The organism is Paracoccus stylophorae (assembly GCF_028553765.1).
In the GTDB taxonomy this organism is placed as follows: Bacteria; Pseudomonadota; Alphaproteobacteria; order Rhodobacterales; family Rhodobacteraceae; genus Paracoccus; species Paracoccus stylophorae.
On sequence record NZ_CP067134.1, the window covers coordinates 3,416,921 to 3,474,591 of the forward strand.

The 57,671-nt window shown below is 66.5% G+C and carries 45 protein-coding genes (2 of these 45 running past the window's edge); 24 read left to right on the plus strand and 21 right to left on the minus strand.

Annotated features, from left to right (window positions below; all coding sequences use genetic code 11):
- Positions 1-165: the final stretch of a Hint domain-containing protein gene (locus JHW45_RS16955; RefSeq protein WP_272858755.1), read on the plus strand. It extends 954 nt beyond the left edge of the window; the window shows 165 of its 1,119 coding nt (coding positions 955-1,119); its start codon lies off the left edge, out of view; its stop codon occupies positions 163-165.
- 50 nt (positions 166-215) lie between these two features.
- Here JHW45_RS16955 and JHW45_RS16960 read toward each other — a convergent pair whose 3' ends face one another.
- Genes JHW45_RS16960 through dctP form a run of 5 tightly spaced genes read right to left on the minus strand, consistent with a single transcriptional unit; the run spans position 216 to position 5,883 of the window.
- Positions 216-1,724, minus strand: a complete 1,509-nt coding sequence (locus JHW45_RS16960) for a malonate--CoA ligase (protein ID WP_272858756.1) — start codon at positions 1,722-1,724, stop codon at positions 216-218.
- Entirely contained in the window at positions 1,721-3,043 is a 1,323-nt protein-coding gene (locus JHW45_RS16965; protein ID WP_272858757.1) for a malonyl-CoA decarboxylase, read from the minus strand. The genes JHW45_RS16960 and JHW45_RS16965 overlap by 4 nt, the downstream gene beginning before the upstream one ends.
- Entirely contained in the window at positions 3,040-4,356 is a 1,317-nt protein-coding gene (locus tag JHW45_RS16970; RefSeq protein WP_272858758.1) for a TRAP transporter large permease, read from the minus strand. Before JHW45_RS16970 ends, JHW45_RS16965 begins: the two co-directional genes overlap by 4 nt.
- Positions 4,356-4,856, minus strand: a complete 501-nt coding sequence (locus JHW45_RS16975; RefSeq protein ID WP_272858759.1) for a TRAP transporter small permease — start codon at positions 4,854-4,856, stop codon at positions 4,356-4,358. Before JHW45_RS16975 ends, JHW45_RS16970 begins: the two co-directional genes overlap by 1 nt.
- Positions 4,857-4,896: 40 nt before the next feature.
- The gene (gene dctP, locus JHW45_RS16980) at positions 4,897-5,883 is read right to left on the minus strand and encodes a TRAP transporter substrate-binding protein DctP (protein ID WP_272858760.1); all 987 of its coding nucleotides are present in this window, start codon (positions 5,881-5,883) and stop codon (positions 4,897-4,899) included.
- Between the two features lie 139 nt (positions 5,884-6,022).
- On the opposite strand from dctP, the gene JHW45_RS16985 reads away from it, so the two are divergent.
- A complete protein-coding gene (locus JHW45_RS16985; RefSeq protein WP_272858761.1) occupies positions 6,023-6,676 on the plus strand; it encodes a GntR family transcriptional regulator in 654 nt (217 codons plus the stop codon).
- A 20-nt stretch (positions 6,677-6,696) separates the two neighbouring features.
- Here the strand turns inward: JHW45_RS16985 and JHW45_RS16990 are convergent, their stop codons facing one another.
- From JHW45_RS16990 to JHW45_RS17005, 4 genes are read right to left on the minus strand one after another with little or no spacing between them, the layout of a single operon-like run.
- Positions 6,697-7,482 carry a heme ABC transporter ATP-binding protein gene (locus JHW45_RS16990; protein WP_272858762.1) on the minus strand — a complete coding sequence of 262 codons (786 nt, stop codon included), beginning with the start codon at positions 7,480-7,482 and terminating at the stop codon, positions 6,697-6,699.
- Entirely contained in the window at positions 7,479-8,549 is a 1,071-nt protein-coding gene (locus JHW45_RS16995; protein ID WP_272858763.1) for a FecCD family ABC transporter permease, read from the minus strand. The genes JHW45_RS16990 and JHW45_RS16995 overlap by 4 nt, the downstream gene beginning before the upstream one ends.
- Positions 8,536-9,444 (minus strand): heme/hemin ABC transporter substrate-binding protein, encoded by a 909-nt coding sequence (locus tag JHW45_RS17000; protein WP_272858764.1) that lies wholly within the window; start codon positions 9,442-9,444, stop codon positions 8,536-8,538. Before JHW45_RS17000 ends, JHW45_RS16995 begins: the two co-directional genes overlap by 14 nt.
- Positions 9,441-10,463 carry a hemin-degrading factor gene (locus JHW45_RS17005; RefSeq protein WP_272858765.1) on the minus strand — a complete coding sequence of 341 codons (1,023 nt, stop codon included), beginning with the start codon at positions 10,461-10,463 and terminating at the stop codon, positions 9,441-9,443. The genes JHW45_RS17000 and JHW45_RS17005 overlap by 4 nt, the downstream gene beginning before the upstream one ends.
- Positions 10,464-10,638: 175 nt before the next feature.
- On the opposite strand from JHW45_RS17005, the gene JHW45_RS17010 reads away from it, so the two are divergent.
- Complete coding sequence (locus tag JHW45_RS17010) at positions 10,639-12,624, plus strand: TonB-dependent receptor domain-containing protein (protein ID WP_272858766.1); 1,986 nt, start codon at positions 10,639-10,641, stop codon at positions 12,622-12,624.
- Positions 12,625-12,678: 54 nt separating this feature from the next.
- Here JHW45_RS17010 and JHW45_RS17015 read toward each other — a convergent pair whose 3' ends face one another.
- Positions 12,679-13,854 carry a nucleotide sugar dehydrogenase gene (locus tag JHW45_RS17015; RefSeq protein ID WP_272858767.1) on the minus strand — a complete coding sequence of 392 codons (1,176 nt, stop codon included), beginning with the start codon at positions 13,852-13,854 and terminating at the stop codon, positions 12,679-12,681.
- Positions 13,855-13,984: 130 nt separating this feature from the next.
- Positions 13,985-16,174, minus strand: a complete 2,190-nt coding sequence (locus JHW45_RS17020) for a coiled-coil domain-containing protein (RefSeq protein ID WP_272858768.1) — start codon at positions 16,172-16,174, stop codon at positions 13,985-13,987.
- Positions 16,175-16,429: 255 nt separating this feature from the next.
- Between JHW45_RS17020 and JHW45_RS17025 the strand changes: the two genes are divergently transcribed.
- Genes JHW45_RS17025 through JHW45_RS17035 form a run of 3 tightly spaced genes read left to right on the plus strand, consistent with a single transcriptional unit; the run spans position 16,430 to position 19,161 of the window.
- Positions 16,430-17,008 (plus strand): hypothetical protein, encoded by a 579-nt coding sequence (locus JHW45_RS17025; RefSeq protein WP_272858769.1) that lies wholly within the window; start codon positions 16,430-16,432, stop codon positions 17,006-17,008.
- Positions 17,005-18,030 carry a glycosyltransferase family 2 protein gene (locus tag JHW45_RS17030; RefSeq protein WP_272858770.1) on the plus strand — a complete coding sequence of 342 codons (1,026 nt, stop codon included), beginning with the start codon at positions 17,005-17,007 and terminating at the stop codon, positions 18,028-18,030. The genes JHW45_RS17025 and JHW45_RS17030 overlap by 4 nt, the downstream gene beginning before the upstream one ends.
- Entirely contained in the window at positions 18,031-19,161 is a 1,131-nt protein-coding gene (locus JHW45_RS17035; protein WP_272858771.1) for a glycosyltransferase family 2 protein, read from the plus strand.
- 28 nt (positions 19,162-19,189) lie between these two features.
- On the opposite strand, the gene JHW45_RS17040 is transcribed toward JHW45_RS17035, so the two are convergent.
- The 5 genes from JHW45_RS17040 to JHW45_RS17060 all read right to left on the minus strand — a co-directional run bounded on the left by JHW45_RS17040 (position 19,190) and on the right by JHW45_RS17060 (position 26,347).
- On the minus strand, positions 19,190-19,807 hold the full coding sequence (locus JHW45_RS17040; RefSeq protein ID WP_272858772.1) for a hypothetical protein: 618 nt from the start codon (positions 19,805-19,807) through the stop codon (positions 19,190-19,192).
- A 52-nt stretch (positions 19,808-19,859) separates the two neighbouring features.
- Positions 19,860-23,048: a glycosyltransferase gene (locus JHW45_RS17045; RefSeq protein WP_272858773.1), complete on the minus strand. Its 3,189-nt coding sequence runs from the start codon at positions 23,046-23,048 to the stop codon at positions 19,860-19,862.
- Positions 23,049-23,275: 227 nt separating this feature from the next.
- Entirely contained in the window at positions 23,276-23,668 is a 393-nt protein-coding gene (locus tag JHW45_RS17050; RefSeq protein ID WP_272858774.1) for a cytochrome C-552, read from the minus strand.
- Between the two features lie 59 nt (positions 23,669-23,727).
- Positions 23,728-24,999, minus strand: coding sequence for a sulfite oxidase (locus JHW45_RS17055; protein ID WP_272858775.1), 1,272 nt, complete (start codon positions 24,997-24,999; stop codon positions 23,728-23,730).
- Between the two features lie 85 nt (positions 25,000-25,084).
- Complete coding sequence (locus JHW45_RS17060; protein ID WP_272858776.1) at positions 25,085-26,347, minus strand: MFS transporter; 1,263 nt, start codon at positions 26,345-26,347, stop codon at positions 25,085-25,087.
- A 158-nt stretch (positions 26,348-26,505) separates the two neighbouring features.
- Here JHW45_RS17060 and JHW45_RS17065 point away from each other — a divergent pair, with 158 nt between their 5' ends.
- From JHW45_RS17065 to hmgA, 3 genes are all read left to right on the plus strand, one after another.
- Positions 26,506-27,654 carry a baeRF3 domain-containing protein gene (locus tag JHW45_RS17065; protein WP_272858777.1) on the plus strand — a complete coding sequence of 383 codons (1,149 nt, stop codon included), beginning with the start codon at positions 26,506-26,508 and terminating at the stop codon, positions 27,652-27,654.
- Positions 27,655-27,803: 149 nt separating this feature from the next.
- A complete protein-coding gene (locus tag JHW45_RS17070; RefSeq protein WP_272858778.1) occupies positions 27,804-29,093 on the plus strand; it encodes an MFS transporter in 1,290 nt (429 codons plus the stop codon).
- A 136-nt stretch (positions 29,094-29,229) separates the two neighbouring features.
- A complete protein-coding gene (gene hmgA, locus JHW45_RS17075; RefSeq protein ID WP_272858779.1) occupies positions 29,230-30,579 on the plus strand; it encodes a homogentisate 1,2-dioxygenase in 1,350 nt (449 codons plus the stop codon).
- A 60-nt stretch (positions 30,580-30,639) separates the two neighbouring features.
- On the opposite strand, the gene JHW45_RS17080 is transcribed toward hmgA, so the two are convergent.
- Positions 30,640-31,422 carry an IclR family transcriptional regulator gene (locus tag JHW45_RS17080; protein ID WP_272858780.1) on the minus strand — a complete coding sequence of 261 codons (783 nt, stop codon included), beginning with the start codon at positions 31,420-31,422 and terminating at the stop codon, positions 30,640-30,642.
- Positions 31,423-31,605: 183 nt separating this feature from the next.
- On the opposite strand from JHW45_RS17080, the gene JHW45_RS17085 reads away from it, so the two are divergent.
- Positions 31,606-33,429 carry a TRAP transporter permease gene (locus JHW45_RS17085; RefSeq protein ID WP_272858781.1) on the plus strand — a complete coding sequence of 608 codons (1,824 nt, stop codon included), beginning with the start codon at positions 31,606-31,608 and terminating at the stop codon, positions 33,427-33,429.
- On the opposite strand, the gene JHW45_RS17090 is transcribed toward JHW45_RS17085, so the two are convergent.
- Positions 33,424-33,618, minus strand: coding sequence for a hypothetical protein (locus JHW45_RS17090; RefSeq protein ID WP_272858782.1), 195 nt, complete (start codon positions 33,616-33,618; stop codon positions 33,424-33,426). The two genes, JHW45_RS17085 and JHW45_RS17090, sit on opposite strands and share 6 nt — an antisense overlap.
- Before the next feature lie 320 nt (positions 33,619-33,938).
- On the opposite strand from JHW45_RS17090, the gene JHW45_RS17095 reads away from it, so the two are divergent.
- The 3 genes from JHW45_RS17095 to JHW45_RS17105 all read left to right on the plus strand — a co-directional run bounded on the left by JHW45_RS17095 (position 33,939) and on the right by JHW45_RS17105 (position 37,989).
- On the plus strand, positions 33,939-34,484 hold the full coding sequence (locus JHW45_RS17095; protein WP_272858783.1) for a TAXI family TRAP transporter solute-binding subunit: 546 nt from the start codon (positions 33,939-33,941) through the stop codon (positions 34,482-34,484).
- A 72-nt stretch (positions 34,485-34,556) separates the two neighbouring features.
- Positions 34,557-36,200 carry an alkaline phosphatase family protein gene (locus tag JHW45_RS17100; RefSeq protein WP_272858784.1) on the plus strand — a complete coding sequence of 548 codons (1,644 nt, stop codon included), beginning with the start codon at positions 34,557-34,559 and terminating at the stop codon, positions 36,198-36,200.
- A gap of 4 nt (positions 36,201-36,204) precedes the next feature.
- Positions 36,205-37,989, plus strand: coding sequence for a SulP family inorganic anion transporter (locus JHW45_RS17105; protein ID WP_272858785.1), 1,785 nt, complete (start codon positions 36,205-36,207; stop codon positions 37,987-37,989).
- A gap of 69 nt (positions 37,990-38,058) precedes the next feature.
- Here the strand turns inward: JHW45_RS17105 and JHW45_RS17110 are convergent, their stop codons facing one another.
- Both JHW45_RS17110 and JHW45_RS17115 read right to left on the minus strand, forming a co-directional pair.
- A complete protein-coding gene (locus JHW45_RS17110; RefSeq protein ID WP_272858786.1) occupies positions 38,059-39,219 on the minus strand; it encodes an N-acetylneuraminate epimerase in 1,161 nt (386 codons plus the stop codon).
- 132 nt (positions 39,220-39,351) lie between these two features.
- The gene (locus JHW45_RS17115) at positions 39,352-40,464 is read right to left on the minus strand and encodes an alpha-hydroxy-acid oxidizing protein (RefSeq protein ID WP_272858787.1); all 1,113 of its coding nucleotides are present in this window, start codon (positions 40,462-40,464) and stop codon (positions 39,352-39,354) included.
- A 364-nt stretch (positions 40,465-40,828) separates the two neighbouring features.
- On the opposite strand from JHW45_RS17115, the gene JHW45_RS17120 reads away from it, so the two are divergent.
- From JHW45_RS17120 to JHW45_RS17170, 11 genes are all read left to right on the plus strand, one after another.
- A complete protein-coding gene (locus JHW45_RS17120) occupies positions 40,829-41,944 on the plus strand; it encodes a DegT/DnrJ/EryC1/StrS family aminotransferase (protein WP_272858788.1) in 1,116 nt (371 codons plus the stop codon).
- A 367-nt stretch (positions 41,945-42,311) separates the two neighbouring features.
- Positions 42,312-43,508, plus strand: coding sequence for a glycosyltransferase family 4 protein (locus tag JHW45_RS17125; protein ID WP_272858789.1), 1,197 nt, complete (start codon positions 42,312-42,314; stop codon positions 43,506-43,508).
- A gap of 61 nt (positions 43,509-43,569) precedes the next feature.
- On the plus strand, positions 43,570-44,901 hold the full coding sequence (locus JHW45_RS17130) for an O-antigen ligase family protein (protein ID WP_272858790.1): 1,332 nt from the start codon (positions 43,570-43,572) through the stop codon (positions 44,899-44,901).
- Positions 44,898-46,952 carry a GumC family protein gene (locus JHW45_RS17135; protein ID WP_272858791.1) on the plus strand — a complete coding sequence of 685 codons (2,055 nt, stop codon included), beginning with the start codon at positions 44,898-44,900 and terminating at the stop codon, positions 46,950-46,952. Before JHW45_RS17130 ends, JHW45_RS17135 begins: the two co-directional genes overlap by 4 nt.
- Positions 46,949-47,773: a hypothetical protein gene (locus JHW45_RS17140; protein WP_272858792.1), complete on the plus strand. Its 825-nt coding sequence runs from the start codon at positions 46,949-46,951 to the stop codon at positions 47,771-47,773. Before JHW45_RS17135 ends, JHW45_RS17140 begins: the two co-directional genes overlap by 4 nt.
- A gap of 12 nt (positions 47,774-47,785) precedes the next feature.
- Positions 47,786-48,643, plus strand: a complete 858-nt coding sequence (locus tag JHW45_RS17145; RefSeq protein WP_272858793.1) for a sulfotransferase domain-containing protein — start codon at positions 47,786-47,788, stop codon at positions 48,641-48,643.
- Between the two features lie 7 nt (positions 48,644-48,650).
- On the plus strand, positions 48,651-49,991 hold the full coding sequence (locus JHW45_RS17150; protein WP_272858794.1) for a lipopolysaccharide biosynthesis protein: 1,341 nt from the start codon (positions 48,651-48,653) through the stop codon (positions 49,989-49,991).
- A gap of 404 nt (positions 49,992-50,395) precedes the next feature.
- Positions 50,396-51,112 (plus strand): sugar transferase, encoded by a 717-nt coding sequence (locus JHW45_RS17155; protein WP_272858795.1) that lies wholly within the window; start codon positions 50,396-50,398, stop codon positions 51,110-51,112.
- 279 nt (positions 51,113-51,391) lie between these two features.
- Complete coding sequence (locus tag JHW45_RS17160) at positions 51,392-52,438, plus strand: glycosyltransferase family 2 protein (RefSeq protein WP_272858796.1); 1,047 nt, start codon at positions 51,392-51,394, stop codon at positions 52,436-52,438.
- A complete protein-coding gene (locus JHW45_RS17165) occupies positions 52,435-53,346 on the plus strand; it encodes a glycosyltransferase family 2 protein (protein WP_272858797.1) in 912 nt (303 codons plus the stop codon). The genes JHW45_RS17160 and JHW45_RS17165 overlap by 4 nt, the downstream gene beginning before the upstream one ends.
- On the plus strand, positions 53,343-54,515 hold the full coding sequence (locus tag JHW45_RS17170; RefSeq protein ID WP_272858798.1) for a glycosyltransferase: 1,173 nt from the start codon (positions 53,343-53,345) through the stop codon (positions 54,513-54,515). Before JHW45_RS17165 ends, JHW45_RS17170 begins: the two co-directional genes overlap by 4 nt.
- A gap of 15 nt (positions 54,516-54,530) precedes the next feature.
- On the opposite strand, the gene JHW45_RS17175 is transcribed toward JHW45_RS17170, so the two are convergent.
- Positions 54,531-57,671, minus strand: the 3' end of a protein-coding gene (locus tag JHW45_RS17175) for a glycoside hydrolase family 94 protein (RefSeq protein WP_272858799.1). Its footprint extends 5,343 nt past the window's final position; only the last 3,141 of its 8,484 coding nucleotides appear in the window; its start codon lies off the right edge, out of view; it ends in the stop codon at positions 54,531-54,533.

Sequence of the window (57,671 nt, forward strand, 5' to 3'; positions counted from 1 at the left end):
AGCCTGTCCACTGCGGCGCGCGACGAAATCTTTGCGATCTTTCCCGAACTGGCAGAGACCGGGCAGGTCCGCGCGCTGGCCCGTCCGGTGCCCAAGGGGCGCGAAATCGGCGCATTGCTGCACCGCCACGTGAAGAACGCAAAGCCGTTGCAAGCGGCAGGCTGAGGGCGCGGCACACGGGCGGGCGCATCAAGCACCCATGCCCTCACGCGCTGTCAGGTCGTGAACAGATCCGCGTATTCCGCGCGCAGGGCGGCTTTTTGCACCTTGCCCATGGTGTTGCGCGGCAATTCGTCGATCACGATCACCTTCTTGGGCTGCTTGAACCGCGCCAGCCGGTCGGACAGGCCCGCCATGATCTGCTGCGGGTCGGGCGGGGTGGTGCGGTCGCGGGCGATCACCGCGACCACGCCTTCGCCGAAATCGGGATGCGGCACGCCGATCACGGCGCTTTCCAGAACGCCCGGCATCTCGTCGATCAGCAACTCGACCTCTTTGGGATAGATGTTGAACCCGCCCGAGATGATCAGATCCTTGCCGCGCCCGACGATCACGACATAGCCGTCCGGGTCGATCATGCCCAGATCGCCGGTCTTGAACCAGCCATCCGCGCCCAGCTCCTCGGCGGTCTTTTCGGGCATCCGCCAATACCCCTGGAAGACGTTGTCGCCGCGCACCTCGATCAGGCCGATTTCGCCCTGCGGCAGTTCGGCCCCGTCCTCGCCGGTGATCTTCAGTTCGACCCCCGGCAGCGGAAAGCCCACGGTACCCGCCCGCCTTTCCCCGTCATACGGGTTCGAGGTGTTCATGTTGGTTTCCGTCATGCCATAGCGTTCCAGGATGCGGTGCCCGGTGCGATCCTCGAACGCGCGATGCGTCTCGGCCAGCAGGGGCGCGCTGCCCGAGGTGAACAGCCGCATGTCGCGGACCAGATCGCCGGTGAAATCGTCGCGATCCAGCAGCCTTGTGTAGAAGGTCGGCACCCCCATCATCGCGGTCGCGCGCGGCAGCAGGCGGATCACCGTGTCGGCGTCGAATTTCGGCAGCCAGATCATCGCGCCGCCGGTCAGCATCGACACGTTCGAGGCGACGAACAGCCCGTGGGTGTGAAAGATCGGCAGCGCGTGCAGCAGCACGTCTTGGGCGGTAAAGCGCCACGCATCGGCCAGCGTGCGGGCGTTCGACAGCAGATTGTCATGGCTCAGCATCGCGCCCTTGGACCGGCCGGTGGTGCCCGATGTGTAAAGAATGGCGGCAAGATCGGCGCCGCCGCGCGCCACCGGATCGTGGCGTTCCGGACAGGCGGCGGCGGCGTCGCTCAGGCTGCCACGGCCATCCGCGTCCAGCGTCATCAGCCGGCCCTCGGGCGGCATGAAATCGTCGCGCCGCGCCTGCCGGGACGGGTCGCAGACCACCAAGGCCGGTTCGGCGTCGCCGACGAAATAGCCGATCTCGGCGGCTGTATAGGCGGTGTTCAGCGGCAGGAACACCGCGCCCGCGCGCACCGCCGCCAGATACAGCGCCAGCGCCTGCGGCGATTTCTCGACCTGCACGGCCACGCGGTCGCCCGGCTGCACGCCGGTTTGCGTCAGCATGTTCGCCATCTGCCCCGACAGGCGATAGATGTCGTCATAGGACAGGGCTGCGCCATTTTGCAGGATCAGGAAATCGCGATCCTCGCCCTTGCGCGGGCCCATCAGCGCGTCGAACAGCGTGTTGGTCATGTCGTCTTGTCCGTTTTCGTCTTCCTGCCGGCGGCCGTCGCCTCGGCCTCGGCCTTGCGCGCGGCGTCCTGCAGGCGTTTGGGGGCGGCGATGATGCCGCGTTCGGTGAAATCGTCGTGCTGCGCCTCGATCCGCTGGCGGTCATAGAGGTAGTTGACCATCATCCCAAGGCTTTGCGCCATGCCGCGTTCGGATTTGTCGGCCCCGGCGATGACCCGGTGCGCCTCGGCCCCGTTGCCCAGATGGAACCGGGCGACGGGGTCGCGCGGGCGGCCGCGCGCGTCCTTGGCCAGCAGCAGATAGCGGGCGGTCTGCGCCGACAGCGGGCCGGGCTGCGGATCGTCCAGAAGCGCCGCGATCTCGGCCTCGCCTGCGGCGGCGCGTTCCTGCAACCAGTTTCGCAGGCCGGGAATGGGCGACAGCGTCACGAATGTCGTCAGGCCGGGCAGTTCGCGCGACAGTTCGGCGACCACGTTCTTGATCAGAAGATTACCGAAGCTGATCCCGGCCAGCCCCGCCTGACAGTTCGAGATGGAATAGAACACCGCCGTATCCGCCGATTGCGGCGCCAGCGGCGCACGGCGTTCGTCGATCAGCGCCTGCACCGAATCGGGCAGGCCGCGGGTCAGCGCCACCTCGACGAAGATCAGCGGATCGTCGGGCATGGCCGGGTGCATATAGGCATAGCAGCGCCGATCCTCGGGCAGGACGCGGCGTTGCAGATCGCGGAAATCGCGGATCTCGTGCACGGCTTCGTATTCGATCAGCTTTTCCAGCAGAAAGGCCGGGCTGTGCCAGTCGATGCGCAGCAGTTTCAGGAACCCGCGATTGAACCACGAGCGCAGCAGATGGCGGAAATCGGCATCGACGCGGGCAAAGGCGCGGTCGCGCCCGGTCAGGCGCAGCAGGTCGGCGCGCATGGCGACCAGCCGCGCGGTTCCGCCCGGCGCCATGTTCAGCCGGCGCAGCAATTCCTGGCGCGGCGGCTCGGCCAGCCGCGTCAGGGCTTCCAGATCGGCGGGGTCCTTGCGGTCCAGCCATGTCTTCACCGCCTTGGTCAGCGCCGCGTGATCGGGGTCGAACCCGTCGCGCAGCCCGGCGAAGAAGATGCGCTTGCCGTCGTCGTCCAGCGCCGCATAGGCGGCAAGGATGTCGGCCGCGACCGCCATGCCGCGGGTTTCCGATTGCAGGACCGGCAGACGCTGCGCCGCCTCGATCAGCGCCTCGGGCGTCAGGCGGGGCGCGCCCTTGCCCCGCCGCCAGCCGGAACTGACGACAAGGCTGCTGAGCCGGTCGTAAAGCTGGGCGGTCAGGGTCACAGCGCCGGCCCCATCACCATTTCGGGCAAAAACAGCGCGATCTGGGGAAAGATCGCCAGCAGGATCATGCCCACCACCATCATGCCCACGAAGGGCAGCGACCCGAACAGGATGTCGCGCAACGAGATCTGCGGCGCGATGCTGTTGATGACATACAGGTTCAGCCCGACCGGCGGGGTGATCAGGCCGATTTCCATGTTGATCGTCAGGATGACCGCGAACCAGTAGGGATCGAACCCCGCCGAATCCAGGATCGGCATCAGGATCGGCGCCGACATCAGGATGATCGCGACCGGCGGCAGAAAGAAGCCCGCGACCAGCAGGAAGATGTTGATGATGATCAGCAGCACCCACCGGTTGACCTCGAGATCGGCGATGGCGCCCGCGACGGTCTGGGTGATGAACAGCGAGGACAAGGCAAAGGCGAACAGTTCCGCCGCGCCGATGATCAGCATGATCATCACCGCCTCGCGGATCGTGTCGCGGAAGATCGCGACCATGGGGCCCGCCTTCCACATGCGATAGATGATCGCGACCAGCAAAATGCAGATCAGCGCGCCGGTTCCCGCCGCCTCGGACGGGGTGGCGACGCCGCCGTAGAGGACGAACAGGATCGCCGCCACGATCAGCAGGAACGGCAGCACGCGCGGCAGGTTCTCAAGCCGTTCGGCCAGCGAAAAGCGGCGCGTGACATCGCCCAGGGCGATGCCCTTGCGCCAGCAATCGAACAGCGCCCAGGCCATGAACAGGACGGTCAGCATCAGCCCCGGCAGCAGCCCGGCCAGAAACAGCCGCCCGATCGAGGTTTCGGTCGAGATGCCATAGACGATCATCGTGACCGAGGGCGGGATCAGGATGCCCAACGTGCCGCCCGCCGCGATCGAGCCTGCGGCAAGGCTGTCGGGATAGCCGCGCTTGGTCATTTCGGGGATGCCCATCTTGCCGATGGCGGCGCAGGTCGCGGGGCTGCTGCCCGACAGCGCGGCAAACAGCCCGCAGGCGCCGATATTCGACATCACCATCCCGCCCGGCACCCGGTACAGCCAGCGGTCCAGCGCCTCGTAAAGATCCTTGCCGGCGGGGCTGCTGGCCACCGCCGCGCCCATCAGGATGAACATCGGCACCGACACCATGCCGAAATTGGCCAGACCGGCGAAGAAGGTTTCCGACAGCCCGCCGATGGCGGTGAAGCCCTCCGACAGGACCAGCGCCGCCACCGCGACGAAGCCCAGGGCAAAGGCGATCGGCGTGCCGGCGCCCAGCAGGACCAGCATCGCGACCAGAACGGCCAGACCCGCAGCCGAGGGCGACATCACGCCCCCCTTTCGGGCAGACCGCCGGTCATCGCCACCACTGTCTGCGCGATCAGTTGCAGGCCCATCAGCCCCATCGCGAAGGGCACCGGCCAGAACGGAATCCACAGCGGCAGCGCCCAGATCGTGTCGGTGGTCCAGCCGTTCGACGCGGCCTCATAGAGAAAGCCGAAGCCCGACCACGCCAGCGCGCCGACAAAGCAAAGCGACGCCAGACCCGAGATCAGCGCAAGGATGCGGCGCAGCCCCGGCCCCGACGCCTCGACCAGCAGATCGACGCCGACATGGCCGCCCAAGGCCAGCACATAGGGGCTGCCCAGCATCATCGCGGCGGTGGTGGCATAGATCACGAATTCGGTCTGCCACACGGTCGAGGCCCCCAACACATAGCGCGAGAACACCATCTGCGTGACCACCACCGTCGCCGCCGCCAGCAGGACCATGGCGAACACGCCGCTGACGCGGGCCAGCCCGTCAAGAAGGCGCAGAACCGCCCTCATGCCCGCAGCCTGCCCGGCGCGGCCGGGATCGCAGGCCCGATCACTCGACCGCCAGCGCCTGGTCGATCAGGTCCTGCCCGCCTTCGACCTCGTCCGAGAAATGCTTGTAGGAAGTGTCCCGGGCGATGGCCAGCCAGGCGTCGAAATCCTCGGGCGTCATGGTCGCGACCTCGACCCCGGCCTTTTCGAACGTCTCGATCATGGTGGTGTCCAGCCCCGCGGCCTGTTCCGAAAACCACTGCTCGGCCCGCTGGCCCGCATCCATCAGCGCCTGTTGCTGTTCGGGGTTGAGCCGGTCGAAGACCTTTTTCGAGATCAGAACCGGTTCGTACATGAACCACAGCGCGTTTTCACCCGGCGCGGTCAGGCATGTCGCCTGTTCGAACAGGCGATAGCTGACCATCGACCCCGACGAGGTGTTGGCCGCGTCCAGAACGCCGGTCTGCATGCCGGTATAGATCTCGGACGACGGCATCGACGAGATCGAGGCCCCGGCACCGACCAGCATCTGTTCGAAGGCCGGACCCGCCGCCCGCGTCACCTGACCCGCGATCGTGTCGGGCGCGGTGATGCAGTTCTTCTTGCTGACAAAGCCGCCCGACAGCCACGCATCCGACAGGACCAGCGCGCCGTTATCCTCGATCAGCTTGTGGATCGATTCCATGAAGGGCGAATCGTTCAGCCGCGCGGCGCGTTCGTGGTTGCGCACCAGTCCCGGCATCAGGGTCACGCTGAATTGCGGCACCCGTCCGGCGGCATAGTCCAGCGGAAAGGACGACATGTCCAACTGCCCGCTGGTCAGCGCGCCCCATTGTTCCTTGGCCTTGTACAGCGATTCCCCCGGATAGACGCGGATTTCCAGATCGACGTCGGCATCGGCCACGTCCTTGGCGATCATCTGCACCATCTCGTCGCGCGCATCGCCCTTGCCGCCCGGAAACTGGTGGCTGGCCTTCAGCACCTCGGCGCCTGCGACCATCGGCATGGCGGTGGCAAGGGCCAGAACGGCACCCGTTGTCTTGAACATCATCTTTCCTCCCGCGGCGCGTCGTGGCGCCCATGTTGTGCCGCGACGCGCGCGGCCGCAATCTCTCCCACGGCCGAGTTTGACTCGACTTCTGTGTATACACAAGCGATAATTATGCACACAGCAGCAGGGGGTGAGGATGGCCAGCGCCGCCGACGAGATCAGCGAAATGCTGGAAACCGAGATCGTCGAAGGCGTCCTGCCCCCCGGCACGCGGCTGGAGGAACCTGCGCTGGCGGAACGGTTCGGCGTCTCGCGCACGCCGGTGCGCGAGGCGTTGCAGCGGCTGTCGGCCTCGGGTCTGGTCGAGCTGAAGCCGCGTCGCGGCACGCAGGTCCTGAACCCGTCGATCGGGCGCATCGTCGAGATGTTCGAGGTGATGGCCGAGCTGGAGGCCGTCTGTGCCCGCCTGTGCGCACGGCGGGGCGGGCCGGCGCTGTTTTCGAATCTGCGGCTGTGGATGGATCGCTGCGCGGCGGCGGCGCGCGCGGGCGATGCGTCGGCCTATTACGCGGCGAACAAGGGGTTTCACAGCGCCATCTATGCCGGGTCGCAGAACCTGTTTCTGGCCGAACAGGCCGAGTTGCTGCATCTGCGGCTGACACCGTTCCGGCGACAGCAGCTGCGCCTGCCGCGCCGCATGACGCAATCGCTGGCCGAACATGCGCGGATCGTCACGGCCATCGAGGATGGCGACGCCGCCGCCGCCGAGGAGGCGCAGCGCGCCCATATCCTGATCCAGGGCGAGCGTTTCACCGATTTCCTTGCCCTGCACGGCGGCGCGCGGGTCTGATCGCGGCGGGGGCCGCGGCCTTACGCGACGATGGATTGCGGCAGCATCCACACGCCCCGGTCGGGCGCGCGGTTGATCCGCAGATCGCAGCCATAGGCGCGCGACAGGTTGTCGTCGGTCATCACCGCCTCGGGCCGGCCCTGCGCCACGACCCGCCCGCCCTGCATCAGCGCGACGCGGTCGGCAAACATCGCCGTCAGGTTCAGATCGTGCATCACCGCGACGACGCCGCCGCCCGCCGCCGCGTAATCCGCCGCGATCCGCATGACGGTCAGCTGATGGGCGATGTCGAGGCTGCTGACAGGCTCGTCCAGGAACAGCCAGCGCGGGCCGTCGGGCGTGACCGGCTGCCAGACCTGCACCAGCGCGCGGGCCAGTTGCACCCGCTGCTGTTCGCCGCCAGACATCTGCTGATACAGCTGTCCCCCGCGTCCCGGCAGCCCGACCCGCGCCAGCGCGGCCGAGATCAGGGCGGCGCGGGCGGGGCCGATGACGGGGCGGGTCGACAGGCCGATGCCCACGATTTCGGACGCGGTGAAGGGAAAGGACAGCGTGCTGTGCTGGGGCAGGTCTCGCAGCGCGGCCAGATCGTGCGGCAGGCGGGTGGCGATGTCGGTGCCGTTCAGCGTGATCCGCCCGGATCGCGGGGCCACATCGCCGGTCAGCGCGCGCAGCAGCGTGGTCTTGCCCGAGCCGTTCGGCCCGATGATCGCCGTGACCCGGCCGGCCTGCGCGACCAGTCCCGCGCCGTGCAGGATCTGTCTGCGGCCCAGCCACAGATCCAGCGATTGCGCAACCAGGCTCATCCGTCCAGCGTCCGGCGGTTCGACAGCAGCACCCACATGAAGAACGGCCCGCCGACCATGGCGGTCACGATGCCGATGGGCAGTTCCGCCGGCGCGACGACGCTGCGGCTGATCATGTCCGCCCCGATCAGCACCGTGGCCCCCAGCAGCGCCGCGTTGACCAGCAGCCAGCGGTGATCGGGACCGGCGATCAGGCGCAGAAGATGCGGCACGACGATGCCGACAAAGCCGATCCCGCCCGACACGGCGACCGAGGCCCCGGTCGCGCCCGCCACCGACAGGATGGCGATGGTCTTGGTCCGCTGCACGTCGATGCCGACATGGGCGGCCGCCGCCTCGCCCAGGGCCAGCCCGTTCAGGCCGCGCGCCAGGAACGGCGCGGCGGCAAGCCCGGCCAGGATCAGCGGCGCGGCGGCGGCCAGCTTGGGCCAGCTGCTGCCGGCCAGCGAGCCGAGACCCCAGAAGGTCAGATCGCGCAGCTGGTCGTCATCGGCCCGAAACACGATCAGCCCCGACAGCGCCCCGATCATCGCGGCCAGCGCGATCCCCGCCAGCAGCATGGTGGCGATGGATGTCTGGCCCTGCCGCGTGGCGACGGCGTAAAGCGCCAGCATCGACACCCAGCCGCCAGCGAAGGCGGCCAGCGGAACCAGATGCCAGCCCGCCGCGGCGGCCATCGCGGGCGGCAGCAGCCCGCCCAGCACGATGGCCGCGATCGCGCCCAGACCCGCACCGGCGCTGACGCCCAGCAGGCCGGGATCGGCCAACGGGTTGCGGAACAACCCCTGCATCACCGCGCCCGACACGGCCAGCGACGCGCCGACCAACATCCCGGTCAACAGCCGCGGCAGGCGGATCTGCATCACCACCACCCGGTCGGCGGGCTCGACCCCCGCGCCCGCCGCCAGATCGCGCAGCACGGCCCAGGCGGGGGTGCCCGCCGCGCCGTGATCCAGCGCCAGCGCCGCCACGATCAGCAGACCCAGACCCAGCACGATCGCCAGCGCCCGGCCCCGGTGGCTGCGGTCGCCTGCCGGCACGGCGTGGCCCGCGTCAACCGTGACCATCCGCCGCCCCGTCATTCGCCGGCCTATCACTCGCTGCCCCGTCATCCGCCGGCCCATAGATCGCCTCGTGCAGGTCGCGGGCCGCCTGCCCGGTGCGCGGGCCGAAGCCCAGCAGATACAGCCCGTCCATGCGGATCACCCGGCCGTCCCGCGCGGCGGGCGTCGGTTGCAGGGCGGGCATCGCCAGCAATTCGTCGTCCGGCGCGCCGTGACTGGCCGTCGCCTCGCCGCGATCCATCATCAGGATCGCCTCGGGCGCGGCGGCAAGGATCGCCTCGTCGGTGACGGGCTTGTAGCCGTCGAACGCGTCGATGGCGTTCGTCGCGCCGGCAAGGCGGATCATCGCATCGGCCTCGGTCCCGCGCCCCGACGCCATGATGCGCCCGCCCTGCACCGACAGGATGAACATGACGCGGGCGGGGGTCTGTCCCTGCGTCGCCTCGGCCGCCGCCGCAAGATCGGCGCGCAGGCTGGCCACCGGACCCGCCGCCGCCTGCGGCACGCCCAGCGCATCGGCCACCGCCTCGATCCGGGCGGCCAGCGCGTCGGCATCGGTGCCGCCGGGAATCGTCTCGAACGGGATGCCCGCGTCGCGCAAAATCTCGACGACCTCGGGCGGGCCGGCATCCTCTTCGGCAAGGATCAGGTCGGGCCGGGTCGACAGCACGCCTTCGGCCGACAGGGCGCGCATATAGCCGACATCGGGCAACTGCATCACCGAGGGCGGATGGCTGGACGTCGTGTCGCGCGCGATCAGCCGGTCCTGCTGGCCCAGCGCATGCACGATCTCGGTCACCGCGCCGCCGATGGACAGAACGCGGCTGGCATCGGGGTGCGGATCGGCCTGGGCGGCGGCCGCCGTCAACAGCAGCGCGGGCAGCAGATGCCGGATCATGCGTCCCCCGCATCCGGCAGCGACCCGACCAGATCGGCCCAGGCATCGGCATCGCCGCCCTTTTCGGGACGCATGCCGAAACACTGGAAGATCAGTTCGCCATCGGCATCGAACGCCTCGACCGACAGGGCCGCGCCGCGGCGCGTGGGCTTGTCCACGGCCCAGATCTCGGACAGGTGGTCGCTGCGCAGATGCAGGTTGAACCGCTCGTCCAGCACGTTGAGCCACGGACCCATCGGCCGCAGGTTTGCAAGCCGCCCGGAATGGATCTCGATGCAGCCCCGATTGCCGACAAACAGCATCACCTGCATCTCGCGGTCGCGCACCGTCTGGAACATGGTCGGCACCGAGGACACCGCCAGTTGCCGCACGAAGGGCGCGCCCGCCGCGCGATAGGCGCCCAGCCGGTTCATCTTCAGCCGCCGGACCAGCGTGTTGAACTGGTGGGTGTCGGTCATGCGCCCCCATTCCTCGCGCAGCGTGTCCACCCGATCCTCGGCGATCCGTGCGCCTTCGGGCGCGGGGCGCGGGGCATAGTCGGACAGGCTTTCCTGATCGGGCAGCGCCAGATCGGCGGTCAGCGCGGCGAACGCCGCAAGGTTAGATCCCTCGCGCAGATGCACCTTGTGCACGGCGACGCCCGAGGCGTCGAACACCTGGATCGACCGGCGGCCGTCAATGTCCACGGCAAAGCCGTGCACCCAGTGGCGCGGGAACATCCGCATGTCGATCTCCGGGTCCAGCGTCATCGCCGCATGGGTGCCGTCGTGAAATTCGCTATAGCGGCCGATCTTTTCGATTACGCAGGACCTGTTGCGGGTCAGGGCCATGACCTCGCCCAGCGTCTCGATGGCGGGAAACAGCCGCGACAGGGTGGCGTCGATCCTTGTGGCACCGTGGCCAAGCTCGGCCTCGATCAGCGCCGCTTCGGGCAGGCCCAGTTGGTCGGCAAGTTCGACGGGGCGGACGGTCGCGCCACGTTTCAGCTCGCGCAGCCGGGCCGGGGTCAGGTCGTTCATGATAAGCCTCTGTTCAGCGGGGATTGGCATCTGGCGAGAGGCTGGACGCGATACTTGACGAAAATACTCAATTCACTTAGCGACCGCAAGACGCCAGCACGGGCCAGCCAGAAAATCAGGACCACACACTGAATGGGGACGCACCGTGCGAACGAAATTGACATTGATTGGATTGATGCTGGGCGGCACCACGCTGCCGGCCTTGGCGCAGGAGACGGCGATCCAGCTGGACCCGATCGTCCTGCGCGCCGGGGTCGAGAAGGTGGCATCGCAAGTGCCGCAATCGATCAGCGTGGTCGATTCCGAGGAGCTGGAGACGCTGCAACCCGGCACCATCGGCGAGGCGTTGCAGACCGTGCCGGGCGTCGCCGGCGTCGGATCGTCCAGCTTTTTCGGCCAGGGCTTCAACATCCGCGGATTCGGATCGTCGGGCACGGCCGCCTCGGAATCGGGGGTGGTGCAGCTGATCGACGGCGAAGAGAAATATTATGAAAGCTATCGCCAGGGATCGCTGTTCGTCGAACCCGAATTCCTGAAGCGGGTCGAGGTGTTGCGCGGACCCAGCGCCGCGACGCTTTACGGATCGGGCGCGCTTGGCGGCGTGATCGCGATGGAAACCATCGACGCCGGCGATCTGATCGCGCCGGGCCGGACCAGCGGCGGCCGGGTCAAGCTGGGCTATGCCTCGAACCCGGACACGGCGGTGGCCAGCGTCATGTGGGGCTGGCAGCCCGCCGACGATCTGGACCTGCTGGCGGCCTTCGCCTATCGCAGCCTGGGCGAGACGACGGACAGCGACGACAACGTAATCGTGCGGTCGAACGCGGACACGCCGAACCTGTTGCTGAAGGCGCGCAAAAGCTTTGGCGATCAGTATGTCGAACTGTCCTATCAGCATCTGGAAGCCCAGGGCGACGAACAGGATTTCAACCAGCTTGAAGGTGCGCAGGTCGGACTGTTTCCGGGCTTTCCAGGCTGGGGCGTCGGCGACATCCTGACCCGCGATCAGGTCGCACGCGCCGAATGGGGCTGGAACCCGGCCGATAACCGCTATGTCGATGCGACGGTCAGCCTGTCATTCACCAACACGCTGAAGGATGTGCGTCAGGGCGACGACCCGGCCGAACCGATCCTGCCCACCTTGCTGGGCCGGCGCGATTACGAATTGTGGCGCCTGAAGGCGCAGAACACCGCCGATCTGTCGGGCGCGGGCTACAGCCATTACCTGACCGTCGGGGCCGAGACGTTCCGGCAGGACCGCAGCAGCACCACCCCGTCCTCGTCCCACCCCGAGGCGCTGACCCGGTCGGGCGCCGTCTTTGCCTGGTCGGAGCTGGAATGGGACCGCTGGACGGTCAATTCGGGCCTGCGCTACGAACGCCAGCGGACCGAGCCGGGCGGCAGCGTCGCCATCTCGGACCAGCGCGTCGATGCGGAATCGGTCGAGCCGCAGATCGGGGCGCTGTATCGCCTGACCGACAGCTGGTCGGCCTTCGGGTCGGTGGCCTTCGTCAACCGGATGCCTACGGTGGACGAGCTTTACGACGGGTTTGGCGGCGGCGCGGCCTCGACCGGGCTTGAGGACGAACAGGGCAAGAATATCGAGATCGGGCTGTCCTACAGCGCGCAGGGCGTGCTGCGCGACGACGACCAGGTCGCGATGAAGCTGACGCTGTTCCGCAACCATATCGACGACATGATCGTGCGCACCAACCGTCCTGCGCCCAGCCCCAGCTATACCAATATCGAACGCGCCTATCTGCGCGGGGGCGAGTTGGAGGCCAGCTATCTGACCGGCGACTGGCAATTCGGCGCGGCGGTATCGGTGGTAGACGGAGAGGATCAGGACGGCGCGATCCTGGACACGCTGCCCAACGACCGCGTCGTCCTGTCGGCGGCATGGCAGGCGACGCCGTCATGGAAGCTGGGCGTTCGCAGCATCCTGGCCGCCGGCCGCGACAAGCCCGACGGCGATCGCCGCGCGGGCTTTGGCGTCCATGACGTCTTTGCCAGCTGGACGCCGCAACAGGGCGCGCTGGAGGGAATCGAGGTCCAGCTGGGCGTCGATAACGTCACCAATCGCGACTATGTGCCGGCCACCTACCTGGCCGGCCCCGCGCCCGGCCGCAACGTCAAGCTGTCGCTGTCGCGGCGCTTCTGACCCGGCAACGCCCGTCTGCCCGCTGCGGCAGGCGGGCAGCGCGTCCCCGCCGGGTCAGTCCTGACCGAACAGGTCGCGGGTATAGACCTTGTCCTGCACGCCCTGCAGATCCGGGCTGAGGCGGTTGGCGATGATCACGTCGGCTTGCGAGCGGAACGCATCCAGATCGCGCAGCACCGGCGACTGATAGAAGCTGTCTTCCGCCATGGCGGGTTCATAGATGACGATGTCGATGCCCTTGGCCTTCAGCCGCTTCATGATGCCCTGCACGGCGCTTTGGCGGAAATTGTCCGACCCGGCCTTCATCACCAGCCGATAGATCCCGACGGTGCGGGGCTGGCGCGCAAGGATGTCCTCGGCGATGACGTCCTTGCGGGTGCGGTTCGCATCGACGATGGCGGCGATCAGGTTCTGCGGCACGTTCCGGTAATTCGCCAGCAACTGCTTGCTGTCCTTGGGAAGGCAATAGCCGCCATAGCCGAAAGACGGGTTGTTGTAGTGGTTGCCCACCCGCGGGTCCAGACACACCCCCTCGATCACCTGCCGGCTGTCCAGGCCATGGCTCATCGCATAGCTGTCCAGCTCGTTGAAATAGGCGACGCGCATGGCCAGGAACGTGTTCGCGAACAGCTTGATCGCCTCGGCCTCGGTCGGCCCGGTCAACAGCACGGGCACGTCGCGATCCAGCGCCGCCGCCGCCAGAAGATCGGCGAATTCGCGCCCGCGCGGGCTGTTTTCGCCGACCACGATCCGCGAGGGATGCAGATTGTCGAAAAGCGCCCGCCCCTCGCGCAGGAATTCGGGGCTGAAGATGACCTGGTTCGTGCCCAGCCGCTGCGAGACATCCAGCGTGAAGCCCACCGGCACCGTCGATTTGACCACGATGACCGCATCCGGCGCGTGTTTCATCACATCCCCGATCACCGTCTCGACGCTGGACGTGTCGAAATAGTTGGTCGTCGGGTCGTAATTGGTGGGGGTGGCGACGATGACGAAATCCGCGCCGGCATACGCCTGGGCCGGATCGGTCGTCGCGGTCAGGTCCAGCGTCTCCTCGGCCAGATAACGGCTGAGTTCGGCATCCTGGATCGGGCACTGACGGGCGTTCAGCATCTCGATCCGCTTTGCGTCGATATCGACGGCCCGCACCCGATTGTGCCGGGCCAGCAGCACGGCATTGGAAAGCCCGACATAGCCGATCCCGGCCACGGCAATTTGTCTTGAATCCATTTTCAGCAAGTCCTGTCTTCGCGACCGTCACGCCAGCCGCTGTCCAAGGTCAGTCGGAAAAGCACCGATGCGCCGCACGACGCGCCAAATGCAGTAAAAAAGGGGAAGGGATCGATCCGAGCGGTGATCCTCAGCGACGGCGGCGCAGGACGCGCCCCACGACACGGACAGGAGCAGAGACGCGCCACGAGGTGCTGACCCGCACCTCCTCGATATAGGCCTCGCACTCTTTCAGCCTTTGCGTGAGAACGGCGATTTCACCGAAACGCGCCTTCACCGCCGCCTGCAACTCGTCGCGCCGCTGAACCAGCCTGCCCTGTTCCGCCACCAGCGCCGCAATCCGCGCATCGCGTTCGCCATTCGCTTGGCTGGCCTTTTCCAGAGCCGCCTGCTGCGCCGCGATCTTGCCCGCGTCCTCGGCAGCCCGCTTCTTGTCGCGTGCCTTCTGCTCGTCCAGCCGGCGCGTCAGATCGGCCAGTTCCTTTTCCTTCTCGGCCAACGCAGCATTCGCGGCCTTCTTCTGCCGAGCCGCTTCGCGGTCATGATCCTGAACCAGCCGATCCCTTTCGGCCGCCATAGCGGCGATGCGGTCGTCGCGCTCCTTCACCGCGCTGGTGAGGTCGGCCAGTTCTTCCTGTTTCTTCGCCAGCGCGGCATCTGCCGACTGTTTCCGATCCGCAAATTCGCGCTCCTGATCCTCCAGCCGGCGCGTCAGCGCCGCGATCTCGGTAAAGCGGATGTCCATGTCCGCCTGCAACCTGTCCCGCTCTTGCACCAGCCGGTCGCTTTCCGTCGCGAGCGAGGCGATGCGAGCGTCGCGCGTGCCCATAGCCTCACTGATCTCGGCCAGTCGCGCCTCTTGGGCCGCGATCCTGTCCGCGTCCTCGGCAGCCCGCTTGTCCTCGCGCGCCTGCTGGTCGTCCAGCTTGCGGGCCAGATCGGCCAGGTCCTTTTCCTTCTCGGCCAGCGCAGCATCTGCCGCCTGCTTCTGCCTTGCCGCTTCGTCGTCGCGATCCTGAAGCTTGCGCGCAAGATCGGCGTTTTCCTCGCCGCGCGACGTCAGGTTCGCCTGCAGGCTGTCACGCTCTTGCACCAGCGCGCCGTTTTCACTGGCCAGGGCGGCAAGGCGGGTGTCGCGATCTGCAAGTGCCTGACGGATTTCGTTCAGGCGCGCCTCAAGCTCGGCGGTGCGGCTGGCATCCTCGGCGCGGCGGCGGTCGTCTTCGGCCTTCTGTTCCGTCGCGGCGTGGGTCAGCTGGTCGGTCTTTTCCGTCTGGCGGGCCAGCGCGGCTTCCGCCGCCTCTTTCGCGGCGCGAGCCTGTTGCAGGTCGCACTCAAGCGATGCGATCCGCTCCTCATGCTCGGCCCGCTGCGCGTGCTCCTGCTGGGCCAGGGCGGTTTCAAGCCGCTCTTGTTCGTCGTGCAACCGCGCCTGAAGCGTCGCGACCATCTTGTGGCGCGTGTCGTACGCGGCCTCCAACTCGGCCAGGCGTTTTTGCAGCGTCTCGACCTCGGCCTCGGCCTTGCGGGTTGCGGCCGTGGCGGTTTTGCTGCGCTGCGATGCGTCCCGCGCGGTCAGTTCCTTGCCGTAATAGGCACCCAGACGGCGGAACATGTTCTGCACGTTGCGATACCCGGGCGACCGGCGCGAGGCGCGGGCCAGATGCTGCAACCTGTCATTGACCTTGTCGCCGACCAGCAGCATCAGCAACCCGCCGCCGTGGTCGAATTCGAAATGCGGATGCGCCTGCCGCAGCGCCGCCAGACGCTTGCGGGTGTCCTTCTTGCCCGAACCCTGGCGGACGTCGCGCAAAAGTATCACGCCCTGTTCGGACAGGCGCGACATCCATTTACGCTCGACCGTGTCCAGAACCTCTTCGCTCAGCGCCTCGCCCACGTTCAGCAGATCGACCGAAGCCTCGCTGAACTGCTCGGCCGCGCCCGACAGCGTGTCGTTGTGCAGAAACGAGATTTCCTCGTAATTCTCGAACCCGTAATCGGTCAAAGCCTCCGGGACGCCGTCGCCGTCCTTGTCACCGGACCATTGGCCGAAACCGTGGCAGGCCGTGTCCAGCCCCAGCTTGTCGGCGGTCTGGCAGGTGGCGAAATGGGCCACGCCGCTGTCGACACCGGTGGTGACGGCAAGCTGGGGCTGCAATTCCGACATCAACCAGAAGAGGAAGGGCAGATGTTCGGCAAAGCCCGATTGCTGCAAGAACCGCACTTTCCAGAAAAGTTCGCGGTTGGGCAGCGACAGGGCGTTTTCGCCCGTGACATTGGAAGAATTTTCCGTTTGACCGATGGCGCGGGAAAAGGTCATGGCTCTGAAATCCTGATCGGCTGGTCGTGACGGACGCGAACGCATCTGGCGAACGGACCTTGATCGCGACAGCTTGTATCCGGCGATGAAACGGCATTGCAAACCAAATCTCAACGTCTAGTTGCGTTTCTGCGACACCGCCTGCGGTTGAGGCGGCGCCGCCGATTCCGGTCGTGCTATGACACAATCCGCTGCAAGCGCAAGACTGGACACCGCGTCACGCCTCGGCGATACAGCGACGCGAATGGGCAAGGGATGACCGTGACGCAGGAACGGAGCGAAGGGTCCGACATGGCCAACAACCTCTTTCTGGGGCCGGACGCGCAGGGGCGGTTTCTTCTGACGCGCCTGAAGGCGTTCGAGGGGCGGGGCGCGATCCAAAGCGGCAGCACGCCGGTCATCGAGGGTGTCCATTTCTCGGTCGATCCCCAGGCCGAGGTGGCGGGCAGGTTCGACAGCCGGCCGGGTTGCATCATCTCGTTCAGCATCAAGCCGCGCCGCGCGACCGAACCGCGCTGGCAGGCGCTGCATCTGGCGTTGGGGCCGCTGGACCTGTCAGGGGCCGGTGTGGTCGGCGTGGTCGTCCGCAGCCGCGCAAAGCAGGCCGTGACCACCCGCATCTGTCTGCGGTCGGGCCGGTCGGACAGTTTCGTCGATCATTTCCTGGGCAAGACGCTTGTGTCCCATGCGCAGGACAGCACCCATCTTGACGCCATCGACCTGACCACCGCCATGGATCTGCCCCGCCGCGCGGACTGGCGCGATCTGATCCTGTTCCTGCGCACCTCTGCGGTCGAGCTTGAGGTGCTGGACCTGCGCTTTTTCGTCGTATGACGGTGCCGAAAGACGCGCCGCAACGCGACGGACAGGAGCCGACCAAGGCGGGCTTCGGGACGCTGGCCATCGTCATTCCGGTCTGGAACCTGCCGCAGGATCTGGGCGCGCTGCTGGATCAGGTGGCCGATCTGGGTGTCTTCGAGCAGGTGATCGTGGTGGACGACGCGTCCGATCCGCCCTGCGATCCCGCCGCACTGGGTTACGACGCGGCGCGTCTGAACGCCGATCTGGTCGCGCTGCGCCCGGGCGTCCGCGGCGGTGCCGGTCATGCGCGCAATCTGGGTCTGGCCAGCGTCACCGCGGATCATGTGCTGTTCTTCGATGCCGATGACCGGCTTTCGGCCGATTTCACGCGGATCTGGCGACTGCATCGCGACCATCCGCAGGGGGCGCCGGATTTCACCATCTTCCGTCACCACGACACGCGGGTCGACGGCGGCGGGTCCTTTCCCACCGAAGAGGCGATCTGGACCGACGCCCTGGGCTGCGCGCCGCATGCCATGCTGGATCGCGACGCGCAGCTGAAACTGGCCATGATCAGCGCCTATCCGTGGAACAAGATCTACCGGACCGATTTCCTGCGCCGCCACGACATCGCCTGTTCGGAAAGCCCGGTGCACAACGACATCCGCCTGCACTGGCTTGGCTTCGCCCATGCACGGCGGGTTCAGGCGGTGCGGGCGGCTGGCGCGACGCATGTGGTCGGGCACCGCGATCATCATCTGACGACGCGCAACGGCGAAGAACGGCTGTGCCTGTTCCCGATCCTGTCCGAACTTCTGCCCGCCCTGCGCGCGGCGCGGGCCGAGCCGCGGCTGATGCAGAACTTCCTGCGCTTTGCCGACAATATCTGCCGCTGGAACCTGAACCTGATCGAGCCGTCGCTGATCCCCCGCTTTCGCGACCTGACCAAGGCCATCTATCTGCAATTCACGCCCGACGAATTCGCCCTGTTCGCCATGGATCACCCCGATCAGGCCGAACACATGATCCGCTTCCTGATGCAGGAGAGCGTCTGAATGACCGTCAGCTTCATCGTCACCAGCCATAACGTCGCGCCCTACATCGCCCGATGTCTGGACAGCGTGGCGGCGGTCGCGCAAGCGGGCGACCAGCTGGTGCTGGTCGATGACGGCTCCGACGACGACACCGTCCGCATCGTGCAGGACAGGCTGGCGCGCGGCATCGTGGCGCCGGGGGTCGGGGTGACGCCGGTGTTTCTGGGCGCGAACACCATCGGCGGCGTGGGCATCGGCGCGAATATCGGCATGGATCACGCGGACCGGGACACGATCTTCTTCGTGGACGGCGACGACTGGATCGACGGGGCCGGATTCCGCCGTGCGCGGGCGCAATGGCAGGCCGCCGGCGACGATATCGCGCTGACCAACTATCTCGAATTCGACATGGCCACGCAGACCGCGCGTCACCCGGCCGATTTCGACCTGTGGGCGCGGCTGGAACCCGCGCGCGACCTGACCGAACGGCGATTGCAGGCCTTGCCGTTCATCGCGGTGCCGTGGCGCAAATTCTATCGCCGCGACTTCCTGCGCCGCCACGCCCTGCGTTTCCCCGAGGGCGATTTCTTTTTCGAGGACAACCCGTTTCACTGGCAGGTCTGCCTTGCCGCCGAACGGATCGGGTTCATCGACGTCATCACCAGCCATCACCGCGTGAACCGGCCGCAGCAGACCATGGCCTCGACCGGGACCGAACTGGTGGCCTTCTTCACCCATTTCGACACCATCCTGCACATGCTGCCGCGCAGGGATCGTCGCTTTCGGCGGGCGGCGGGGGAATGGCTGCTGACGAACATGGCCTGGCATGTGCGGCGTCTGGCGCGGGCGGCCCATTACCCCTATGCGCGCGCCGCCGCGCAGGCGCTGGCGCGGATCGACGACAAAACCTGGGCGCAGATCGGCACCAGCTTCGGCACCGCGCCGGTCTGGCCGGTGGCGCAGCGTCTGCGGCAGGGCGATGTCTGGGAACAGGTGGATGCCTGGGACCGCGCCCTGCTGCACGACGAGCTGGCGGCGCTGCGCGACCGGCTGACGCGGCTGGAAACCGACAGCGGCGACACACGCGACCGGGTCCGCGCGCTGGCCCTGACCCGCAGCTTCGAAGCGTTGCAGCGCGCCGCGCCTCGCTGAGCGTGGCTGTCGCCGCGGCTGGCCCGTGTCAGGCCGGCTGACGCCGGTAATCGGTCCGCTTGCCCGAAAACGTCGCCTGCGAGAACAGCCCGATCATCAGCGTCAGATCCGCCTTGTCCACCGCATCGGGCGACAGGTGAAAGACGGCCATCCGCCCGACCGTCTCGGTGGGCCGGGCAAAGCGTTCGACGACGTGGTATTTGGGCCGGTCCACGTAATCGTCGAACAGGACCGTCACCGGCCGCGTGATCCGCAGGCAGGCGGTGGCAAGACAGGCGGCGCGGAACCGGCCGTCGATCAGGATGACATCGGGGTGGCGGAAGAAGGGCTGATCCCAGATGGACAGCGGATAAAGGTGAAACCGCTCTCGCCCGCTGATGTCCCTGGGCCGGCCCCATGCCCCGGTCGGGCCGATATCCACATGCCACACGATCGCGGGCGAGGGCAGCGCGGCCGCGTCGATCTCGTTCTGCAGACCGATCGCCCAGTCCCGATCGCTTTCGACGCTGAGCACGTATTTGCCCGCCATCTCGGCCGCCAACCGGGTCGACCCGCCCGAGCCGTATTCCAGGATGACCCGTCCGTTTTCGTAATGCTGACGCACGTAGGCGGCTTCGGCCTTGGGGAAGGTGAGGGTGTGTGCCACAGCTATACCTTCTTGCTGCAACGCCGACAAAACTGCTTGAACACGCTATCCCCTAGTCATCGCTGGAAAGTGCGGCGTGAAGTCGCTGCGCTGAAATACCGGGAAAACGGTCCTTCAGAAGATCCTGCATCTCGGTAACGCCCAGCTTACGCACGTCCTCCTTTTTCACATGCTTCGCGAATGCATCTCTCGCAATCTGGCTATCGGAGTCACCATAAACAGACCTGATCCAGTAAGGCCTGCCATCGTCAATTGAATGCACATCATTCTTCCTAATCCGGAAGTGATTCCCCGCAGAAAAGATAGTTTTTCCGTCCCACTGCAGTGTAAATCTTGCTAAACCGATCCCGATCATTGGATAAAGAGCTTTGCCGACACGAAACTCCTTCTGCTTGGCCATAACATAGATTCCTCTCGGACATGTGAGAAATTCCCTATCAGGTGAATCTAAAGCTGTCTCACTTATCCGTTGGATGAAGTCATGGGAAAGAGCATCGTCGTCATCAAGACGAAAGGTGACTAGTGGAGTATTTCGGAGCGCGACCTCTGACACAGCCGTAACAGCGGCTTCAGGCACTGTACATTCAGCGCCAAATTTTTGTACGTGGAGATAAGATCTGCTTTCCGCAATAGCCTCTAATCTTGATAAGTATTTACTCGGCATACGGTCAGAGGTCATTAACACTACTTTAAAATCACCTGCTGTTTGCTTATCGAGGCTTGGAAGCACGACAGACTCGAATAAAGAAAATCTCCTATCCAACCGAATATCAGCAAAAAGATCATTCTCTAAGTTTGTCTTACCCGACGCCCGAGCAAGCTCCCAGAACTGACCTGCATTTCGCGTTAACAGACTAAACCTAATAAGTCCCAGGACCTGTAGCGGCTTTACGTGAGATCGCTTCTTCGGCCCATTCGCCGGTGCGGCTGGCATCTCTCGATTAGGCGTCTCGGTAGTTGAGGAAGGCGAATCCTGCTCTAACGTGCGCGGCGTATGTTGAATAGCCGCTGCAATTTCTTTTTCTTCGATTGATAACGGCGCCTCGTCTTGTCGCACGATGCCAAATTGATAAGAAAGTTCGCGCCGGCGCGGACCACGGTCCCAGCCCTTGATGTCGATGATGTTGTGCCAATCATCGCTCGAAAGGTCGATATGGTGCAGTTCGTCGGCATGTTGGGTGTGCAGCGCGTCGCGCACCATAGGGCTGATCGGATGCCATGTGGCATTCTTTCCGAAATAATGGCCGATATTCTCGGCACAATCCGCCAGCCTGTAGCGCACCACACCCTCTGCGGTATAATCGCTCATCGGAGGTTGATTGACGATCACCTTGATCTGTTTCGCGTCCACGTTTGGAATGTAACGCTGGCGATGCTGCAGTACCGAAGCATCGGGAAAGATAAGAACAGTCGAGCTAATATCTTCACCGTAAGCAGGGACCGAAACCGCTTCCCCATCGACCTCCGCGCGAAGATCGTCGGACAGACGGTTTGAACCTTCTTCATTCGGGCTTGTGTAATCCGGCACCTCAACGATGCCGATTTTGCGGCCGTCAGCTTTAAGTTTCCTGATTTCCGCAACAGTCTCCTCGACCATCGGTGCCCCTTCCCGGAAATCGCCTGCGAAGATCACATCGAATCTGCGATCTTTCAACGCGTTCTTCCGGTCAGACCGCATCATCGCAGGTGCCGGAAACGGCCGTGCGTCAGGATCATTATCGTATTTCAGCGATTGCGCGTTCTTGTGATGAAAACGCTGCGCATCGAAATATTCCTTTCGCGCACCGAAATAGAACCCGTTCATTCCCAGAAACTCATCGGCGATAGCAGAGGAGTCGGAATCACGCTGGAAGGAAAGCGGACCGGTGACCAGCCGACGAACCGAATTATGGCCGAATATCTTCTCGATCCTGCGGATGAATTCGCTGTCGGCGGCAAAGCGGACGGTGTCCCAATATCCCAGAGCCTCGCGAACCGGCGCACGGCGCCACAGGAAGGACGATACGTTGAGGATAAGGAACGACCCGCGCCCGGTCCAGCGCGTGAAGCTCAGATCCCCCCGGCACCGAGCCTGTTCGGACGTGCACCCCATCACCTCGGGATGCTGTTCCATGAACCGCACCTGCGTCTCGATCTTCAGCGGGTGCGACCAGTCGTCGGCGTCGTGGATGGTCACGAACTCTCCGGTCGCCTCGTCCAGCCCGCGGTTGCGCGCGACATAGGCGCCGCCGTTCTGCTGCATCCGGATCAGGCGGATGCGCGGGTCCCGGGCTGCGAAGCGTTGCGTCACCTCGGCCGTGCCGGGGCTGGGCGAGCAGTCGTCGATCACGATGATCTCGAGGTTCTTCCAGGTCTGTTCCTGCAGGGACCGCAGGGCCGTCGGCAGCATCCCGGCCGCCTCGTAGGCGGCGATCAGCACCGTCACTTTCGGGCCGTCCGCGACCGCAGGCAAGGGCTGGGCCGCGGTCAGGCGGTCGTAAAGCGGCAGGTCGGGATCGTCCAGCAGGCGCACCGGCGGAATGTCATAGTGGCGCAGCACCTGGTTGATGCAGACAAGGCGCAATCCCGGCGTGGTCTGGAAATTCGTCCAGGCCAGCGTGACATCCGGCGTCACCTCTCCGGACAGGGCGGCGCGGTCATAGGCGGCGTGCCCCTGTTCGGTCTGGCCAAGGAAATGGTGGCACAGCAGTTCGGCCACCGTCAGCCGGCTGCGGAAATCCATGTCCGGCGCAGTCTTGCGCGCCGTGGCGATATGGGTCAGCGCGATGCGGTAATCGGCATCGGTCTTCTGCCGCATGTGCCACAGCGCCAGTTCCCGCGCCGCCATCGCGCGGGCGGAGGGATCGTCGCTGCGGCGCATGATCTCATCCAGCTCGGCCAGCGGCTGATCGGTGAAGCCCAGGCTCAGCAGCTTGGTCCGGATCGCCTCGATCCGCGCCCTGGCCGCGCGCGAGGCGTCCGCATCGGCGGGCCGGCGGGCATATCCCTTCTGCTCGCCCAGCAGGGCATAGTGCAGCAGCGGGTTCATGCCCGCCTCGGCGACGTCGGGATAGGTCTGAAGATAGAACCGGGTGTCGAAATTCTTGCCGGGGTTGCGCCCCATCGCGGCGCCGTATTTCAGGTAATGCTCGGCCGGGTCCATCCCCAGCTGGGCCACATCGGGGTATTGCTGCCGATACCAGTTGCTGTGCACCTGCTTCGAACGCTTAAGGGCGGAAATGGGCTTTACATGCGCATCCATGACACATGGCTCCGTAACTTGTGCCTGGGCAACATCGCCTGACAACAACCTTGAGATGTGGGGCTGGCCCCGGCGTCGGTTCGCAATTCCGGCGGCAAGTGTCAAGACGCGGCGGACGCGCGCTGATCCGTGTGATTTCGGGGGGCGGCTTTCACGACGGCCGATTGCCAGCCTCACCGGCCGGGCGTCGGATGCGCGGGCGCGTGGCGGCTCTCCGCCCCGCTGCCCTATCGCTCGGACGAGAAATGCGTTTTCAGATAGGTCAGGATCAGGTCCCTGGTTTCGTCATCCGGCTCGAACATGCCCTGATCCTCGACCATCCAGTCCCAGACATAGTCCCACCGCTCATCGGTCAGGCGTTGCTGGCGGATGATCGCGGTCGAATGGCAGGCGATGCACTGGTAATAGGTTTCCTCGGCGCCCGGACCCTTGGGCAGGTTGCCCAGCTCGGGGTCCAGCTCGGCCGCAGGGGCGTCCGGCGTCGGGGCGGCGCCGGCGGGGGCCAGCGGGTTGGGGGCCGCGCGCATCGGATCATAGTCCTGCTGCGCGGTCGCGGCCGTTGCCGCACACAGGACGGATGCACAGACGGCAGCACGCAGAATCAACGACGTCTTGGTCATGGGGGCTTCTTTCGGCTGATGCGCGAAACCGGGCGCGTGACCCGGTTCCGGTGCAGGGATCAGGTCGCAATCAGGGCGATGCGATGCTGCATGTTGTTGCCATAGCCGCGCGGGTTCCAGCCCGGAACGACGGGGGGCTGGGACACGCCGTTCATGTCGGTCGCGCGGGCCCAGACCTCGTAATATCCCGCCTCGGGCAGGGTGACGTCGGCGCGGAACCGTTGCCAGGCGAACTTGTTCTTCGGCGGGTCCAGCTGCGCGGGGATCCATGTCTGGCCGAAATCGATCGAGACATCGACCGAGGCGACATCCCCATTGCCCGACCAGGCGTGTCCGCGCACCTCGCTGGCCTGGCCGGCGGGGGTTTCGCTGCCGGTCTGCGGAAAGGTGATCAGGGATTTGACCGGCATCTCGGTCATGATCTCCATATCCTCCTCGGGCACCTCGGTGCCGGGGGCCACCGGATAGGCCGGCAGGCGATAGGAATAGCCGGTCATCTTGGCGCCGTCATGCACCTGATCGCGCACCCAGATCCGGGTCAGGAATTTCTGCGAGACCGAGCCGGGATAACCCGGATTGATGACGCGCAGCGGGAAGCCGTGCACCGCCGGGATCGGCTCGCCGTTCATTTCCCAGGCGATCATTCCGCCCTCGGCCAAGGCCTTCTCGATCGGCACCCCGCGCGAGATGGCGTCCTTGTCGGGGTCGAACGACAGATGCGGGTCGTTGCTGTAATGGGCGGTATAGACGGCGCTGTCCTTGATGCCCGCTTCATTCAGCACGTCGGCCAGGCGCACGCCGGTCCAGTCCGCGCAGCCGACTGCGCCGGTCGTCCACTGGTTGCCCGACGCGCCGGGCACGAAATAGGCGCGCCCGTTGCCGCCGCATTCGATGACCAGACGCATGGTGACGACCTCGAATTTCTCTTTCAGATCGTCAAGGGTCAGTTCCAGCGGCGTCTCGACCTCGCCGTCGATGGTCAGGGTCCAGCCCTCGGCGTTCATCTCCAGCGCGGTATCCGGGACATGGCCGTTGTTGCGCACGAAGAAATGTTCGTAGGGCGTCACCTCGTCGTCCAGCAGATGGGCGGGCGTTTCGGCGTTGATGGGATTGTCGCCCAGCAGGATCAGGCCGGACTTGCCGGACATGATGTCTTCCTCGCTCATGCCCTGGGCCACCGCCATCAGGTTGCCCTCGAACGGGATCTTCATGCCGACATAGGCGCCCAGCGCCGTCAGCCCGGTGGTCTTCATGAACGACCGCCGCGACGGTGCGTCGGCGGTGGCGGTGGCGGTTTCGGCCGCGGCGTCCCCGGAAATGCGTTTGGTCATGGTTCGGCTACCTCCCCTAGCTTGCCGTTCAGCCTAGCCGAACCAGACCGGTTTACAAGCGAATCGACACGCGCGACTTGCCCTGTCAGCCCTGCGCCGGGGTTTTGGGTTCGGTGCGCGGGTCCAGCGTCATGGCGACGGGCGAAATATCGGGCAGCGGCACGAATTTCTCGCGCTCCTCCTGCGGGGCCTGCGACACGGTCCTGACGCGGAACAGCACGAAGACCGCATAGGCAATCGCGATGACGGATTCGAACACGAAGAACGAGGCCGGACCATAGATCGACATCAGGACCGACGCCAGCAGCGGTCCGATGGTCGCGCCGATGGAATAGACCATCAGCAGACGCCCCGACGCGGCCACGTAGAACTGCCGGTCCAGCCGGTCGAATGTCTGCGCCACGCACAGCGGATAGACGCTGCTGATCGCGCCGCCGAACACCAGCGCCATGCCCATCAGCACGACCAGCGACATCCCGCCGGCGATGGACAGCGACAAAAGCCCCCAGGACGCGCCGACCGCGATCAGGATTCCCGCCATCACGATGCGCCGGTCGAACCGGTCGGCCAGCATCCCGACCGGAACCTGAGAGGCCAGCCCGCCCAGCACCACGACGCTCATGAACATGGCGGCTTCGGCTACGCTCAGCCCGATCTGGCGGGCAAAGACCACGGCCATCGCATAGAACGATCCGGTCAGGATGCCGCCCACGCCCGCGCCGACCACCCCCACCTTCGAGGCGGCATAGATCGCCCGCAGGTCCAGCACCCCCATATCGGTCAGATCCGGCTTGCCCAGCCGGGTCATGGCGATGGGAATCAGCGACAGCCCGATCAGCGCCGACGAGATCATCAGATGTTCGCTGCCCTTGACCTCGGACAGGTTCACCAGCGTCTGCCCCAGCGCCGTCGCCAGATAGAAGGCCAGCATGTAGAAGCCCAGGACGCGGCCGCGCGTCTCGTTGCTGCTGCGTTCGTTCAGCCAGCTTTCGATCGAGGTGGTCATGCCGGCGATGCAGAACCCGTTGACCACCCGCAGAATCACCCATGCCGCCGGCGTGAAGAAGAAATCATAGGCCAGGCACACCGCCGCGGTCAGCGCCGCGAAGGCCGAGAACGCCCGGATATGGCCGATGCGCAGGATGACCAGCTTGGATCGCAACCCGCCCAGCGCCAGCCCCAGATAATAGGCCGCCATGATCGCGCCGGTCAGCGCCACGGGATAGCCCGCCCCTTCCATCCGCAAGGGCAGGACGACGCCCAGCAGGCTGTTGCCGGCCATGAAGGCGGCGGTGCCGCCCAGCAGCGGCCTGACCGAGGCGAGGGTTTCGCGGATATTCTGGGCCATGGCGTCGATCCGGGGTCGTTGGTCCGGCAGGGATGGGTCCGGTCAGGGTTCGTGATAGCCGGAAACGCGGCGCCGGTAACAGTGCTTGCATATCCGACCCGCGATCTGGTTTCATCCCCCTTGGCCAAGCCTGGCGTGGACCGATGCAGGAGATGACGATGGATGCGCTTGAAGACGATTACCGCAACGTGCTGCTGGCAGACCATGAGGGGCCCTGCATTTCGCTGTATCAGCCGACGCACCGGACCTTTCCCGACCGTCAGCAGGACCCGATCCGGTTCCGCAATCTTCTGAAAGAGCTGCAGGAATCGCTGTCGCGCCAGCATGGCGGCAAGGAAAACGAGACGATCCTGCGCCCGTTCCACGAACTGGCCGAGGATGGCGAGTTCTGGAACCACACGCTTGACGGGCTGGCGGTCTTTGCCACGCCCGATCTGTTCCGGGTCTATCATCTGCAACGGCCGGTGCAGGAACGCGCCATCGTTGCCGGCAGCTTTCACACCAAGCCGCTGATGCGGATCATCCAGTCGGCCGACCGCTATCACGTGCTGGGGCTGAACCGGCAGCAGGCGACGCTGTTCGAGGGCAACCGCTATGCGCTGGACCCGGTCCAGCCGCTTGACGATTTTCCCGATGACGCCGAGGCGGCGATGGGTCCGCGCGACGACGACCCGGAACGCACCAAGCGGGCCCATGGCCGCGACGGCGCGGGCCACACCACGCGGCATGGCACGAATGTCCGTCAGGATGCGGTCAGAAAGGACACGAAACAGTTCTTCCGCGCCGTGGACGAGGCGGTGCGGGACAATTATTCCCGTCCGCTGGGTCTGCCGCTGCTGCTTGCCGCCCTGCCCGAGCATCATCACATGTTCCGCGAGATCAGCCGCAATCCGTCGCTGATGCCGGATGCGATCGACGTGGACCCGGCCTCGGTGCCGCTGGACGATCTGCGTGCCCGCGCGTGGGAGATCGTGCTGCCCTCGTATCTGGAACGGCTGCGCGATCTGGTCGAACGCTATGGCGCGTCGAAGGCGGACGGTCGCGGCAGCGCGGATCTGTCTGACATCGGCCGGGCCGCCGCCGCCAGCCGCATCGCCACATTGCTGATCGACGCGGACCGGGTCGTGCCGGGCCGGTTCGATCCGGAATCGGGCGCGGTCGAGTTCGCGCGGCTGGAAGACCCGGACGTGGACGACATGCTGGACGATCTGGGCGAGCATACGGTCAGAAACGGCGGCGAGGTGGTGATCGTGCCGTCCCAGAACATGCCGACCGACACCGGCATCGCCGCGATCTATCGGTTCTGATCCTTGCCTGATCCCCGTCACCCGAACCGCCACCGCAAGGCGGGCGGCGTCTGCGCCGCACCCGCGTGGCATCGCGGCGGCGGTTCGGGCACGCCGACGGGGCCGGACAAGCGCCGGCCTTTGCGGCGCAATCCGGGACCGATGCTGCGATGACCCGGCCCGATCTGGCCAACAGCCTGTTTCTGGCGCTGGTCGAGGATGCCGACGGCGCGGGCGGGCTGTCGCCGCCTCAGGCGCGGCACGAGCCGGCGAATTTCCTGCGCCACGCCGCGTCGCTGTCGATGAGCAAGATCGCCGACGGGCTGATCGACCCCAAGCTGGTTCTGTCCTGGCTGCTGGATCATCTGGGCGCCTCCTCGGTCTTCGTCGGTCTGCTGGTCCCGATCCGCGAGGCCGGCGCGCTGTTGCCGCAATTGCTGACCGCCCCGCGCGTGCAGGCGATGGCGCGGCGCAAATGGGCCTGGGTGGCGGGCTGCATCGGCCAGGGCGTGGCGGCGGCGGGGATCGTGCTGGCCGCGCTGACGCTGGCCGGCACGGCGGCGGGGGTCGCGATCTGTGCGCTGCTGGCGGTGCTGGCGGTGGCGCGGTCGATCTGTTCGGTCAGCTACAGCGACGTGCTGGGCAAGACCGTGGGCCAGTCGCGGCGCGGGGCGGCCACGGGCGTTGCCACATCGCTGGGCGCGGGCGCGGTGGTGATCTTCGCACTGGTGCTGCTGTCGGGGATGGCGGATCGCGCCGCGCTGGTCGTCGTGGCCATCGGTCTGGCCGCGCTGCTGTGGCTGTCGGCGGGGCTGGTCTTTGCGACGCTGTGGGAAGAGCCTGCGCCGGGTCAGGCCGACACGCCGACGCTGGGCCAGCTTTCCATCCTGCGCCACGATCCGCAACTGCGCCGCTTCATCTGGGCGCGGGGGCTGCTGACGGCCACCGCGCTGGCGCCGCCCTATATCGTGCTGCTGGGGGCGCAGGCGGGCCAGGGCGGTTTCGACCGCCTTGGGGCGCTGGTTCTGGCATCCTCCATCGCCTCGGCGGTCAGTTCGTGGATCTGGGGCCGGATGGCCGACCGGTCCAGCCGTCAGGTCCTGATGCTGTCGGGCATCGGCGGGGCGGCGGCGCTGCTGGCGGCGGTGGCGCTGGACCTGGCGGGCGCGTCGGGCACGATCTGGGCGCTGCCTGCGGTGCTGTTCGTGCTGATGATCGCCTATCACGGCGTGCGGCAGGGACGGGTGATCTATCTGGTGGACATGGCGCCGCCCGACCGGCGCGCGACCTATACCGCCGTATCGAACACGGTGATCGGGGTGGCGTTGCTGGGATCGGGCATCTTCGGGGCGCTTGCTTCGCTGGCCGGGCCGCATGTCACGCTGCTGATCTTTGCCGCGATGGCGCTGGCCGCTTCGCTGGTGACTCGGGGCCTTGACGAGATCCATGATGGGACGTGATTCGGTCGCGCTTGCGCCGACGCGCAGGGATTCCACTGCGTGAAACGCAATCTCGACTGTCTCGTGGTTACCGGCCTAAGATCCGGTCAGTTCGCGGCGGTCATGGCAGGCCGCACTGGAAAGCAGGAGGAACGACATGAATGTTCAGGAAACCGCGCCGCTGGTAAGGGCCAGCGGCACGACGATCACCCCGGGATACATGCCCGGCTTCGGCAACGATTTCGAGACCGAGGCCCTGCCGGGCGCCCTGCCCCATGGCATGAACTCGCCCCAGAAATGCAACTATGGGCTTTACGGCGAACAGCTTTCGGGCACCGCCTTCACCGATGTCCGTCCCGAACGCACCTGGTGCTATCGCATCCGCCCGTCGGTCAAGCACAGCCATCGTTACGAAAAGCTTGACCTGCCCTATTTCCGCTCAGCCCCCGACATCCACCCGGACGTGACCAGCCTGGGCCAGTATCGCTGGGACCCGGTTCCGCACAACGATGAAAAGCTGACCTGGCTGACCGGCATGCGCACCATGACCACGGCGGGCGACGTGCACACGCAGGTCGGCATGGCCAGCCACATCTATCTGATCACCGAATCGATGGTGGACGAATATTTCTTCTCGGCCGACAGCGAGATGCTGGTCGTGCCGCAGGAAGGCCGGCTGCGCTTTGCCACGGAACTGGGCATCATCGACCTTGAACCCAAGGAGATCGCCATCATCCCGCGCGGTCTGGTGTACCGCGTCGAATTGCTGGACGGGCCGGCGCGCGGCTTCGTGTGCGAAAACTATGGCCAGAAATTCGAACTGCCGGGCCGTGGCCCGATCGGCGCGAACTGCATGGCCAACCCGCGCGACTTCAAGGCGCCGGTGGCGGCGTTCGAGGACCGCGAGGTGCCCTCGACCGTGACGGTGAAATGGTGCGGCCAGTTTCACATCACCAAGATCGACCAGAGCCCGCTGGACGTGGTCGCCTGGCACGGCAACTATGCGCCCTACAAATACGATCTGCGCACCTATTGCCCGGTCGGCGCGATCCTGTTCGATCACCCCGACCCGTCGATCTTCACGGTGCTGACCGCGCCGTCGGGGCAGCCGGGCACCGCCAATATCGACTTCGTGCTGTTCCGCGAACGCTGGATGGTGATGGAAGACACCTTCCGCCCGCCGTGGTATCACAAGAACATCATGTCCGAGCTGATGGGCAACATCTATGGCCAGTACGACGCCAAGCCGCAGGGCTTCGTCCCCGGCGGCGTCAGCCTGCACAACATGATGCTGCCGCACGGCCCGGACCGCGAAGCCTTTGAAAAGGCATCCAACGCCGATCTCGGTCCCGAAAAGCTGGACAACACCATGTCCTTCATGTTCGAGACCCGCTTCCCGCAGCAACTGACCCAGTTCGCCGGCAAGGAAGCGCCGTTGCAGGACGATTACATCGACGTCTGGAAGACGCTTGAAAAGAAGTTCGACGGCACGCCGGGCAAGAAATAGGCCCGACACACGCCGGCGATCCGCGCGCCGTTCTGCGCGGATCGCCAATCAAGCCTTGCGTCAGGCAAGATCGGCATAGGCGCGACCGATGGCCCGCGCCGCCGATTGCAGGCGCGTCAGATGCGCCGCGGCCACCGCCTCGACAGACCGGTCGCTGGCGTTCCAGACAAGGTTGAGCGCGCCCACCGGTTCCGCGCCGGCCCGGATCGGAACCGCGATGGCCGCCGGCAATTCGCCGTAATCCACCGCCCGGCCCCAATGCCCCGTCTCTCGGGCGGCGTAACCCTTTTCGGCGACGGATCGCAGGATCTGCGGCAATTGCGGCAGGGCGGCCGCATCCTCGCGCGGCAGTTTCCGGATCAGATCCTTCAGCAACTCGGCCAGCCGCGAGGCGCTGAACGCCGACAGATAGGCCGCCCCCAGGGCGGAAAGAACCGGCGAGGGGCGGAATCCGACCGCATCGGGATAGACGCCGTGTTTTCTGAAGACCCGCGTGGTATCGACGATCTCGGTCCGGCCGTCGCCGATACCGGCGGCCAGATCGACCCCCAGCCCGGTCTCCGCCGACAGTTGCACGATGGTTTCCTTGCCGACCGCGACCAGCCGGTCGACCAGATCCGGCATCACGCCCGATTGCGGAAAGGCCGAGCCCAGCTGATAGCATCCGTCACTGCTTCTGCGGATCAGCCAGCGACGGCTTTCCAGCGTGGCGCAGATCCGCAGCAGCGTCGGTTTCGACAGCCCCGTCTGCGCCGCGAGAAAGGCAAGCGAACTGGCGCCCGAGGCATGCACGACCTCAAGCACGGTCAGCCCGCGTTCGATGGAGCGATTGAGTTTTGTCATCCTGCGTCTTTCACCTGGTGAAACAATAAATCGACAGGGATGCGACGGTCCAATAACTTTTTCAGCATGCGCGCCGCGTCCCGAATCGACACGCGAACAGACATTCGGACCTGAACGGAGCCAGTGACACCAGGGGAGGACATCGTGTCAGCACTCAAGGGAAATGCGTATCTGGGATACGCGATGACAGGGCTTTCGCTGCTGATCATCGGCGTCGTCTTCTACGTGTCGGTTTTCGGCGTGTTTTCGGATTCCTATCTGCGCGTCGGGATGTTGCTGGCCGGCGGCCTGCTGATCATCCTGGCCGGGTTCGGCCAGTCCGGCACCGCCGCAGACCGGGCGATCCTGATCGCGGTCGCCGTCGCGCTGTTTCTTGGCGTCTATCAGTATTTCCGCGCCGCCGAAGAGATCGAGACCGGACTTTATTTCCTGACCTCCATCGACATCTGGATGGGCCTGCTGGGTCTGATCGCGGTGATCGAACTGACACGGCGGTCGGTCGGGCTGGTGATGGCGCTGGTGGCCGGTATCGTGCTGGTCTATGGGGCGTTCGGGCACATGGCGCCGGGGTTCCTGCGCCATGCCGGCATCTCGACCGAAGAGCTGATGACCGTCCTGTGGTATTCCTTCGACGGTGTCTTTGGACGCCCGATGGCCACCGTCGTGTCGACCATCCTGATCTTCATCGTCTTCGGCGCGCTTCTGGAACTGCTGGCCATCGACCTGGTGCTGGTGCGTCTGGCGATGGCCGCGACCGGGCGGATGCGGTCCGGCCCGGCGGCGGCGGCCACGGTCGCCAGCGGCCTGTTCGGCACCATCTCGGGCAGCGCGGTCGCCAATGTCGTCGGCACCGGCGTCATCACCATCCCGCTGATCAAGAAACGCGGGTTTTCCGCACGCTTCGCGGCGGCGGTGGAATCCGCGGCCTCCAGCGGCGGGCAGATCACGCCCCCGATCATGGGGGCCGTCGCCTTCATCATGGCCGACGTCACCGGCGTGCCCTATCTGACCATCTGTGCCGCTGCCGCCGTGCCTGCGCTGCTGTATTACGGCGGGCTGTTCGTCGCGATCTCCAGCGCCGCGCGGAACATGGATCTGGCCAAGGAGGCGCGGCCCGACATCTCGTTCAACTGGCGCGAGCTGGTGCAGATGGGCATCTTCGTGCTGGCGCTGGCCGGGATCGTGGTGACGATGGTCGGCGGCTCGTCGCCCGCCTATGCCGGCTTTGTCGGTGTCGCGCTGGCCGCGGTTCTGGGCTTTGCCATTCGTCCCGATCTGCTGACCAACCGGGAAGCCTGGGTGAAATTCATCCGCTCGGCCGGGCTGATCTCGGCCCAGCTGGTGGTGATCGTGGGCGCGGTGGGGATCGTCATCGGGGTGCTGAACCTGACGGGCGTGGGGCTGCGCTTTGCCTCGCTGCTGTCCAGCCTGGCCGAGGATCAGCTGATCCTGTCGCTGATCCTGATGGCGTTTGCCTGCCTGCTGCTGGGCATGGGCATGCCGACCGTGCCGGCCTATCTGATCATCGTGCTGGTCATGGGCCCGTCGCTGCAAAGGCTGGGCGTGCCGATTGTCCACACCCACATGTTCGTGCTGTATTTCGGGGTGCTGTCGGCGGTCACGCCACCGGTTGCGCTGGCGGCCTTTGCCGCCGCCCCCATCGCGGGCGCCAGCCCCATGGGCACGGCGATCGAGGCCTCGCGGCTGGCGCTGCCGGGTTTCGTGATCCCGTTCGCCTTCATCTATCAGCCGGCGCTGCTGCTGGGCACCGGTTTCGGACTGGCGCAGTCGGCACAGGCCATCCTGTTCGTGCTGCTGGCCACGATCCTGATCTCGCGCGCCTGCTATCCGCGCCGGGGCAAGGCCTACATGGTGCCGGTCGGACTGGGGCTGGCCGCCGCACTCATCTTCTTCGGACCGATGGTGTCGTGGATCGCCGCCGTCGCCGCCCTGGGGGTGATGTATATCGACCGGCTGGAGCTGGACGCCGAAAGCCAGATTTCATGATCGCAATGAGGAGAAACCAATCATGAAGACCGCAATTCTCAATCGCCGCAGCGTGCTGGCCGGCACCGCCGCCGCCGCGACGCTGGGCATGCTGCCGCGCGCCGCGATGGCCAAGGAACTGCTGCGCATGTCGACCCTGGGGCCGGGCACCAGCCCAAACCTGGTGATGACCACCTTCGCCAACATCATCAACCGGAACCTGCCGGACTATGAAATCCAGATCAACGCCACCGGCGCGGCCACCCGCCACGCGCTGGAGGTGGCGATGGGCAAGACCGCGTTCTGCATGTCCTCGCCGGCGCTGCATGCGCTGATGGTCAACCAGCAGGCGATGTTTGAAAAGCTGGATCAGGCGCCGGAACTGGCCAAAAACCTGCGCGCGGTGCTGAATTTTCCGATGGGCATCTATCATATCGCCGTCTATGAATCCTCGGGCATCACCGCGATGGATCAGGCGGCGGGCAAGCGGGTCTTTCTTTGGACCGCCGGGCAGCGCCGCCTATTCCACCATGGAGCGTCTGTTCGAGGCGGTTACCGGGCTGAAGGCCGACACCGATTACGAGGCGCTGAAGCTGGGCTGGGACGCCGCCGCCGCATCGTTCCAGGACGGCAATCTGGATATCTACTGCAACCCGACCAACGCGCCAAGCCCGGTCCTGACCCAGATCGCCGTGACCAATCCGATCCGCTTCCTGGGCATCCCGCAGGACCAGCTGGAATCCGAGGCGATCACGGCGCTGGCCAGCCGCCCCGGCTTCGGCCTTGCCACGCTGCCGGCCGGTATCTACGGCGACAACCAGGTCAATTCCGAGGATACCACCACGCTGCGCGTCACCGTCGGCATCATCACCAATCAGGATGCCGATGAAGAGATGATCTATCAGATGACCAAGACCTTCTATGCCGGCGTCGAGGAGATGCGCGACAGCGCGCCCTGGCTGCGGGCGATCACGCCCGAGGCGGCGGTGCAGGACATCAACATGCCCCTGCATCCCGGTTCGCTGCGCGCGCTGGAGGAGCTGGGCGTGACGATCCCCGACGCCGCCCGCATCTGACCCTGACACAGGCCGGGGCGCGACCGCGCGCGCGCGCGCGCCCCGGACTCAATTTCCAATTGGTGCCGGATCATGACCAGGAACGTTCTTTTCATCATGTGCGATCAGCTTCGGTGGGATTACCTGTCCTGCACCGGGCACCCGCATCTGCACACGCCCCATATCGACAGGCTGGCGCAGCGCGGCGTCCTGTTCGACCGCGCCTATGTCCAGTCGCCGATCTGCGGGCCGTCGCGGATGTCCTTCTATACCGGGCGCTATGTCAGTTCGCACGGCTCGACCTGGAACGGCATTCCGCTGAAGGTGGGCGAGATGACTCTGGGCGATCACCTGCGTCCGCTTGGCGTACGCACCGCGCTGTGCGGCAAGACCCACATGACCGCCGATATCGAGGGGATGCGCCGCCTTGGCCTTTCGCCCGACAGCAAGATCGGCGCGCTGGTGTCGGAATGCGGCTTCGAACCCTATGAGCGCGAGGACGGGCTGCACCCGGACGGCCCCCGCTATCCGCGCAACGAGGCCTATGACGGGTTCATGAAGGAACGCGGCTGGCCGGACGAGAACCCCTGGTCCACCGTCGCCAACGCCGCCGAGGACGAGGATGGCAACATCCTCAGCGGCTGGTTCATGGACAATGCCGACAAGCCCGCCCGCGCCGCCGATGAGGAAAGCGAGACACCCTATATCACCGGCCGCGCGATGGATTTCATCCGCGAGGCGGGCGACACGCCCTGGTGTCTGCATCTCAGCTATATCAAGCCGCACTGGCCCTATATCGTGCCCGCGCCCTATCACGACATGTATGGCCCCGAAACGCATCTGCCCCCGGTCCGCAGCGAGGCCGAACGCGAGGACCCGCATCCCGTCTATGGCGCCTTCATGGAGGAACGCGTCAGCCGCGCCTTCTGCGACGACGGCACGCGGACCCGCGTGCTGACCGCCTATATGGGCCTGATCAAGCAGATCGACGACCAGATGGGCCGGCTGATGGCCTTTCTGGACGAACAGGGTCTGACGGACGAGACGATGATCGTCTTCACCTCGGACCACGGCGATTATCTGGGCGATCACTGGATGGGCGAGAAAGAGCTGTTTCACGACGCGTCCTCGCGCATCCCGCTGATCGTCGTCGATCCGCGGTCCGAGGCGGACGCGACACGCGGCCTGAAATCCGATGCGCTGGTCGAGGCCATCGACGTCGTGCCCACGATCCTCGACTTCTTCGGCGGCGACCCGGCGCCCCATATCATCGAGGGAAAATCGCTGCTGCCGATCCTGCACGGGCAGACGGACAGGGTGCGCGACTTCGCCGTCTCCGAATACGATTATTCCATGCGCGACGTGCGCCGGCGTCTGGGGGTCGAGGTCAAGGACGCCAAGCTGACCATGCTGTTCGACGGGCGCTGGAAATACATCTTTGCCGAAGGGTTCCGCCCGATGCTGTTCGATCTGAAGACCGACCCGGACGAGCTGACCGATCTGGGCGCCGATCCCGCGCATGCCGACCAGATCGCCCGGCTCGAACGGCTCTTCTTCGACTGGACGCGCCGCACGTCGCAGCGCACGACCAGATCGGATGCCTGGATCGCCGCACGCGACACCGTGCTGGGCGAGGCCAAGGCCGGCATCCTGATCGGCTATCGCAACGAGGACGAGCTGCGCGCGGTCCTGCCCGAGGCCGAAATCCCCGACAAGAAGACCGGCAAGGCCACCTGACGCGATGCAGGGGGCAAGCGCGATCCTGCGGCGGCTTTCGCCCGTGCGGCCATGGTTCCGCAACCGGACGGCGGCATCGTGGAAAGCCGATGCCTATGCCGGGCTGACCAACGCCACCATCGTCCTGCCGCAGGGCGTCGCCTTTGCCATCATCGCGGGCCTGCCGCCGGAATACGGGCTGTTCACCGCGATCATCGTCACCGTCGTCGCGGCGCTGTGGGGGTCGTCGCAGGTCATGGTCTCGGGGCCGACAACGGCGATTTCCGCCGTGCTGTTCGCCTCGCTCAGCGGTCTGGCCATCCCCGGCAGCGAAACCTATATCGCGCTTGCGCTGGTGCTGACCTTTCTGGTCGGCGTTCTGCAACTGTCCGCCGGGCTGGCGGGGCTGGGCGGGCTGATCGCTTTCATCTCGCATTCCGTCATCGTCGGCTTCACCGCCGCCGCCGCGGTGCTGATCGCGGTGTCCCAGCTTGGGCCGGCCCTGGGGCTTCCGGGCGGGACCGGCGGCGTGCTGCACCGGCTGACCGGGATCGGCGCGGATATCGGCGCGGTCAATCCCAACGCGGTCATCATCGCGGGCGTGACGCTGGTCAGCCTGATTATCCTGGCCCGGATCAGCCGGCGTCTGCCGGGCTATATCATCGCGCTGGTCGTCGGATCGCTTACGGCCATCGCGCTTGGGGCCGAGGCATCGGGCGTGGCGATGTTTGCGCCGCTGGATGCCGCCCTGCCCCGCTTTGGCGCGCCCGCGCTGGACATGGACACCATCGGCACGCTTCTGCCCGCCGCCGTCGCCGTCGCGTTCGTGGGCCTGCTGGAGGCGATCTCGATCGGCAAATCCTTCGCCATCCGGCGCGGCGAGACCTATGATTCCAACCAGGAAATGGTCGGTCAGGGCCTGTCCAACCTGACCGGCAGCTTCTTTCAGTGCTATGCCGGGTCGGGGTCCTTCACGCGGTCGGGCCTGAACGCGGAAAGCGGTGCGACCTCGCCCATGTCGGCGATCTTCGCGGCCGGGTTTCTGGCCGTGCTGCTGGTCCTGCTGGCACCGTTCGTGCGGTTCGTGCCGGTGCCGGCGATGGCGGCGATCATCCTCTATGTCGCGTGGAAACTGATCAACGTGGCCGAGATCCGCCATATCGTGGCCACCAGCCGGTCCGAGACCTTCATCCTTGGCGCCACGTTCCTGACCGGCATCCTGTCGGAACTGGATTTCGCGATCCTCGTGGGCGTCGTCGCGTCGCTGTCGGTGTTCCTGAACAAAAGCGCCCATCCGCTGGTCGCGGTCGGGGCGCCGACCGAGGTGAACGGTCGCCGCGTCTTTCGCAACGCCGAAAAGTTCGACCTGCCGCAATGCCCGCAGATCCGCTTCGTGCGGATCGAGGGGCCGCTGTTCTTCGCCTCGGTCGAGCATGTCGAGCGGGAGTTCCGGCGGATGGAGGAAAAGGACGGCTTCAAGACCTGCATCCTGAACCTCAAGGGCGTGGGCAAGATCGACCTTGCCGGCGCCGATTTCATCCTGTCCGAGGCGCGCCGCGCGCGCGCCCACGGTCAGGACCTGCGCCTGATCGCCGCCAATCCGGAGGTTCTGACCGTTCTGGAACGGCTGCATTGTCTTGACGTTCTGGGGCCGGAAAACGTGCATCCGCACAAATCCGACGCGATCCGTCCGGCGGTGGCGGCGGCAGCGGATTCGATCTGCGCCTCGTGCGACATAAGATGTTTCCGGGAATGTCGCGACAAGCCCGGCGCGGAAAGACACGCCGCCGAAAGCACCGCATCCGCCTGACCCGCAGATGACGCACGCAACGGCGCGGATCGGGGGCCGGCGCCGCCCGGCGCCGGCCCCCGATCCGCGTCAGTCCACGATGGTCAGACCGCCATCCTCGGGTTTCAGCAGGAAGACATCGTCCCGCGCGGCCTTGTCCTTGTCCTCTCCGCCCACGATCAGCAGCCCGTCATCCACCGCGAAGGCCGCGCCATAGGCCAGTCCTTCGGGCAGGGTGCCGATCTGGGACCATTCGCCGTCGCGCAGCGCAAAGACCTCGGACGCCCAGTGCTTGGAAAGCCCGTCATGCGCATACCAGTTGCCGGCATCGGCATTGGCGCGCGCGCCCTGGAAATTCGCGCCGCCGGCCACGATCACGGCATCGTCCACCAGCCCCGCATAGGCGCCGGCCAGACCTTCCTGCACCTCGCTGCCCTCGGGCGCGGGCAGGGCCGCAATCCGGGTCCAGCTGGCCTCGTCGCCGTCGATGGTGACGGATTTGACCTCATCGGTCCGCAGGCCTGGCTTGATCTCTCCGTTGACGATCAGGAACGTGCCGGGCGCGGTTTCAACGACCGCCGACCCGGTATTGGGCAGCGACGGGTCCGCGCCCAGATCGCCCCACGATTCCGTCGCCGGATCGAAGACCAGAACCAGATCGTTCCAGTCATAGTCTTCCGGCTTCATACCCATATAGGCGTCCACGACCGCGTCCCAACCTTCGGGATCGGCCTCTTGGTCGATGGCGGTGACGTCGGCCAGATAGGTGTCGAAAAGCTGTTTGTTGTATCCGCCGAAAATGGCGATGCGGCCATCCTCCAGCGTCACCGCGCTGGCCCCCAGCAGACCGGCCGGGGCCGCCGTGTCCAGCGTCTGCCAGCGGTCGGCGTCGGGGTCGTAACGGCTGACGGTGTCGAAGACGATGGGCGATGCGGCGTCCGGTGTGGCGTTGCCCGACCCGCTGAAGACGTAAAGCGCGCCGCCCGAAACGGCCGCCGCCGGCTGCGAGGGTGCCGGGCCGCCGAACGCGGCCAGCGCCTGCCAGCCGCCCGCCCTGTCGCTCAGGTCCAGCGCATACAGGTCCTGCCCCGCGCTTCCCAGACCGACGATCAGCCGGTCGTCGATCCGCGCGGCGATGCCGTTCTTGACCCCGAGCGGCAGATCGGGCCAGTCCTCGGCCGACGCGGCCCCGGCCGCAGAGACAAGGACCAGCGCGCCCAGTCCGCGCAGCACATCGTTTCCCAGCTTCATGTCGCCAACTTCTCCTTGATGAATGTCAGAGGTTACAACCGTCATTTATCGCGACAGGATCAAGACGCGACGAACACCGGAACGGCGGATTCTTCGCGCCGCCGCACCGTCCGGGGGTGCGGCGGCCATCTCTCAGCTCCGGCTGGCTTCGGCGCTGGCGCCGACGAGGTTGATGAAGCTGGGGTCGAGATCGGCCAGTTTCGCCGCCCCGCTCAGCAGCATCGCGGATTGCAGTTCCGCCCGCAGATGTTCCAGCACCGACTGCACGCCCTGCGCGCCGCCCAGGCCCAGCCCGTACAGCACCGGACGGCCCACGGCCACCGCATCCGCGCCCATCGCCAGCGCCCGCACCACGTCGATGCCGCGCCGCACGCCGCCATCCATGATCACCGGCACGCGCCCGTTCACCGTCGCCACCACGTCCGGCAACGCCGCGATCGAGGCGGGCACGCCGTCGATCTGCCGCCCGCCATGGTTCGACACCTGGATCGCATCCGCCCCCGCCGAGATCGAGCGGTCGGCATCGTCGGCGCGCAGCAGGCCCTTGACGATCACCGGCAGGCGGGTCTGGTCCTTGATGAACTTGATCGCATTCGTGTCCAGGTCCAGCTTCTGGTCGAAGAAATTGCCCGACCCGCCCCGTTCCGGGTCGTGGTTGCCAAACACCATGTCCGGCCGGAACGGAGAGCTCATGGCCTTGAAATCGTCCGGCTGGCCCGGCCCAAGCGCATCCGCTGTCAGCACGATCGCCGAATAGCCGGCGGCCTTGGCCCGGTCCAGCAGCGACCGCGTCACCTCGGTGTCGTTGTTCCAGTAAAGCTGGAACCATTTCGGCCCCTGCGTCGCCTCGGCGATCTCTTCCAGGGTGCGGTGCGAGGCGCCCGAGGAACAATACAGCGTGCCGGCCATGCCGGTGCCACGGGCGGTGGCGACCTCGGCCTCTTCGTGGACCATGCCGTGGGCGCCCATCGGCGCGGTGAAGATCGGGAAGGGCAGCGACTGGCCCAGCAACTCGATCGACAGGTCGACCTCGGGCGAGACGCCGCGCAGACGCTTGGGCTCGATGCGGAAATCGTCGAAGGCGCGGCGATTCTCGTGCAGGGTCCATTCGTCGCCCGCACCGCCCGACACGAATTCATAACCGGCCTCGGGGATCACCTCTTTCACCGCCGCGTCCAGACGGTCCAGCGAGACGATGTCAAGCGGCTGATCCGCGGTCGAGGCGCCATAGTCGCTGGCCTGCACCGCCGGCGCGGCCCCCGCCTCTGCCCCGCCCGCATCCGCCGGAGCATCCGACGCGGTCTACGCCGCAGCCGAGGTCACAAAGGGCAGGCTGCCCAGGCCGAAGGCCGTCGCGCCAAGAAAATTCCGCCGTGTCTCGTCCATGAAAGGTCCTTTCCGTCGATACCGTTGCGATACAGGTCGGTTTTTCTGCGCGTGCCGCCGAATGTCAACGGGCGACGGGACAGGCAAAGCTTCGCTTGAATACGGCCCCGCAACGGATAGTCTGGGTTGATTCAAGCCGAAGGTCGCGCCGCGTGCAGACACCGATCCCCCTGACCCCGACAGCCCGCATCGCGCGTGCGCCGACCGGCCCCCGGCCGCGCGGATGAGCCGCGCGCCCATCTATGTGACGCGCCCCGTCCTGCCGCCATTCGACGACGTGCTTCCGCTGTTCCAGGACATCTGGAACAGCCGCGTCCTGACCAATGGCGGGGCGATGTTGCAGCGGTTCGAGGCCGCGCTGGCAAGCTATCTGGGGGTCGAGCATCTGGTCCTGACCAGCAACGCGACGCTTGGGCTGATCATCTCGCTGCGCCATTACGGCATCACCGGCGAGGTCATCACCACGCCGTTTTCCTTCGTGGCCAGCAGCCACGCGATCGGCTGGGCCGGCGCCACGCCGGTCTTTGCCGACCTGACGGCGGGATCGCCCAATCTCGATCCGGCGGCGGTCGAGGCGCGGATCACGCCGGAAACGCAGGCGATCCTGGCCGTGCATTGCTATGGCATCCCCTGCGACACGGAGGCGCTGGCCCGGATCGCCGACCGGCACGGCCTGCGGCTGATCTATGACGCGGCCCATGCGTTCGGGGTGCGCAGCAACGGTCGCGCGCTGGCGGCCGAAGGCGATCTTTCGGTCCTCAGCTTCCACGCGACCAAGGTGTTCAACAGCGTCGAGGGCGGGGCCATCATCGCGCCGGACCGCGACACCAGGATGGCGCTGGAGCGGCTGGGCAATTTCGGGATCGAGGACGAGGTGACGGTGACCGAGACCGGCCTGAATGCGAAGCTGAGCGAACTTCACGCCGCGATGGGGCTGGCGCTGCTGCCACGGATGGACGATCTGATCGCCGCGCGCGGGCGGGTGGCATCGCGGTATGCGCGTTCCCTGTCGCAGATCGCGGGGCTGGACTGTCTGTGCCCGTCCGAGCGCCCGGGCCACAATTCCTATGCGTTCCCGGTTCTGGTCGGCCCGGATTATCCCCTCAGCCGGGACGGGCTTTACGAAAAGCTGCGAACGCACGATATCTTTGCGCGCCGGTATTTCTTTCCGCTGATCTCGGATCTGCCGATGTATCGCCATCTGCCCTCGGCCGATCCGGCCGGGCTGCCGAACGCGCGCCGCATGGCCGACAGCGTGCTGTGCCTGCCGCTGTATCCCGATCTGGACCCGTCGGATCAGGACCGCATCATCGCGATCCTGGCCGACCCCGGCAGCTGATCCGCCGCGCCTGCCGTCACTTTCCGGTGAGGCGCGCACAGGGTCCGCAGGCAAGGGTTCCCGCTATGTTCCGCCTCCTGCCCGGCAAAACATGCCATCACCGGCCGCTTGGCCGCCCCGCCGGTTGAACGGAGACAATCGGTTCAACCCTGAATTTCCGCGCCATCGGTGATCCGTCGCCCGCCTTGGGCGCGGCAATTGAAACACAGGGGCCGCGCCCGTAAGACTGCGGAAGCCCGGGCACGGGCGCGGTTGGTTTGTGAAAGGTGGTCAGGTATGATGTGCAAGTGTCGGCAGGCAGTCGGATGAGCCGGTTGTGCAGCGCATGTCCCGGCCGTTCGCAGGGTCCGATACAGGGATCGTGGCGATGACGGATAACCCGCTTCGGATCGCGGTGCTGAAGGATCGGTACCCGATGCAGTTCATGACCGCGCGCCATTCGCGTCACATTCTGGACTGGCGGCGGTTCGTGCCGTTCAACCAGATCCATCCGGGGCTTGAGGGCATGACCGTGATGGCGCCGGGGCGTCCGGCCGATCTGGTCCATACCAATAACCGCATCCCTCTGGGCGCGCGGAAATACATCCTGTCCTTCGAGGATAACGCGCCGCGCCGGTTCCGCTTTCCCGAAGACAACAGGCTGACCCGCTTTCTGGACGACCGCATCGCCAGCCCCCGGTGCAGGCGGCTGATCGCCATGTCGGATTTCGCCCGGCGCCGGTTCCTGCACCAGCACCGCGACAATCCCGATCTGCCCCGGCTGCGCGCCAAGCTGGATGTCCGGTATCCCAACATCGTCATCCGCGACACGCAGGACCAGCTGCGCGACGATCCCTGCACGACGCTGGTGCTGACCTTCGTGGGCGCGCATTTCGCCCGCAAGGGCGGCTGCGTCGCGGTCAGGATCGCGCAGAAGGCGCTGGCGGCGGGGCTGCCGATCCGCGTCAACATCGTTTCGCCCCTGGTTATGGGCAAGGCGGTCTGGACCGACCCCGAGCGGCCGGAATTCTTCAAGGAATATACCGATCTGCTGACGCTGGAGAACGTGGAATACAACAGCACGATGCCCAATGCCCAGACGCGGCAGAAACTGGCGCAATCGCATTTCTGCGTCCTGACGACCTTCGTGGACACGTTCGGCTTTTCGGCCATCGAGGCGATGGCCGAACATACGCCTGTTCTGGGCACGCGCCTGTGCGCCCTGCCCGAATTCATCGAGGATGACCGCAACGGAATCCTGATCGACATGCCGGTCAATGCGCTTGGCATGTGGCAGCGTCCGCAGGACATCTCGCGCGCCAGCCCGGAATACGAGGATTATTTCCGCGCCGAGGTGGATCGCATCGCCAGCGCGGCGGTGGACCGGCTGACACCGCTGATCGGGGACAGGGACCGGATTGCCCGGATGCGCAGGGCGGCGCGCGACACGGCGGTCGAGAAGTTCGATTCGCGCGCGGCATCGATCCGGTGGGACGCGCTGTATGACGAGGTTGCGGCCGAAGATCCCGCGACCCCGCCGCGCCTGACCGAGGCGGATCGGTCCGCGGCAGGGGATCTGCCCTGATGATCTGGCTGCGCCCGACAGCCATCCCCTGCGGCGGCACCGTTCCGGCATCGGTGCGGGGATGAGCGTGGCGACCTCGACGCCCCCGCTCGCGCCGCGATCCGGCGCGTCCCCCGCGCGGCGTCATGCCGCCGGTGCGTTCGGCTGGTCCGACGCCGTGTTTCTGGCGGTGGTGATCCTGTTTGCGTCCGATGCGTTCGCGTTTCTGGGCACCAATTCGGCGGTCTGGCTGCTGTGTTATGCCTATATGCTGCTGCGTCTGGTCACGAGCCTGTCGCAGATCGCCCATGCGCTTGAACGGAACTGGCCGTTTCTGGTCTATCCGGCGCTGACCCTTGCCTCGGCCCTGTGGTCGGACGTCCCGGTCGAGACTCTGCGCTTTTCCCTGCAACTGTCGATGACGGTGCTGATCGCGGTCTTTCTGGGATCGCGGTTCAGCGCCCGGCAGATATTCCGCGCCTTTTTCGCCGTCACGATGTTTGCGATGGTCGTGTCGATCCTGAATGTCACCGGCGCCATCGCCCCTGCCTATGACGGGCGCGGCCTGTTTCAGGGTATTTTCCTGTCCAAGAACGCGCTTGGCCACAGATCGGTGCTGTTCGTGCTGACCTGCGTGTTCGGCATCGCGATCCTGCCCGGTCTGACGCTGCAGCGCCGGCTGGCCTATGTTGCGGGGCTGATCGTGGCGGTCGTCATCCTGGGCCTGTCCGGGTCCGCAACGGGCGTGCTGTTTTCAGGCGCGGCGGGGTTGTTCGCGGTGCTGTTATGGCTGATCATCGGCTGGCGCGGGGCGTGGGCGTTTCTGGCCGCGCTGATGGCGGGATCGCTTGGCCTGTTCGTGATCGCCAGCCTGTTTGCCGAACTCGATCCGGTCTCGGCCGTGCTGGGGCTGGTCGGGCGCGATCCGACGCTGACCGGGCGCACGATCCTGTGGGATTTCGGCTGGCAGCACTATCTCGACCGGCCGTGGGCGGGCTATGGCGCCTCGGGGTTCTGGAAGAACCCGGATTTCGCCTCGCAGATCATCGCCTTGCGTCAGCGTTACGGCGACGGCGTCTCGGGCTTTCACAACCTGATCGTGGAATTGCTGATCATGCTGGGTCCGGTCGGGGTGCTGGCGCATTTCGCCATGACGGCCGTGGCGCTTTACCGGACATTGTGGCATGCACGGCACCGCCACGATCCCTATGCCGCCTGGGGCTTTGTGATCGTCATCGCGATTTTCGGGATGTCGCTTCTGGGGCCGCAATACTATCAGGGTCATTCCATCGTCATCATGCTGGTCGTCATGCTTGGCACCGCCTTTTCGCTACCACGCGACGCGGCGCAGCGTACGGGCAATGCCGCCCGCCGCGCCCGCCTTACCGAACCGGATTTCAAGGTCAGGACATGAACCAAGACCGCCCTCTTGCCCCCACCTGGCGCAACGACGTGCCGGATTTCGCGCTGCTGGTCCGGCGCGGCCTGTGGTCGCTGCGGCGCAATCTGGCCGTGCTTTTGCTGGGCAGCGTGCTGGTCGGCGCGCTGGCCACCCTGCTGGCGATGCAACGGCCCGATTACTACTATGCCAGCTCGGCCATCCTGATCGACCCGCGCCTGGGCGGCAGCGGCGATGCCGCAGCCCCGCCGACGATCTATCTGGCCGACGCGCTGGTGGTCGATTCCGAGATCGAGGTGCTGCGCTCGGGCCGGTTGCTCAGGCGCGTGCTGACCAGGCTGCAAGGCGACACGACGCTGCCCGCGATGCCGCGCACGACCGACGATGAACCCCTGACACCGCAAGAGGAAGAGGCGGCGCAGATCGCGTGGCTGGACCGCAACCTGACGGTCGAGCGTCAGGGCAACACCTTCGTGATCCTGATCGGCTTTACCGCCGAGGACCCCGACCTTGCCGCCGCCGTCGCCAACGCCGTGGCCGAGGAATATGTGCTGTTCCAGCAGGACGACAGCCGCAACCGCGTCCAGCAGGAATCGGCCTGGCTGTCGAACGAGATTGCGCGCCTGTCGCTGGAGGCGCGCGAGGCCGAGGCCGCCGTCCAGCGTTTCCTGGTCGAGAACGACGTTCCCAAGGACGACGAAACCGGGCTGGTGGGCGCAACCATGGCCGATGTCGAGGCCGAGATCGTCGATCAGCAACGGGTCCTGCGCCGCACGACGCTGTTCATGGCGCAGATCGAGACAGACATCCAGCGACTGGAAAACGACCGCCCCATCGGCGAGCTTCTGTCGCTGCGACCCGAAAACGCCACGCTGACCCGCCTGATGCAGCAATACAAGGAAGTCCAGCTGAGCGATGCCGACAACGACGCCGTGATCGACCGCACCGTCCGCCAGATGCTGAGCGAGCTGTCCAGCATGCGCGAGGCGACCGACGCCACGCGCGAGATCACCGAGGCCAATCTGGAACGCTTGCAGACGCGGCATGCCGAGCTTCAGGCGCAGCTGTCCCAGATCGCCGCGACCCAGATCGAACTGGGCAACCTGCAACGCGAATCCGACGCGGTAAAGGAACAACAGCGCCGGATCATGGGTCAGTTGCAGCAAAGCCGCAGCCAGGATCTGTATGTCGTGGGCGACACCCGCGTCATCGACGATGCGATCCCGCCCACCAGCCCCGCGAACCCGCCGCTGCCGCTGGTGCTGGCGGGCGGGCTGTTGGGCGGGCTGTTGCTGGCGATGGCGTGGGTGTTCGTGCGCGCCCAGATGGACGATCGCATCCGCGATCCGCAGGCGCTGCGGGACCGGCTTGATCTGGCCTATCTGGGAACGGTGCCGCGCGGCGCAACCCGCTCGACGGTGCCGGCCGATCCCGCGACGCTGGCCGCGGGCCGGACGGCGCAGCAACGCCAGCTTTACGACAGCCTGCGCCGCACCGCCGTCCTGCTGCGCCGGGACCGCAGCGTCACCATGATCACCTCGGTCGCCGCCGGCCGCGACCGGACCATGCTCAGCGCGACGCTTGCCGCCTTTCTGGCCGGTCAGGGCGAACGGGTGCTGCTGGTCGCGGGCGATCCGGCGGACCGGCGGCTTCTGTCGGTCTTCGGCCCCGGCATGGCCGATCCGGTCCCGCTGAACGCCGATCTTGCGCTGGCGCAGCCGGCGGAGGGGCTGTCCGTGGCCTTGCCCCAGGCCGGGCGGCCGGTCGATCCGGTGGGCTATTCCGCCGCGATCGCCGCGCTGCTGGCCGAACATGGCGATGAGGCGGGGATCGTCCTGATCGACGGGCCGATCCTGTCCGGCGCGGCCGAGGAAATGGTGGACCGGGCACGGGTCGACCGGGTGCTGCTGGCCCTGCCCTTCGGTCAGGTGTCGCTGAACGCGCTGGCGCAGATGCTGGATCGCAGTCCCGGCATCGGGCGCCGCCTGGCCGGCGCCTTCCTGACCCAGGTGCCGCGCCGCGGGCTGTTCCTGCACGACATGGCCGCGCCCCGGAAGGCCGCATGACCGCGTCGCGCCGGCTGATCCATCCGCGCACCTGGCGCAGGCTGCGCATCTATTCCGGCCGGGCGGGCGCGCTGGCCGGGGGGTTGCGCCATCCCTGCCTGTTTCTGCACATGCCGAAATGCGGCGGCACATCCCTGTCCGAGGCGCTTTACGCCACCGTGCCGCTGCACCGGTCCGTGGCCGTTCTGGACGCGGTCGCGACCCGCCGCGCCGCCGCGATCATGCAATTCGACCGCGACGACGAGGCGCTGTGCCACGAGGATCTGGAACACGGGCATCTGACCTTCGATCTGCGAGAGCGTCTGATGCTGTCCCAGATGACGGCGGGCGCGCAGCTGATCCACGGCCATGTGCTTTACTCGACCGCCGCCGAACGGCATTTCGGATCGACCTATCGCACCGTGTCGGTGCTGCGCGAACCGGTGTCGCGGGCGATTTCGAACTTTTCGATGATGGCGGCGAACGGATATGTCGCCCCGGATGTCGATGCCTGGCTGGACGGGCCGGTCGGACGCAGCCACGCCACCGTCTTCCTGCGCTATCTGGGCGGCAGGAACGTGGTGCGGCCCGAGGATGAGCCCGAGGTGCTGGCGCAGGCGCTGGCGCGGCTGGACCGCATCGCCGTGCTTGGCTTTCTGGACGACATGGCCGGGTTTCTGGACCGGTTTGCCGGTATGTTCGGCGTCCGGCCGCGCGTCGGCCGCCGCAATCAGGCAAACTGGCCGACCATCAGCCTGAACGCGGCGCAGCGCAGCCGGCTGGAACAGGCCTGCGCGGCCGATATCCAGATCCACGACGCGGCACGGCGAAAATTCGGGTAGAAGGTCCGGGATGTGAACAAGCCAAATGCCATCGGGATCGGCGCGCAGAAATGCGCCTCGTCATGGATACACGCGATGCTGCGCGCCCATCCCCAGGCGCATGTCGCGCCGGAAAAGGAACTGGATTTCTTCAGCTATTACTTCGATCGCGGCTATCGCTGGTATGAATCGTTCTTCGACGGCGCAGCCGCCGCGGTCCGCTTCGAAAACTCGCCCAGCTATTTCCACGATCCGCGCGCGCCGGAGCGCGTGCATGGCTATGACCCGGCGATGAAGATTGTGCTGCTGCTGCGCGACCCGGTGGAACGCGCCTACTCCAACCATCTGCACGAGGTGATCAAGGGCCATATCCCGCCCGATCTGAGTTTCGAGGACGGTCTGGAAAACAACCCCTCGTATCTGGAACAATCGCGCTATGGCACGCATCTGGGCCGCTGGCTTCAGGTCTTTCCGCGCGATCAGGTGCTGGTCCTGCTGGCCGAGCATATCGGCAAGGACCCGGCACAGGCCGCGCGACAACTCTATCGCTTCCTTGGCATCGACGCGGATTTCACCACCGGCCTGCTGTCCGAACGGCGCAACGAAAGCGATCGGGCACGCTGGCCGTGGCTGCGTCATCTGCTGCGCGCGCAGGGCGACCGGATGCGCGCGATGGGCTGGGAAGAACATCTGATGCGGATCAAGAAGCTGCCGCCCTTCCGGCAGGTTCTGGCGTCGAACCGGATCGACGTGCGCGCCCAGGTGCCGCCGATGCGGCCCCGGACGCGGCAACGTCTGGTGGACGAACTTGCGGACGAGATGCAGGTGACGGCCCGCTTGCTGGGCCGCGATCCGGTCGAATGGCCCAGCTGGCCCGGATCGCCCTCGTGACCCCATCGTGGACAGGCTGACCCGGCGCGCGGCGATCTGGCGCCGCATCGGGCGCACCGGCGTTCTGGTGCCGCTGACGATCCTGTCGGCGCGGGTGCTGGGCGCCGTGCTGGGGCTGGTTCTCAGCCTGCTGATGGTGCGCGTCATGGGCGCGCACGAGATGGGGCGCGCGCTGACCGCGATGTCGCTGGCGATGCTGCTGCCGATCCTGGCCACGGCAAGCTGCGAGGCCGGCGCGGCGCGTTTCCTGACGCAGGCGCTGTATCGCGAGGAACCTGGCCGCGCCGCAGGATTCATCCGCATGACATGGCAGGTGGCCGGGATCTGCATCCCGGTCGTGATCGCGATCGGCGCGGCGGCGATCCTGCTGCGCGGCGGCGGCGACGGGCTGGTGTTCCTGCTTGCTGTTCTCAGCGTCGCGTTCATGGGACCGCTGCGGATCGGGTCGGCCCATGCGATGGGATTCTCGCGCGTGATCGTCGCCACGCTGCCGGGGACGTTCCTGCGTCCGCTGATGCTGCTGGCGTTTCTGACGCTGTTTCTTCTGGTCTCGCCCACCGCACCGACCGCGTCGGTGGTGCTGACCTGTTTCCTTCTGTCGGCGGCTGCGAATCTGGCGTTGCAACAGCTTCTGCTGCGGCAAGACTATCGCCGGCTTGCGGGCGTTTCGCGCGATCTTGGCCCACGGCGCGACTGGATCGCCTATGGGCTGCAAATCGGCGCGGCGCTGCTGTTCATCGAATACAGCAAGGACATTACCGTGCTGTTCGCCTCGGTCAGCCTGGTGCCGTCGGATGTGGCGCGGCTGTCGGTGGCGCTGTCCTTCGTCGGTTTCGCGCGCTTCGCGGTGATCGCGGTAAACCAAAGCGTCACGCCCGAATTGTCGCGCCGGATCGCGGCGGGCGACGATGCGCATCTGCTGAAGATCGTGGACCGGTCCAACCTGATGAAGATCGTGGCGGCGCTGACCGGGCTGGTCGCGTTCTGGGCGGTGGGACCGGCGCTTCTTGGGCTTTACGATGCCGATTTCGCGCGGGCGTGGTGGCTGCTGCCGGTGCTGATGGCCGATCCGGTCTGTCTTGCGATCTTCGGCCCCTCGTCGAACGTGCTGTCGCTGAGCGGGCATCAGCGGGTGCTGATGACCGTGTCGCTGGTCATGGTGCCGGTCCTGATGGCGCTTGTGGCGTCGGGCGGGTATCTGTTCGGCCTTGGCGGCGCGGCCGTCGGGGCGACGCTGGCCTGGGCCGTCTTCTACGGGGTTCTGTCGCTGCTGGTCTGGCGCGCGCGCGGCGTCAATCTAACGCTTTTCGGCACCCTAACCCGGTGGCAGGCGGGTCGCGCAGGCTGACCGATTCGGTCCCGTCGTCAGGGCGCGGCGCGGCAGCGGCGGGAACATGCGCAAACATGCGCATCCCGCAAAACCATGACGGGCAAAAACCTGCCATTAAAGACAGTTTTCACAATCATTTAGGACGAATTACGGACGATTTTCCGGTGCCGCGACCTGAAACATCTACCGCAGGGTGAATCGGACGCGGCAGAGAACCGAAGAAGTTCATGTGCCGGGCAGGGTTGGGAGTTTCGGACGATCTATTCAATCAGGGGAAGATCGCCCCAGAGTTGCAAACCGGCAGAGGTTCGCCTGCGACAAGATGCATTGTATAGACACTGATCTGAAGCATTGCGATCATTTCCGCAGTCGCTGCACGTTAGGGCTGACAACAGAATTTCCGAAGTGAGTGGTACGATTGAATGACATCCAAAAGCAACGAATTGCCGGCAGGGGGAGGGGACGCGCGCGAGTGGGAACTGGCGGTGTCGCGTTCCGCTTTGCGCGCGGCGTCGGGACAGCCGGATGACTGGTACAGCCGCGGGGGTAAGCGGGTTCTGGACATCGTCGGCACGCTGATCATCTTCGCGACATTCCTGCCCATCATCGTCGTCGTCGCCTGCCTGATGGGCCTGCAAGGCGGCAATGTCATGTTCTGGCATGAACGGGTCGGCCGGAAGGGGCGTTTCTTTCGCTGCTACAAGTTCCGCTCGATGGTGCCCGACGCGGAACGGCGGCTGGAACAGCTGCTGGCCTCGGACCCGCAGGCGCGGGCCGAATGGGACGCCACCCGCAAGCTGGAAGACGATCCCCGCATCACCTTTCTGGGCCGCTTCCTGCGGCGCACCAGCCTGGACGAGTTGCCGCAGCTGTGGAACGTCCTGCGCGGCGACATGAGCCTGGTCGGCCCGCGCCCGGTCACGCAAGAGGAACTGGCCCGCTATGGCGCCTCGGTCGCGGCCTATCTGTCGATCCGCCCCGGCCTGACCGGGCCCTGGCAGGTGAGCGGTCGCAACGACATCTCGTATGACGAACGCGTCAGGATGGATTGCGACTATGCGGCGAATTATTCGCTTTCACGGGATCTGCAGGTGCTGTGGCGGACGGTGTGGGTCGTGGCCGTGCCGAACGGCAAGTGAAGGACGACCGTTCGCCCGCGCAACCGCGAAACAGGAACAGCGCCGCGGCGACAAGATTGGCGACCAGAACGCCCAGCACGACGCCCCAGCCCGCGCCGGCAAAGCCGCCAAGGACAAGCAGAAGGGCAAACACCGCCCCGATGATGAACGCCAGCAGAAATGTTCCGATCATGGGAACGCATTTTACATGAAGCCCTTAGCCAAGCGAACGCTCTTTTCCGCTAAAATGCGTCCCGCCGGCCCCGCGCGTCCGTCCGTCGCCAAGGACACGCTGAAACGATGCTAGACCGCGTCTCGCCCGCAACCCTTTCCGCCAACCGCCTTGGCGGCGCCGAGGTGCTGATCGTCGTGCCGGCGCTGAACGAGGCCGCGACTATCGAGCCCTGCCTGCGCTCGCTGCTGACCGGCGACGCGCGTCTGGCCGAGGTCGATCTGATCGTCGCCGATGGCGGCAGCCGCGACGGAACCGCCGGGATCGTGCGCGGGCTGATGGCCGACTTTCCACGGCTTCGCCTGATCCCGAACTCGGATCGCCTGCAATCGGCGGGCATCAACCACGCCGTCGCCACCTGCGCCGAACCGCGCCACCGCGTACTGGTCCGCGCCGATGCCCATGCGCTGTATCCGCCGGGCTATGCCATGCGCGCCGCCGATCTGCTGGTGCGCCGGGGCGCAGCCTCGGTCGTCGTGCCGATGGATTCGCGCGGGCATGGCTGCTTTCAGAAGGCGGCGGCGTGGATCGTGGACACGCCACTGGGTTCGGGCGGCGCCGCCCATCGCGGCGGCCGGAAATCGCGCGAGGTCGATCACGGCCATCATGCGGCGATGGACCTGGGCTGGTTCCGCAAGCTGGGCGGCTATGACGCAGCCTTCAGCCATAACGAGGACGCGGAGCTGGATCACCGCATCACACAGGCCGGCGGCAGGATCTGGCTGGCCGCCGATCTGCGGCTGGATTACTGGATGCGGCCGACGCTGCGGGCGCTGGCGCGGCAATACTGGAACTATGGCCGGGGTCGCGCCCGGACGGTCCGCAAGCACGGGCTGCGGCCCCGGCTGCGCCAGATCGCCCCGGTTCTGAACCTGATCCTGCTGGGCGCAAGCCTTGTCGCGGCGGCGATGGGCGCGCTTGCCGACTGGCCGGTTCTGGCGGCGCTTGGCCTGCTGTGGCCGCTGCTCTACCTGACCCTGCTTCTCGCGGCCTCGGCCGGCATGGCGATGCGCCATCGCAGCCTGTGCGGGCTGCTTGCGGGTCCGGCGCTGGCGGCGATGCATCTGTCCTGGGGCGCGGGCTTTCTGGCCGGAACGCTGCGGGGAAAGCGATGATGCCCACCCGCGTCGATATCCTGATGTGCACCTTCCGCCGCCCGATGGTGGCAGACGCCATCGCCGCGCTGGCGCGGCTGCGGGACGTGGACGATCTGGCCCTGCGCCTTGTCGTCGCCGACAACGACGACACCGACAGCGCGCGCCGCATCGTCGAACAGGCGGCGGGCGCGCTGCCGTTCGACTGGCTTTATCTGCACGCCCCGGCGCGCAACATCTCGATCGCCCGAAACGCCTGTCTCGACGCCGCCACGGCGGGCGGCGCGCACTGGATCGCCAGCATCGACGACGACGAGATCGCGGACCCGGACTGGCTGGCCGAACTGCTTGCCGCCGTGCGGACGGGCGATGCCGATTGCGCCATCGGCAAGGTCGTGGCCGATTATCCCGACGGAACCCCCGGATGGGTCCGGCAGCTGGATCACCATTCCAGCTTTCCCGAACGCGAAAAGATCCCGACCGCCGACAGCGGCAATGCGATCCTGCGCTGGAAAGACACGCCGTGGCAGGCGCAGCGTTACGATCCGGCCCGGGGCACGGTCGGCGGCGAGGATACCGAGTTCTTCCTGCGTCTGGGCCGCATGGGGATGCGCCGTATCGCCGCCCCCCGTGCCCGTGTGTCCGAGGCCGTGCCGCCCGCGCGCCAGACGCTGGACTGGCTGGCCAGCCGCCGGTTCCGCATGGGCCGCACCCACGCGATCACGGCCGCGACGGCGACGCAAAGGATGCGCCTGCTGTGCACCGCATCCGCCAAGGCAGCCTATTGCCGGATGCAGGAACGCCGGCACGCGGGCGATGAGGCACGGCGCAATTTCTGGTTCCTGCGCGGTCAGCTGCATCGCGGCGTGGTCGCGGAACTGACCACACGCCGCCCGCAGCCCCGCCTGTATGGCGACGATCCGGTATGATGTCGCCGCCGGACGGGACTAGGCTGCGCGTGGCGGTATTCGGCTTCGACGTGGCCGAGGCGTCGCAAATCCGCAGGATCCGCGCCCTGCGCGCGCTTGGCTGCGATGTGACATCGTTCTGCCAGCGCCGCGAAGGCAGCCCCGATTTCACGCCCGACTGGAAGAACGTGGAACTGGGCACCGTCCGGCACCGCGATATTCGCGGGCGCGCCCTGGGGCTTGGCGTGGCGGTGCGGCGCGCGCTGGCGCATTGGCGGGATCTGGTGTCGGCGGATCTGATCGTCGCGCGCAACCTGGATCTGGCGCTGATCGCCCTGACCGCGCGGCGGCTGGCGGCGATGCGGGCGCGGCGGCGTCCGGCGCCGCTGGTCTATGAATGTCTCGATATCCACGATCTGATGACGGATGCGGGCCGCAAGGGAAGGATCATGCGCGCGGTCGAGCGTCGCGTGCTGCAACGTTGTGCCCTTCTGGTCGTGTCCTCGCCGGGCTTCGTCAGCAACTATTTCCGGCCCGTTCAGGGCTATGACGGGCCGCTGGCGGTGGTCGAGAACAAGCTGTGGCTTGGGTCCGACCCCGCAAAGCGGCCCGCGCGCCCCGCCGTGCCGAGGCTGCGCAACGGCCCGCTGGTGCTGGGGCTGGTCGGCTCGATCCGCTGTCAGGCGTCGGTCGATCTGCTGATGGCGACCGCCGACCGGATGGGCGACCGCCTGCGCGTCCGGTTTTCCGGTGCCGTGCATGACCACGCGCTGCGCGATTTCCGCCAACAGGTGGACAGCCGCCCGAACGTCACCTGGACCGGCGGCTATGCCTATCCCGACGGGTTGCCGCAGGCCTATGCGGGCTGCGATCTGGTCTGGGCGCAGGACATGTGGCAGCGCGGGCACAATTCCGACTGGCTGCTGCCCAATCGCATCTACGAGGCCAGCTGGTGCGGCTGCCCCTCGGTCGGGTTGGCCGACACGCAGACCGGGCGCCGCATCCGTCAGGACGGGCTTGGCTGGGTGATCCCGACCCCGACGCCCGAGGCGCTGGCCGGGCTGTTGTCCGGCCTGACGCAGGACGATCTGCACGACCGCGCCAGCGCGCTGCTGGACCGGCCGGAACATGACTTCGTGCAATCCCCGCACGACCTGGAACCGATGCTGGGGCCGGCCCGCGCGGGCTGACGCCGCCCCCGCCTGTCAGGTCACCTTATCGCCCGCCGCCACGCGTTCGCCGTCCACCCGGATCCGCAGCTCGTCTTGGTCCGCCGCGCGGTCGACCTCGATCCGGCGGGTTTTGCCGTCCAGTCGCAGTGTCGCGGCAAAGCCCGGCCAGCTGTCGGGAATGTTGGGGTCGATGGTGAAGCCGCCCTGTCTGCGGGTGATGCCCAGAAGACCCTCGACCGCGGCGCGATACATCCAGCCGGCGGACCCGGTATACCAGGTCCAGCCGCCCCGCCCCAGCTTGTCGCGCGCGCCATAGATGTCGGCGGCGATGACATAGGGTTCGACACGATAGGTTTCGGCCGCGCCCGGATCGTGCGAGTGGCTGATCGGGTTCAGCGCATCGAACAGCATATGGGCGCGGTTGCCGTCGCCCGACCGCGCCAGCGCATGGATCATCCACGCGGCGGCATGGGTGTATTGCCCGCCATTCTCGCGCACGCCGGGCGGATAGGACTTGATGTAGCCCGGTTCCTGCACGGTGTCGCGGAAGGCGGGGGTGAACAGCCGCATGATCCGCGCCTCGCGGTCGAACAGATGCGACAGCGCCTGATTGACGCCCTGCTGCGCCCGGTCGGGGCGGCCCGCCTCCGACATCAGCGCCCAGCTTTGCGCGATGCTGTCGATGCGGCATTCGTCGCTGTCGGCCGACCCCAGGGGCGTGCCGTCGTCGAAAAAGCCGCGCCGATACCAGGCGCCGTCCCAGCCCGGCCCGTCCAGCGCCGCCGCCACCGATTTGCGGTGCGCCCGCCAGGCGGTGGCGCGGTCGGTGTCGCCGCGTTCATCGGCGACGGGCGCGAAGGCGTCGATGGTCGCGCACAGGAACCAGCCCAGCCAGACGCTTTCGCCCTTGCCGGCCTCTCCGACCCGGTTCATGCCGTCGTTCCAGTCACCGCCAAGGATCAGCGGAAGACCGTTGCGGCCGGTGCGCGACACCGCCAGATCCAGCGCATTCGCGCAGTGGTCGTAAAGCGACGCCTCGGCCCCCGAGGGTTCGGGCTGGAAGAACCGGTCATGCTGGCCCGGTTCCAGCGCCGGGCCGGCCAGATAGGGGACGGTCTCGTCCAGAATGGCGCGGTCGCCGGTCGCGGCCAGATAGATCGCGGTGACATGGCCCAGCCAGACGACGTCGTCGGCGATCATGGTGCGGACGCCGGCGCCGGTGCCGGGCAGCCACCAGTGCTGCACGTCGCCTTCGGCGAACTGCCGCCCCGCCGCGTTCAGGATCTGCCTGCGGCACAGCGACGGGTCCTGCAGGATCAGCGCGCTGGTATCCTGCAACTGGTCGCGGAACCCGAACGCGCCCGACGCCTGATAAAAGGCGGTGCGCGCCCGGATCCGGCACGCCAGCGCCTGATAGGGCAGCCACGCGTTCACCAGCAGGTCCAGCTTGCTGTCGGGCGTCTCGACCTGCAGCGTTCCCAGAACGCCGTCCCAATCGTCCCGCGCGGCGGAAATGGCATCGTCGAACGCGCCCGGACGGCGCGCGGTCTCGATCACCTGCGGCAGCGATGCAGCGTCGCTGTTGGCAAGGATCAGCGTCGTCTCGGCCGTCTCGCCGGGGGCAATGGACAGCGGCCAGCGGATCGCGGCGCAGGGATCGCCCTCGGCCTCGATGCCGTCGCCATGGGCCGCACCATCGGGCCGCGGCCACGATGTCACCGCCGCCGGGCACGAGATCGCGCCCTCGCGGCCCAGAAACGCCGTGCGAGAGCCGCAATGCGCGTCGATCCGGCGGTCGCAGGTCAGCGCGGTGACGCGGTCGGCATACTGCATCGAAAAGGGGTTGCGCGCGGTCACCGCCGCCACTTCGGAATCAAAGCCGGTCTGGACCATCGGCGCGGTCAGCGTGCCGTCCGTGCCCAGCACAAGCTGGGCATAGGCGATGCCTTGCAGATGCAGGTGCCGGTCCGTCCGGTTGGTGACGCGCAGCCGGGTCAGACGGGCCGGAACGTCGCGGGCCAGCGTCATCACCGCCTCGATCGCGACCCATCCGTGATCGGCGGTAAAGCGCGAATATCCCAGCCCGTGCGCGACCTCGAACACCGCGTCGCCCGGATCGGACGTGGCAAGGAAGGGCGTGGCGACGCTGCCGGTGGCGGGGTCGTGGACAAGGATCGTCTCGGCCGGCGTGTTGGTGACCGGGTCGTTCGACCACGGCGTGATGCGATAGTCGCGCGAGTTCACCGCCCAGCTATAGGGCGCGCCCTCGGCCGAGACGTGAAAGCCGAAATCCTCGCGCGCGATCACGTTGATCCACGGATGCGGCGTCTGCCGGTCATGGGTAAGACGCAGCACGTATTCGCGCCCGTCGGGGGAAAATCCGCCGAACCCGTTCCAGAATTCCAGCTGCGACCGCGACGCGGGCATGGGCCGGGGATCGTCGGGCAGACGCGGTCCGCATCGTTGCGCCCCGCCCGGCTGCGCCGCCGCCTCGCGCAGGCGCGCCAGCTGGTCGGACAGCTTGCCGTTGCGGGTATGCAGCATGATGCGCGCGGCGGAAATCAGCGTGTCGAAGCTGGTCTTGCTGATCTGGTCGCGCCGCACGGAATGGGCGTGATGCGGGCCGGACTGGCCGGCCGCATAGACCGCCGCATCGACCAGCGTCTTGATCGCGTGCTGCAATTCCTGGGCATAGCTGGTGGGGCGTTCGTTCAGGATCACCAGATCGTGCACCACGCCGCGCGCAAGCAGGAAGGTGTGCATCCGCATGGCGTTGCGGATGATCGGCAGATCGGCCTCGTTGTCGATGCGCAACAGCAGGATCGGCACATCGCCCGAAATGCCCATCGGCCACAACTCGTTCTGCTGGCCCAGCTCGCTGCGGCGCTGCGCGGTGGCGGCCAGACGCAGATCGGGCCAGATCAGCAATGTCGCGAACTGCCGGAACAGCTTTGCCTCGTCCAGCGTGACCCCCAGATGGCGCAGCTGCACCTGCGAATAGGTCCAGGCCAGCCGCAATTCATGCTCGAAACAGGCCGGGCGGGTGAAATGCGTGGCCAGGCTGGTGCAGTCCTCGGCGCTGTCGGCGACCAGCGTCCAGAAGGTCATGGCCACCGATTTTCCGGCCGGCACGCGGACGTGACGCCTGATGGCGAAGATCGGGTCCAGCGTGTA

What these genes read in the sequence shown, in the direction of transcription:
- JHW45_RS16960 (WP_272858756.1), bottom strand. Translation starts at nt 1,724, where the DNA reads ATGACCAACACGCTGTTCGACGCGCTGATGGGCCCGCGCAAGGGCGAG.
- JHW45_RS16970 (WP_272858758.1), bottom strand. Translation starts at nt 4,356, where the DNA reads ATGTCGCCCTCGGCTGCGGGTCTGGCCGTTCTGGTCGCGATGCTGGTC.
- JHW45_RS16975 (WP_272858759.1), bottom strand. Translation starts at nt 4,856, where the DNA reads ATGAGGGCGGTTCTGCGCCTTCTTGACGGGCTGGCCCGCGTCAGCGGC.
- dctP (WP_272858760.1), bottom strand. Translation starts at nt 5,883, where the DNA reads ATGTTCAAGACAACGGGTGCCGTTCTGGCCCTTGCCACCGCCATGCCG.
- JHW45_RS16985 (WP_272858761.1), top strand. Translation starts at nt 6,023, where the DNA reads ATGGCCAGCGCCGCCGACGAGATCAGCGAAATGCTGGAAACCGAGATC.
- JHW45_RS16990 (WP_272858762.1), bottom strand. Translation starts at nt 7,482, where the DNA reads ATGAGCCTGGTTGCGCAATCGCTGGATCTGTGGCTGGGCCGCAGACAG.
- JHW45_RS16995 (WP_272858763.1), bottom strand. Translation starts at nt 8,549, where the DNA reads ATGGTCACGGTTGACGCGGGCCACGCCGTGCCGGCAGGCGACCGCAGC.
- JHW45_RS17000 (WP_272858764.1), bottom strand. Translation starts at nt 9,444, where the DNA reads ATGATCCGGCATCTGCTGCCCGCGCTGCTGTTGACGGCGGCCGCCGCC.
- JHW45_RS17005 (WP_272858765.1), bottom strand. Translation starts at nt 10,463, where the DNA reads ATGAACGACCTGACCCCGGCCCGGCTGCGCGAGCTGAAACGTGGCGCG.
- JHW45_RS17010 (WP_272858766.1), top strand. Translation starts at nt 10,639, where the DNA reads ATGCTGGGCGGCACCACGCTGCCGGCCTTGGCGCAGGAGACGGCGATC.
- JHW45_RS17015 (WP_272858767.1), bottom strand. Translation starts at nt 13,854, where the DNA reads ATGGATTCAAGACAAATTGCCGTGGCCGGGATCGGCTATGTCGGGCTT.
- JHW45_RS17020 (WP_272858768.1), bottom strand. Translation starts at nt 16,174, where the DNA reads ATGACCTTTTCCCGCGCCATCGGTCAAACGGAAAATTCTTCCAATGTC.
- JHW45_RS17025 (WP_272858769.1), top strand. Translation starts at nt 16,430, where the DNA reads ATGACCGTGACGCAGGAACGGAGCGAAGGGTCCGACATGGCCAACAAC.
- JHW45_RS17030 (WP_272858770.1), top strand. Translation starts at nt 17,005, where the DNA reads ATGACGGTGCCGAAAGACGCGCCGCAACGCGACGGACAGGAGCCGACC.
- JHW45_RS17035 (WP_272858771.1), top strand. Translation starts at nt 18,031, where the DNA reads ATGACCGTCAGCTTCATCGTCACCAGCCATAACGTCGCGCCCTACATC.
- JHW45_RS17045 (WP_272858773.1), bottom strand. Translation starts at nt 23,048, where the DNA reads ATGGATGCGCATGTAAAGCCCATTTCCGCCCTTAAGCGTTCGAAGCAG.
- JHW45_RS17050 (WP_272858774.1), bottom strand. Translation starts at nt 23,668, where the DNA reads ATGACCAAGACGTCGTTGATTCTGCGTGCTGCCGTCTGTGCATCCGTC.
- JHW45_RS17055 (WP_272858775.1), bottom strand. Translation starts at nt 24,999, where the DNA reads ATGACCAAACGCATTTCCGGGGACGCCGCGGCCGAAACCGCCACCGCC.
- JHW45_RS17060 (WP_272858776.1), bottom strand. Translation starts at nt 26,347, where the DNA reads ATGGCCCAGAATATCCGCGAAACCCTCGCCTCGGTCAGGCCGCTGCTG.
- JHW45_RS17065 (WP_272858777.1), top strand. Translation starts at nt 26,506, where the DNA reads ATGGATGCGCTTGAAGACGATTACCGCAACGTGCTGCTGGCAGACCAT.
- JHW45_RS17070 (WP_272858778.1), top strand. Translation starts at nt 27,804, where the DNA reads ATGACCCGGCCCGATCTGGCCAACAGCCTGTTTCTGGCGCTGGTCGAG.
- hmgA (WP_272858779.1), top strand. Translation starts at nt 29,230, where the DNA reads ATGAATGTTCAGGAAACCGCGCCGCTGGTAAGGGCCAGCGGCACGACG.
- JHW45_RS17080 (WP_272858780.1), bottom strand. Translation starts at nt 31,422, where the DNA reads ATGACAAAACTCAATCGCTCCATCGAACGCGGGCTGACCGTGCTTGAG.
- JHW45_RS17085 (WP_272858781.1), top strand. Translation starts at nt 31,606, where the DNA reads ATGACAGGGCTTTCGCTGCTGATCATCGGCGTCGTCTTCTACGTGTCG.
- JHW45_RS17090 (WP_272858782.1), bottom strand. Translation starts at nt 33,618, where the DNA reads ATGATGTTGGCGAAGGTGGTCATCACCAGGTTTGGGCTGGTGCCCGGC.
- JHW45_RS17095 (WP_272858783.1), top strand. Translation starts at nt 33,939, where the DNA reads ATGGAGCGTCTGTTCGAGGCGGTTACCGGGCTGAAGGCCGACACCGAT.
- JHW45_RS17100 (WP_272858784.1), top strand. Translation starts at nt 34,557, where the DNA reads ATGACCAGGAACGTTCTTTTCATCATGTGCGATCAGCTTCGGTGGGAT.
- JHW45_RS17105 (WP_272858785.1), top strand. Translation starts at nt 36,205, where the DNA reads ATGCAGGGGGCAAGCGCGATCCTGCGGCGGCTTTCGCCCGTGCGGCCA.
- JHW45_RS17110 (WP_272858786.1), bottom strand. Translation starts at nt 39,219, where the DNA reads ATGAAGCTGGGAAACGATGTGCTGCGCGGACTGGGCGCGCTGGTCCTT.
- JHW45_RS17120 (WP_272858788.1), top strand. Translation starts at nt 40,829, where the DNA reads ATGAGCCGCGCGCCCATCTATGTGACGCGCCCCGTCCTGCCGCCATTC.
- JHW45_RS17125 (WP_272858789.1), top strand. Translation starts at nt 42,312, where the DNA reads ATGACGGATAACCCGCTTCGGATCGCGGTGCTGAAGGATCGGTACCCG.
- JHW45_RS17130 (WP_272858790.1), top strand. Translation starts at nt 43,570, where the DNA reads ATGAGCGTGGCGACCTCGACGCCCCCGCTCGCGCCGCGATCCGGCGCG.
- JHW45_RS17135 (WP_272858791.1), top strand. Translation starts at nt 44,898, where the DNA reads ATGAACCAAGACCGCCCTCTTGCCCCCACCTGGCGCAACGACGTGCCG.
- JHW45_RS17140 (WP_272858792.1), top strand. Translation starts at nt 46,949, where the DNA reads ATGACCGCGTCGCGCCGGCTGATCCATCCGCGCACCTGGCGCAGGCTG.
- JHW45_RS17155 (WP_272858795.1), top strand. Translation starts at nt 50,396, where the DNA reads ATGACATCCAAAAGCAACGAATTGCCGGCAGGGGGAGGGGACGCGCGC.
- JHW45_RS17160 (WP_272858796.1), top strand. Translation starts at nt 51,392, where the DNA reads ATGCTAGACCGCGTCTCGCCCGCAACCCTTTCCGCCAACCGCCTTGGC.
- JHW45_RS17165 (WP_272858797.1), top strand. Translation starts at nt 52,435, where the DNA reads ATGATGCCCACCCGCGTCGATATCCTGATGTGCACCTTCCGCCGCCCG.
- JHW45_RS17170 (WP_272858798.1), top strand. Translation starts at nt 53,343, where the DNA reads ATGATGTCGCCGCCGGACGGGACTAGGCTGCGCGTGGCGGTATTCGGC.